A 45,092-nucleotide genomic window follows, 5' to 3' on the forward strand; every position below is an offset into this window, starting at 1 on the left:
GCCCCAGCGAAGAAGGCGACGGCGGCGAAGTCCGCAGCCGGAAACGGCCGCCCCCTGGAGTCCCGGACCGTACGGGCCGGCCGCGCCGAGCGGATCAACTCCGAGCTCGCCGAGGTCTACTACTACGCGCACCCCGAGCTCGACTTCGAGAACCCCTTCCAGCTCCTCGTCGCCACCGTCCTCTCCGCCCAGACGACCGACCTGCGCGTCAACCAGACCACCCCGGCCCTCTTCGCCGCCTACCCCACCCCCGAGGAGATGGCGGCCGCGGACCCGGAGCGGCTCGAGGAGCTGATCAGGCCCACCGGCTTCTTCCGCTCCAAGGCCCGCTCGCTCCTCGGCCTCGCCGCCGGGCTGCGGGACGACTTCGGTGGCGAAGTCCCGGGCACCGTCGAGGAGTTGGTGAAGCTCAAGGGCGTGGGGCGCAAGACCGCCTTCGTCGTCCTCGGCAACGCCTACGGTGTCCCCGGCCTCACCGTGGACACACACTTCGGCCGCCTGGTGCGCCGCTGGCGCCTCACGGGGCAGACGGACGCCGAGAAGGTCGAGGCGGAGATCTCGCAGCTCCTGCCGGAGAGCGAGTGGACGATGTTCTCGCACCGCACGATCTTCCACGGCCGCCGCGTCTGCCACTCCCGCAAGCCCGCGTGCGGCGCCTGCCCGATCGCGGAGGTCTGCCCCTCGTACGGCGAGGGCGAGACGGACCCCGAGAAGGCGAAGAAGCTGCTGAAGTACGAACTCGCCGGGCAGCCGGGCCAGCGCCTCAAGCCGCCGCCGGAGTACCCGGGGCTGCCCGCACCGCCGCTCGGCGGCTCGTCGTCGGGGGGCGCGGCGTGAACGCGGCGCACCCCGCGGGGAGTTGCCCCGTCGAGGTCACGGAGGCGGGGCTGCCGGGATGGCTGCACCCGGTGGCGGAGGCGGCCCGGTCGGTGCAGGCCGGCCAGTTGAGCAGCTTCCTCCCGCCCGAGGACGGAGGCGGGCGCCCCTCGGCGGTGCTGGTCCTCTTCGGCGAGGGCGAGCAGGGCCCCCAACTCCTCCTGATCCAGCGGGCGTCGAGCCTCCGTTCGCACGCAGGGCAGCCGTCCTTTCCGGGCGGTTCCCTCGACCCGGAGGACGGCGACCCGAAGGGGGAGGGCCCGCTGCGTGCCGCGCTCCGCGAGGCGGAGGAGGAGACGGGACTCGATCCCTCGGGCGTGCAGGTCTTCGGCATCCTGCCGAGCCTGTACATTCCGGTGAGCCGCTTCGTCGTCACGCCGGTCCTCGGCTGGTGGCGGCGTCCCAGCCCGGTGGACGCCGTCGATCCGCGGGAGACGGCGCGCGTCTTCACGGTCTCCGTCAGGGAGCTGACCGATCCGGCCAACCGCGCGACGGCGGTTCACCCCGCCGGACACACGGGCCCCGCGTTCCTCGTAGGATCGGCGCTGGTCTGGGGGTTCACGGCCGGCGTGATCGACCGGCTGCTGCATTACGCGGGGTGGGAGCGCCCCTGGGATCGGGAGCGAAAGGTTCCGCTCGACTGGCAGGCGTGAGCGCGGGTACGTCCTGCGCGCACCGCCCGTGAGAGGGTGTCGCTGCTCCAACCCTGCCGCTCCCGGCGTCCACCGCCGCCTCGGGCCGCCGCCCGTGCGTACTCGGGAGCCCTGCTGTGACGGCGAGTTCAAGGCGAGGCTGATTCGGTGAACGTGCTGGACGTACTGCTTGTGCTGGCGGCTGTCTGGTTCGCCTGGGTGGGGTATCGCCAGGGCTTCGTCGTCGGCATCCTCTCGGTGGTCGGGTTCCTCGGCGGAGGACTCGTCGCCGTCCTCGTACTGCCGGTGCTCTGGGACCAGTTCAGCGGGCAGGAGCCGGGGACGTTCGGGGCGGTCGCCGCGGTGGTCGTCGTCATCCTGTGCGCCTCCGTCGGCCAGGCGTTCACCACTCATCTCGGCAACCGCCTGCGCGAGCACATCACCTGGTCCCCCGCGAAGGCCCTCGACGCGACGGGCGGCGCCGTCGTCAACGTCGCGGCGATGCTCCTCGTCGCCTGGCTGATCGGCTCCGCGCTCGCGATGACGACGCTGCCCACCCTCGGCAAGGAGGTCCGCGACTCCAAGGTCCTGCTCGGCGTCTCGCAGGTCGTGCCCGAGCGGACGAGCATCTGGTTCGCCAACTTCTCCTCGGTGCTGGCGAAGAACGGCTACCCGCAGGTCTTCGCCCCCTTCTCCAATGAGCCGATCACCGAGGTCCGCGCTCCCGACGCGAAGCTCGCCGACAGCGCAGTCGCCGTGCGGGCGCAGCGCTCGATCGTCAAGGTCGTGGGGACGGCGAGCAGTTGCGACAAGGTCCTCGAAGGGACGGGTTTCGTCTTCCGGCAGGGGAAGGTGATGACCAACGCGCACGTCGTCGGCGGCGTGCAGGAGCCGACGGTGCAGGTCGGGGGCGAAGGCCGCCCCGTCGCCGCCCGGGTGGTGCTCTACGACTGGGAGCGGGACATCGCCGTCCTCGACGCCCCAGGACTGCGAGCCCCCGCGCTCCGCTTCGCCGAGGGCGAGGCGGGAAGCGGGGACGACGCGATCGTCGCCGGCTTCCCGGAGAACGGCGCCTACGACGTGCGCCCGGCCCGCGTCCGCGGCCGGGTGCAGGCCAACGGGCCCGACATCTACCACAGGGGCACGGTGGGCCGCGACGTCTACTCCCTCTACGCCGACATCCGCCAGGGCAACTCGGGCGGACCGCTGCTGACGCCCCAAGGACGCGTCTACGGCGTGGTGTTCGCGAAGTCCCTCGACGACTCGCAGACGGGATACGCGCTCACGGCGGAAGAGGTCAGCGAGGACGTGGAGCTGGGCGCCACGGCGAACACGCCTGTAAGCCCTCAGAGTTGCGCCATGTGACCGCGACCGTCCTGCGCTCCGGGAGCCGCAAGTACGCGCAACGTCGGAGCAGTTGACAGAGCGGTGCCTCAGCGGCCGCCTGGCCCCGGCATGTGTCGAAGCCGCGCGCCCACCCAACGCGCCCTGCGGCGGAGAATCCGAGGAATGCCCAGCTCGGAGTAGGGGCGCGGCGGCGGAAAGATCGGCGGAACTACCCCCGCCCGCCCGCTCGTTCCCCTGGGTCGGCTGCGCTTGCGTGCCACGTCACGGTAGTCGTGCGTCCAGCCCATACCGGGCTCTCTGCCCGCGCTCCAAGGTCGGTAACCGCCGTTGGCGCAGCCGATTGTCCTATGCGCGGGGCACGTGTAGCGGGCGAGAGGCGACGCTCAGTCACCGCCGAACAGTGGGTCAGCGGTCGGGCTCGGGGTCCTCGAGCCAGTGCAGAAGTTCGGAGGTGAACCCCTGTGGATCCTCCTCGTGCGGCCAGTGCCCCAGACCGTCGAACAGCCGCCATCGGTACGGCGCTTCGACGTAGACACCGGAGCCGGCCGCGCTCCGCGTACGCAGCACCGGATCGAGCGAACCGTGGAGGTGGAGGGTGGGCACCCGGACGGGCCGCTTCATCCTGCGGTTGAACTGGAACCCGTCGGGACGGGCCATCGAGCGCACCATCCAGCGGTACGGCTCGATCGAGCAGTGGGCCGTCGACGGAACGCACATCGCGGTGCGGTACCGCTCCACCGACTCGTCCTCGGCGGCGCCCGTCATCCGCGGCCCCGACCACTCCCGTATGAGCCTGCCGACGAGCGCCCCGTCCTCGGCGACGAGCTGCCGCTCGGGTATCCAGGGCCGCTGGAACCCCCAGATGTACGACCCGGCCGCCGTCTGGCGCATGTCCCCGAGCATCGCCGCTCGCCAGCGCCTCGGGTGCGGCATCGACGCGACGGCGAGCCGCCTGATGAGCTTCGGCCGCATGACGGCTGCCGTCCATGCGAGGTACCCGCCGAGGTCGTGCCCGACGAGAGCGGCGTCGGGCTCCCCGAGGGAGCGGATGACGCCCGTGACGTCGAGCGCGAGGTTCGCCGGGTCGTAACCGCGCGGGGTGCGGTCGCTGCCGCCCACCCCGCGCAGGTCCATCGCGACGGCGCGGTATCCGGCCTCGGCGAGCGCCGGGAGCTGGTGGCGCCACGTCCACCAGTACAGCGGGAAACCGTGCAACAGCAGGACCAGCGGGCCCTCGCCCATCTCGGCGATGTGGAACCGCGCACCGTTGGCGGCCACCTCCCTGTGGGTCCAGGGGCCTTCGGGTCTGATGACTGACGCCGGGCTCGCTGCGAGTGTCATACCGACGAGCGTGTCACATGCCCGGCCTCGGAAGGCGCGGCGTCTGCCTGCCCGGCGGAGCGGGGGTGCGGCTTCGCCTTGGAGAGCACGGCGGCCGTCTCCTTCGCCGAGGCGATCGAACGCTGCGGCCCCTCGCTCTTCTTGATCTTCCGGAACTTCAGTGCGGCCCAGGCGAGGAGGAGGAGCGCCAGCACGATGATGGCGCCGCCCACGATCAGGAACGACCAGGCCAGCCCGAGCCCGAGGTTGTGGATGCCGTATGCGGCGGCGAAGCTCAGTACGGGGAGCGCGAAGAGCAGCAGCACCCCCGCCGCGACCGCGGCTCCGCCGCCGAGCAGCCCGCGCTTGACGTCCTGCCGGATCTCCGCCTTCGCCAGCGCGATCTCGTCGTGCACCAGCGCCGACAACTCGGTGGTGGCCGCTGAGACCAACTGCCCGAGGCTGCGGCCCTCGTCGGCTGCGCTCATCCCTTACTCCCTCTTCCGTCGAGACTGCCCGGGGTCGCGGCTGTCGTGGCTGTTCGGCACGTGCCGGATCATCCTCCGTCACCTCGTGCCCGGTGGCCACTCCGGCGAGCTTACGGTGTCGTTTCGGGAGCCTACGGTCTCATCCCCTGCGGTGCCGCGGGGGCGCCGGCGTCGCTCGTGCGGAACCTGAGGCCGCGTCAACAAGCGGCGAGGGGCGCCCGGCTCGTGCCGGGCGCCCCTCGCCGTCGTCGGTCCAGCGGTTCAGTCCTCGCTCGCCGCGCCCGGCAGCTTCGCCTGGATCAGGTCCATCACGGAGGCGTCCGTCAGCGTCGAGACGTCCCCGAGCGTGCGCTGCTCGGCGACGTCCCGCAGCAGCCGGCGCATGATCTTGCCGGAGCGCGTCTTCGGGAGCTCGGCCACGGGGAGGATCTGCTTCGGCTTCGCGATCGGCCCCAACTGCTTTGCCACGTGTGCCCTGAGCTCCTCGGTGAGCCCCTCGGCCTCGGCCGCGTCGCCGCGGAGGATGACGAACGCGCAGATCGCCTGCGTCGTCTGCGGGTCGGTCGCGCCGACGACGGCGGCCTCCGCGACCGAGGGGTGCGAGACGAGCGCCGACTCCACCTCGGTGGTGGAGATGTTGTGCCCGGAGACGAGCATGACGTCGTCGACGCGGCCGAGGAGCCAGATGTCCCCGTCCTCGTCCTTCTTGGCGCCGTCGCCGGCGAAGTAGCGGCCCTCGAAGCGGGACCAGTAGGTGTCGATGAACCGCTGGTCGTCCCCCCACACGGTGCGCAGCATCGACGGCCACGGCTCGGTGAGCACGAGGTAGCCCCCGGAGCCGTTGGGCACCTCGTTCGCCTCGTCGTCCACGACCGTCGCGCTGATCCCCGGCATCGCCACCTGCGCGGAGCCCGGCTTCGTCTCGGTGACGCCGGGCAGCGGGCTGATCATGATGCCGCCCGTCTCCGTCTGCCACCAGGTGTCGACGACGGGCGTGCGGTTGCCCCCGATGTGGTGCCGGTACCAGACCCACGCCTCCGGGTTGATCGGCTCGCCGACGGAGCCCAGCACGCGCAGCGAGCTGAGGTCGAACTTGGCCGGGATGTCGTCGCCCCACTTCATGGAGGCGCGGATCGCGGTGGGCGCCGCGTAGAGCAGCGTCACGCCGTACTTCTCGACGATCTCCCACCAGCGGCCCTTGTGCGGGGTGTCGGGCGTGCCCTCGTAGAGCACCTCCGTGGCGCCGTTGGCGAGCGGTCCGTAGACGATGTACGAGTGGCCCGTCACCCAGCCGACGTCCGCCGTGCACCAGAAGACGTCGCTCTCGGGCTTGAGGTCGAAGACGGCGTGGTGGGTGTAGGCGACCTGCGTGAGGTAGCCGCCCGTGGTGTGGAGGATGCCCTTCGGCTTCCCCGTCGTGCCCGAGGTGTAGAGGATGAAGAGCGGGTGCTCGGCGTCGAAGCTCTGCGGCGTGTGCTCGTCGGGCTGGCGGTCGACCACGTCGTGCCACCAGACGTCGCGGCCCTCGGTCCAGGAGATGTCCTCCTGCCCGGTGCGCCGGACCACGAGGACGTTCCGCACCTCCTCGGTGCCCGGCTTGGTGAGCGCCTCGTCCACCGCGGGCTTCAGCGCGGAAGCCCCGCCCTTGCGGTACCCGCCGTCGGCGGTGATGACGACGCGCGCGTCGGCGTCCTGGATGCGTGCGGCGAGGGCGTCGCCGGAGAAGCCGCCGAAGACGACGGAGTGCGGGGCGCCGACCCTCGCGCACGCCAGCATCGCCACGACGGTCTCGGGGATCATCGGCAGGTAGATCGCGACGCGGTCGCCCGCCTTGACGCCCAGCTCCAACAGCGCGTTGGCGGCGCGCGAGACCTCCTTCTGGAGGTCGGCGTAGGTGAGGGTGCGGCTGTCGCCGGGTTCGCCCTCGAAGTGGATCGCCACGCGCTCGCCGTTGCCCGCCTCGACATGGCGGTCGACGCAGTTGTACGCCGCGTTGAGCTTGCCGTCGGCGAACCACTTGGCGAACGGGGGGTTGCTCCAGTCGAGAGTCTCCGTCGGTTCCTTGCTCCAGCTCAGGCGGCGCGCCTGGGTCGCCCAGAAGCCCAGACGATCGGCCTTCGCCTGCTCGTAGGCCGCCGCGTCGACGTTGGCGTGGGCAGCGAGGCCGGCGGGTGGTGCGAACCTCCGCTCCTCTTTGAGCATGTTGGCGATGGCTTCGCTCATGGTCGGCTCCCGGCGTCTCGAATGGTTTAGACCAGTTTCGAATGCTCTTTGACCGGCGGGGAGTTGGTCAACCCCCGCCGCCGCCGATCCTGGCACTACAGCCGCCCCGGGTACAGGCGTCCAGGGAGAAGAGGGGCGTGTCGGGTGCGGGCGCTGCCGCCGCCGGCGAACGGCGCCCGTTCCGCCCGGAAGCGCCGCCCCCGTCCACCTGCTGCCCGCCGTGGGGTGGGCGGGCGACGCGGCTCCTCCGGCGAAGTGGCGTGACCGCTCGAGTACCCCCAAGTAGCAGCTTGCTGAGGGTGGTTCGTGGCCAACGGACCGAGGAGCTCCGAAGGGCGGCTCCTCGCTCCTTCGTCTCAAGGAGTGAATAATCATTCCAGACAGCTTGTCGTATTTATTCCGGAATCATCCCGTGCCACCTTGATCGGCAGTCAACTGCCACCACGGCGGAACGGGGTGACCGATGCAAGCCAGGCTGAGACGGCATGCAGGGCGTACGACAGGGACCGCGGCACTGGCGGCCGCGACCGCCCTGACCGTGTTGCTGAGCGGGTGCGCCGACCAAAAGGGAACCGAGGACAAAGTCGCGCCCAAGGAGAAGCCGAACCAGCGGCCGCAGCTGCTCGGCGACGGGTCGACGGCGCGCATGGGCGCCCAGCCGCTGCAGCCGACCCCGCGCAAGCTCGCCCCCGGCAAGAAGCCGCCGCAGTTCGTCGTCTTCTCGTGGGACGGCGCGGGCGAGGACGGAAAGAAGCTCTTCTCCCGGTTCCTGCGGGCGGGCAAGAAGTACGGTGCCTCGCAGACCTTCTTCCTCAGCGGCCTCTACGTGCTCCCCGAGAAGAAGTCCAAGCGCTACTCGCCACCAGGCCACGCGCAGGGCGCCTCCGACATCGGCTACCTCGGCAACGACCACGTCCGCTCCACGCTGCAGCAGGTCAACAAGGCATGGCTCGCGGGCAACGAGATCGGCACCCACTTCAACGGCCACTTCTGCGGCCCGACGGGCGTCGACAGCTGGTCCGTCGACGACTGGAAGAGCGAGATCCGGCAGGCGAAGTGGTTCGTCAAGAACTGGAAGACGACGACGGGTTGGAAGCGCGCCGCACCCCTGCCGTTCGACTACGACCGCGAGCTCGTCGGCGGCCGGACACCCTGTCTGGAAGGCCAGAAGAACCTCCTGCCGGCGGCGAAGCAGATGGGATTCCGCTACGACTCGAGCGGCAACGGCACCCAGGTGTGGCCCGGCAAGAAGCACGGCCTGTGGGACATGCCGCTCCAGCAGGTGCCCGTGCCCGGCAGGCAGTTCGAGACCCTCTCCATGGACTACAACTTCCTCGCCAACCAGTCCGGCACCGTCGACGGTCCGGTCGAGAAGCGGCAGGAGTACGGCAGGCAGATGCGGGACGGCCTGCTCAAGGGCTTCGAGCGGGCGTACACGGGCAACCGTGCGCCGTTCGTCGTCGGCAACCACTTCGAGGACTGGAACGGCGGCGTCTACATGGACGCCGTTGAGGACGTCATGCGCCGGGTCTGCACGAAGCAGGAGGTGCGCTGCGTCTCCTTCCGGCAGCTCGCCGACTGGCTCGACGCGCAGGACAAGTCGGTGCTGAAGAAGCTGCGTTCGCTGAAGGTGGGCGAGAAGCCTGCCGACGGCTGGTCGTCCTTCCTCGAGGGCGAAACGCAGCGCGAGCCCGGGAAGCGCCGCCAGGGTCAGCAGGCGGCGGGCTGACGGCGGGTGCGGGGCGCCTCGCCGGCGCCCCGCACCGGGTCACGCGGGTTGGGGAGCCTGCTCCCCGAGGACGAAGTCGGGGTCGACCTGCGCGGCGAGGTCGGTGCCCGTCCTCTCGTTGCCCCAGCTCTGCGCGTTGCGCAGGTGGAAGTGGATCGTCTGCCGCGTGTAGCGGCCCCAGTCGCGGTGGTCGTACGCGGAGTCGGCTGCCGCGTGCAGTTCGTGGAGTGCGCGGGAGTTCTCGGGCTCCAGCTCGGAGAAGGGGAGCGGCCTTCCCTTCTCCAGGGCGCGCACCCACGCGGAGTGGCCGAAGGAGACGAGGAGGTCGTCTCCCACCTCCTCGCGGAGGAACTCGACGTCGTCCTCGCTCTGCACCTTGTTGCCCAGGACGCGCAGGGAGACGCCGAAGTCCCGCGCGTACTCCTTGTACTGGCGGTAGACGCTGACGCCCTTGCGCGTGGGTTCGGCCACGAGGAACGTCATGTCGAAGCGGGTGAACATCCCGGACGCGAAGGAGTCGCTCCCCGCCGTCATGTCGACGACCATGAACTCGTCGCGCCCGTCGACGAGATGGTTGAGGCACAGCTCCACCGCGCCGGTCTTGGAGTGGTAGCAGGCGACGCCGAGATCGGACTCGGTGAACGGCCCGGTGGCGAGGAGGCGCAGCGAGCCTCCGTCGAGCTCCACGCGGCGGGCGCAGGCGTCGTAGATCGGGTTCTCCTCGGTGAGACGGAGGAGCCTGGAGCCGTTGCCCGGCGGGGTCGTCTTGATCATGGACTCCGCCGACGCGATCCGCGGGTTCTCCCCGCGGAGGTACTCCTTGATCAGGCGGAGTTGGCCGCCCAGCGCGGGGAGCGCGGCCGCCTCCTCCTCGTCGAGCCCCAGTGCGGCAGCGAGGTGCTGGTTGATGTCGGCGTCGACAGCGACCAGCGGCAGGTTCTGAGCGGCGAGATGGCGGAGGAAGAGGGAGGACAACGTCGTCTTCCCGCTGCCGCCCTTGCCGACGAAAGCGATCTTCATGTTCAGCAGGGTATGCGGCGGGGGCAGTCGGATCTCGGCACCGAGTGGGGAAGACCACTCGATCGTGCGGCATCGGCGGTGCGGCCTGTGCGTAGGGTCGGACGCATGACAAGCAGCGCTGCCCCCGCAGACCCGCTCGCCGCGCTCGGCGAACTGCCCGGCGTCCCGGAGCCGGTCGCCTCCGTACGCAAGGCCGTCGACCGGGTCTACGGCCACCGCGTGATGCGCCGTCGCTCCAGCGAGGTCACCGGTGAGGCGGCGCTCCGCGGCGCCCGGGCATCCGCCGCGCTCGACGGGACCGACTGGGCGCTCGAAGAGGTGCGCAGGCGCAGCGACTTCGGCAGCGACCCCGAGGCCCGTACGGTCGGCGCCGCGCTGCGCGCCACCGCCGAGTCCGGTCAACTCCTCGACGTCTGGAAGCAGTCGCCGCTGCGCGTGCTGGCGCGGTTGCACCTGGTGGCAGCGGGCGGGGCCGCCGCCGACGACAGGGTGGGGCGTCCGCGTCGCGCCGGTGAGCCCGTGGAGGGTTCCGAGTTCGGCGTAAGCCTGCCGGAGGCGGAGGAGGTGAGCGCGCGGCTCGACGGCCTCGCCGACCTCGTCGTCCGCGGGACGGCCGCTCCGGCGCTCGTCACCGCTGCGGTGGTGCACGGGGAACTCGTGGCGCTGCGGCCGTTCGGCTCGTACAACGGCGTCGTGGCGCGGGCGGCGGAGCGGCTGGTGCTGGTGGGCAGCGGGCTCGACCCGAAGTCGATCTGCCCCGCCGAGGTCGGCGCCGTCGAGCAGGGGGCCGACGCTTACGCCGAGGCACTGCGCGGCTACGCGTCGGGCCGGCCCGAGGGGGTGGCGGGGTGGATCGCCTTCTGCGGACGCTCCGTCGAGCTGGGGGCGCGTGAGAGCACCGCGGTCTGCGAAGCGCTTCAGCGCGGGGCCGCCTGAGCGGCCACAGGCGGAGGCTCGCGCTGCAGCGCGAGCCTCCTGGCTCGTCCGGCGGGTACCGGTGCGTCTGCCGTCGGTCGGTCGGGACTTCGCCCGAACGAAGGACCAGCCCGTTCCGTGGGCCTGGGCGTCGCGTGGATCCCGCCGGGCGGGCGGGACGGTCCGTGGGGCCGCTGCGTCTCTCGCGCCTGCGGCATCCTCCCGGATGTCGTGGGTCTCGCGGGCCGCTGATTCCTTTGTACCGCTCGGGGACGCGGGGTGGAAGGGGGATCGGGCGACGTCAGGTTCGCGGGCGAAAGGTTGCCTCTTCTACCTCCGCGGGAAGGGCAGCGCCCGCAGGAGATCCGGGCGCCGTTTGCTCGTGTACCAGACGAGGCCGGCTGCCGTCGCTGCTGCTCCCAGGGCCGCCGCCGTCACCGTCAGGACCGAGCGCGGCGGCAGGCGGAAGTCCGGGATGCGCTGCTTGAGGCGCACGGGGCGCGAGAAGGAGAGGACCGGCCAGTCGCGGACGACGGCCTCCTTGCGCAGGGCGCGGTCCGGGTTGACGGCGTAGGGGTGGCCGACCGCCTCGAGCATCGGCACGTCGGTCGCGGAGTCGCTGTAGGCGTAGCAGCGGGAGAGGTCGTACCCCTCCGACTCGGCGAGCTCGCGGAGGGCCTCGGCCTTGGTGGGGCCGTAGGCGTAGTACTCGATCTCGCCGGTGTACCGGCCCTCCTCGACGACCAGGCGGGTCGCGACGGTGCGGTCGGCGCCGAGGAGCTCGCCGATCGGCTCGACGACCTCCGAGCCCGAGCTGGAGACGATCACCACGTCCCGGCCGGCGAGGTGGTGCTCCTCGATGAGGGAGGCGGCCTCGTCGTAGATGAGCGGATCGATGAGGTCGTGGAGCGTCTCCGCGACGATCTCCCTGACCTGCTGGATGTTCCAGCCGCGGCTCAGGGCCGAGAGGTACTCGCGCATCCGCTCCATCTGGTCGTGGTCGGCTCCACCGAGGAGATATACGAACTGCGCGTAGGCAGTGCGCAGTACGGCACGGCGATTGATCAGGCCACCTTGGTAGAAGGACCTGCCAAAGGTGAGCGTGCTCGACTTCGCAATGACCGTCTTGTCCAGATCGAAGAAGGCGGCTGTCCGGGGTAGCGAGACGTTTTCCACGGAGCCGAGCATAGGCGCCAACCATTCGGCGTAAGGTGGGGCGCGTGGGTTTGCCTGAGAAGGCTCTCGGGTACACCATGGAAGTCACGGATCGTTCGCGACCGTGCTAACCCGGTCCGACTCCTCCCCCCCCGAGTCGGCCGTGGAGACGACCCCCGCTCTCCCCCCCGGCGGGGGTCGTCGCATGTCCAAGGGGTTTTTTGCTCTCCGGGACCCTTGCGCCGGGCGGAGCCTCTTCCGTCGTTGATCGTTTGCAGGCCGTCCGAGGACGCCAACTTCGTCACTCGCTGTAATTGGAGTGATGCTCTCCGGATGGCCCTCGCAAGGGTGACGAAGTTTTCCACAATCCCCGGGTTGTCCACAGTTCTCGACCATGATCCACGCGATATTCGGGATGCCTGCACAGTGATTCCCGGCGGCGCCCCAGGGCGTTTGCTCAAGCGAGTACACATGGCGGGGAGCGGGGCTGGAGCATGGCCGAAAACATTCTGATTGTCACGGAGGACGAGGTCCTTCTCGATGACCTACTGCGACTCTGCGCAGCCGCCGGCACCAAAGCGGATGTGGCCCATGGGGCTCCTGCGGCCCATTTGGATTGGTCGAGTTGGGGAGGAGCCGTCTCCTGGGAGCGGGCTCCGCTCGTATTGGTGGGGGACGACTGCGCAAAAGCGCCCGGGCTCGGGGGAGTTGCGGAATGCGGTGCGCGCGGCGCCCGTCGTCGCGCCGGAGTGCTCCTCGTCGGACGGGACCTCGACGACTCGGGCGTCTGGGAGCGCGGGGCGCGGATCGGCGCCGAGGGCGTCGTTCTTCTTCCGGACGCCGAGAGCTGGTTGACGGGGCGTATCGCGGACGCGGCCGAAGGGATCGGCGAGTTCGCGCTGACGGTCGGTGTCGTGGGCGGCCGGGGCGGCGCGGGCGCGTCGACCCTCGCGTGCGCCCTTGCCCTCACCGCCGTGCGGATGGGGCAGCAGACGATGCTGATCGACGGCGACCCGCTGGGCGGCGGGCTCGACGTTCTGCTCGGCGGGGAGCGCGCGAAGGGGCTGCGCTGGCCGGCCTTCGCGGACTCCCGGGGGCGGGTGGGCGGCTCGGCGCTCGCCGAGTCGCTGCCGCGGATGCACGGGCTGCGGCTGTTGAGTTGGGACCGCGGGGAGTCCGTCGTGGTGCCTCTGGAGGCGATGAAGGCGGTCCTCTCCGCGGCTCGCAGGCGGGGCGGCGTTGTCGTCGTCGACCTGCCGCGGCGGATGGACGAGACCGTGGCGGAGGCGCTCGTCCAGTTGGATCTGGGGCTCGTCGTCGTGCCGGCCGAGCTGAGAGCCGTGGCCGCAGCGCACCGGATCTCCTCGCGCGCCCGGCTCGCCGTCCCCGACCTGCGGGCAGTGGTGCGGACGCCGGGAGGACCCTCAGGTCCCAGGCCGTACGGCCCTGGGCTCGACGAGAGCGAGGTGGCGCGCCTGCTGGGCCTGCCGCTCGCCGGTGAACTCCCTTGGGAGAAGGGCCTCCTGGAGTACGTCGACCGGGGCCTCCCGCCGGGGTGCGAGGAGGGTGGCGCGCTTGCGAGGTTCTCGCGGGAGTTCTGGAAGCGGACGCTGAGCGAAGGGGGTGCGCCGGAGTGAGGGGGCGCCTTGCCAGGGAGCGGGCCGCGCCGGCGGCAGGTGCGCTCCTGGACACGGTGCGGCGGCAGTTGGCGGAGGCCGGTACGGAGCCGACGCCGGCCGGCGTCGCTGCCGCGTTGCGTGCCCAAGGGCGGCTGCTCGGGGACAGCGCGGTACTCGACGTCGTGGACAGCCTCCGCTCCGAGATGGTGGGGAGCGGCCCGCTCGAACCGCTGCTCGCCGAACCGGACGTAACGGACGTGCTGGTCACGGCGCCCGACCAGGTCTGGGTCGACCGAGGCGGAGGGCTGCACCTCACCGAGGTGCGGTTCCCCGACGCAGCGGCGGTGCGTCGCCTCGCCCAGCGGCTCGCCACCTCCGCCGGCCGTCGTCTCGACGACGCGCGACCGTGGGTCGATGCCCGACTCCCCGACGGCACGCGCCTGCACGCTGTCCTGCCGCCGGTGGCGGTCGGCTCCACCTACCTCTCGCTGCGCGTCGTGCGTCCGCGTGCCTTCACTCTCGAGGAACTCGTCCGAGCGGGGACTCTTCCGGCCGGCGGTGACGACCTGCTGCGCTCCGTACTCGATGCGCGGCTCTCCTTCCTCGTCACCGGTGGCACGGGCTCGGGAAAGACCACGTTGCTCAGCAGCCTGCTGGGGCTCGTAGGGGTGGGGGAGCGGATCGTCCTCGCCGAGGAGGCCGCCGAGCTGCGCCCAGAGCACCCGCACGTCGTCAGGCTGGAGGCGCGGCCGGCGAACCAGGAGGGGGCAGGCCAGGTGGAGCTGCGCGATCTCGTGCGGCAGGCCCTGCGCATGCGGCCCGACCGACTCGTCGTCGGCGAGGTCCGCGGCGCCGAGGTGACCGAGCTGCTCGCCGCGTTGAACACCGGGCACGAGGGCGGGTGCGGGACGTTGCACGCCAACGCGGCCGTCGACGTGCCCGCCCGGCTGGAGGCGCTGGGAACGGCCGGAGGGCTCGATCGGGCTGCGCTCCACAGCCAGTTGGCGGCGGCGCTCGACCTGGTCGTCCACCTCGTCAGGGGGCGTGACGGGCGCAGGCGGGTCGCCGAGGTGCACGTGCTGGATCGGCTCTCCGACGGCCTGGTGTGCACGCGACCGGCTGCGGTGTGGGACGGAGGGGGCCGCGGCTTCGCGCCACAGGAGGGATGGGCGGACCTGCAGCGTCGGTGCGCTCGTGCGGTGTCGGAGCGGGGCGGCGGGAGGCGGCATGTCGACGGGTGAGCGTGTGCCGGCGTCCGGGAGAGCGGGCGGCATCCGGTCACCTCGGGGGACGAGCGAAGGCAGGGCCCGCGGGCTGTTCGTCTCCGAGGAGGAGCAGTTGGACGCGTGGCCGCGTCGCTGGTGCGGGCGTGCGCTGGAGCTGGTGCGCACCCGTGGCGGCCCCCAACTGCTTCCGCCGGCTGCGGGGTTGGCTGTCGGGGTGCTGAGCAGTTCGTGGCTTCCGTTGCTCATCGGGGCTGCCTGCGTGCCGTTGGCAGCACGGTGGTTGCGGAGGCGGCTCCTCGTGCGCGGCGCCGAGAAACGAGAGGAGGAGGTGATCGAACTCTGCAGCGTGGTCGCGGGGGAACTGCGGGCGGGCCGGCCGCCGGCGCAGGCGCTGCTGGTGGGGATCGAGCTGGTCGGCCACGGTGAGGAGAGCGGTTTTCTCGGGGGCACGGCGGTGCCGGCTGCCGCCCGCTTCGGCGGCGACGTGCCCGAGGCACTGCGGGAGGCGGCCCGCACGGAGGGGGCGCAGGGACTCGGCGGTTTCGCCGCGTGCTGGCAGGTCGCCGTCGACGGGGGTGCCGGGCTCGCTCGGGCGTTGGAGCGAGTGGGCAGCTCCCTCCGGACGGAGCGGGAGCAACGCGAGGAGCTCCGGGCGCAGTTGGCGGGGCCGTGGGCGACGGTCGTGGTTCTCGCGATGCTGCCTGCGCTGGGGCTCGTACTCGGGAGCGCCATGGAGGCCGACCCGCTCGACGTTCTGTTCCACACCTCCTCCGGCCTCGTCTGTCTCCTGCTCGGCGGCCTCTTCGAAGGAGTCGGCCTCTGGTGGACGTGCGCGATCGTACGAGCCGCGGAACGGGGGTGAGTCGTGTTCGGGGAAGTGCGGGGCCTCGCTCAACTCTGGGGCGCGGGTGCCGGGTTGGTGGCGGCCGGAGCGGTGTGGGCGCTTTTCGGGAGCTGGCGGGAGAGCTGCGGACGGCGGAGGTCGGGGCGCGTGATCCCGGTGGACCGGCCGGAGGGCAAGGAGGCGAGGCAGGGCTCTGGTGAGCAGTCCGGACGGAGCATTCGCACCTTGGCTGCGCTGGGAGCCGGGGCAGGTGCCTGCGCCCTGGTCGGCGGCTGGTCGGGCGTGCTGGCCGGCGTGGTGGTGGCGTGGGGCGTCCAGTGGTGGTTGAGACGGCGGGTGTCGGATTCGGAGAGGGAAGAACGCGAGGAGGTGGCTCGCCAACTGCCCCTCTGCGCCGAGCTTCTGGCCGCGTGTCTCGCGGCCGGTTCGGGACCGGCCGGGGCTGCGGAGGCGGTTGGACGGTCGATCGGTGGCCCGGTCGCAGGGTTGTTGGGGCAGACGGCGAGGGAGCTGCGTCTCGGCGAGGAGCCCGCTCTCGTCTGGGAGCGGTTCGGCTCCGTGCCGGGCGGAGGACGACTCGCACGGTGCATGGCACGCGCGGGAGAGGCAGGCGTTCCGGCCGCGGAGACGGTGAGTCGGCTGGCGGCCGAGCTGAGGGCCGCTGGCGCGCGGCGCGCGGCGGTTCGGGCGCGGCGTGCCGGGGTCATGGTCACCGGGCCGCTGGGGCTGTGCTTCCTGCCTGCCTTCGTGGTGGTCGGTGTGGTGCCTGTGGTGTTGGGGCTGGCCAGGACGCTGGTCTGAGGTGGCCCGAAGGGACGCTGTGCCCGCGGGTCCAGGGAAGAGAACGGGGAAGAGCGGATGCGAGTACGTCGAGCAAAGGGTGCGTGCCTGGTGGCGGCACCGGTACGGGTCACGTCGTGCGGCGCGTATGTCGGCGAGCGCGGGCGGTTGGTGCGCGTCCTGGGCGCTCAGTGGGGGGTGGCGTCCCGTCGCCCGCGGCTGCCGGTGCGCCTGGGAGGAAGCCCGAGGTTGGGCGGCGAGGCCGGCATGAGTACGGCCGAGTACGCCGTCGGCACACTGGGCGCGGCGGCCCTCGCCGCGGTCCTCTACCAGGTGGTCACAGGGGACTCGGTGACGGGAAAGATCGAGGAGCTGATTGCGGGGGCTCTTCGTGCACCGTTCTGACGTCGTGCACCTTTCTGACGAAGGTACGCAGACCGCCGGTGAGGAGGGTCCGCCCTGCCTCCGCAGGACCGCGGCGTCCGAGGTGCGCAGGGCGGCGAGACGCCGCAGAGCACGGTCGCGCACCCCGCGTCGTCGCCCCGGACGGGAACGCAGGGGCCGGGTGCCGTCTCCCGGACGTCGGCAGCCGTGCCAGGCGGGGCGGCCGGGCGGAGGGAGAGGTCGCGAGGGCGGTTTCGTGACCGCCGAAGCAGCCCTCGTGCTACCGGCGTTGGTGATCGTCGCCGCGGTACTGCTCTGGGGGCTCATGGCGGCTGCCGCGCAGATCAGGTGCGTCGATGCTGCGCGGGCGGGCGCCCGAGCAGCAGCACGGGGCGAGGCCGACGACGGCGTACGGAAGGCCGTGCGTACTGCTGCCCCGGCAGGCGCGGTCGTGGAGACGGCGAGAGAGGGGGAGTTGCTGCGTGTGCGAGTCAAAGCGAAGTCGGCAGGGCCGGGGCCGCTTGCGGTGGAACTCGGCGCGGACGCGGTGGCGTTGGCCGAGTCGGGCGTCCCTGGGGGATGAGAGGGGCGCGGCCACCGCCTGTGCTGCGGTCTGCTGTCTGGCCCTGTGCTTCCTCTTCGGGGGCGTGTTGATGCTCGGGCAGGCCGTCGCGGCCCGTCATCGGGCCGGCGCCGCCGCAGACTTGGCCGCCCTCGCCGCGGCGGAGCGCGCGCTGGAGGGTGGTGCGCGGGCCTGTCGGACGGCGCGTCTGGTCGCGTCGGCACAGCGGGCCGAAGTGGTCGCGTGCACGGTGCAGGGCGAGGTCGCCGACCTCACCGCGGTGGCCCGTGCCGGGCCTTACGCGCCCGTGGCGAGGGCGCGTGCCGGACCGCGCGAGGCCGCGGTGGCCGGCGGGACTCCAGGGCCGCGCGAGGAGTGGGCGCCTGGGCTAGGGGCCGTCGTCCGGCCGCCGTCGGGAGCCCGTCCGTCACCGGCGGGCGCGTTTGCAGATGCGGCTCAGTCAGTCGCAGCGCGTGCCGGTGTCGACGCCTTGCCGAGCACCGGAGTTGATGAGCTCGGTGAGCAGGTTCACGGCGCCGCGTTTGTGGAGGGGATCGTTCCCGTTCCCGCACTTCGGCGACTGAATACAGGAAGGGCACCCCGACTCGCACTCGCAGGCGGCGATGGCGTCACGGGTCGCCGTGAGCCATTCCAGCGCGGTGCGGAAGCCGCGCTCGGCGAAGCCGGCGCCGCCGGGATGTCCGTCGTAGACGAAGACGGTGGGGAGAAGCGTGTCCGGGTGCAGCGGAAAGGAGACGCCGCCGATGTCCCAGCGGTCGCAGGTGGCGAAGAGGGGCAGCATGCCGATCGACGCGTGCTCGGCGGCGTGCAGGGCACCGCCGAGGATCTCCGATTCGACGCCGGCCGCGTCGAGTTGGTCGTCCGTCATCGTCCACCAGACCGCCCGCGTGCGCAGCGTGCGCGGCGGCAGGTCGAGCTTGCTCTCGCCGAGCACCTCCCCCGTCACCAGTCGGCGTCTCAGGTAGGAGACGACCTGGTGGGTGACCTCGACGGAACCGAAGCACAACCGTCCCTCGCCCCAGGGGAGTTCGGTCTCGGTCTCCAGGACCGACAGCGAGGTGGTGTCCCTGGCCATGGTCGTCCAGGGCGGGTCGGAGCGTTCCACGAGCGCTGCGGAGCCCTCCAGATCCAGCTCGCGGACGACGTACGTCCTGCCCTGGTGCAGATGGACGGCGCCCTCGTGGACGGTGGTGTGGGCGGCGCCGGCGTCGACGGTGCCGAGCAGCGTGCCGGTCCCTTCTTCGACGACCTGTACGGGGCGTCCGCCGCTGCCGCGGATGTCGACAAGGTCGGCGGGCCGCTCCCTGCGCGTCCAGTACCAGGACGAGCCGCGGCGGCGCAGCAGGCCCTGCGCACCGAGCTTCTCGGTGAGTTCGGCGGCGGAGGGGCCGAAGAGTGCGGAGTCCTCGTCGGCGAGCGGTTTTTCGGCAGCCGCGGCGCACAGGTGAGGAGCGAGGACGTACGGGTTGTCCGGGTCGAGGACGGTCGACTCCACCGGACGGTCGAAGAGCGATTCGGGGTGGTGCACGAGATAGGTGTCGAGCGGGTCGTCACGCGCGACGAGGATGGCGAGGGCTCCCTGCCCGTCCCGTCCGGCGCGCCCCGCCTGCTGCCACAGCGAGGCGAGAGTGCCGGGGTAGCCGGTGATGAGGACGGCGTCGAGTCCGGAGATGTCGACACCGAGTTCGAGGGCCGTGGTGGCCGCGAGCCCCAGCAGTTCGCCGGAGTGGAGCTTTGCTTCCAGCGCCCTGCGCTCCTCGGGAAGGTAGCCGCCGCGGTACGCCGCGACGCGGGGCGAGGGCACCGCGGCCCCGCCGGACACGCCGGTCGGGGAACCGAGCCGCTCCTGAGCGATGAGGGAGATCAACTCGGCCCCGCGGCGGGAGCGTACGAACGCCACGGTGCGGACGGCCTGCTCGGCGAGGGCGGTGAGGAGCGACGCCGACTCCGCGGTGGCGGTACGTCTCACCGGCGCGCCGCCCTCGCCCTCGTACTCGGTGAGCGGCGGTTCCCAGAGCGCGAAGACGGTCTCGCCTCGGGGTGAGGCGTCCTCGGTGACCTCGGCGACGGGCAGCCCGGTCAGCCGCGCTGCTGCGGTGGCGGGTTCCGCCGTGGTGGCGGAGGCGAGGACGAAGACGGGTTCCGATCCGTACCTCGCGCACAGGCGCCGGAGCCGGCGGACGACCTGGGCGACGTGCGAGCCGAAGACGCCCCGGTACGTGTGGCACTCGTCGATGACCACGTAGCGCAGGGCGCGCAGGAAGGAGGACCAGCGCGAGTGCGCCGGGAGGATGCCCCCGTGCAACATGTCGGGGTTGGTGAGGAGGAAGTTGGCGTGGAGCCGCGCCCAGTCCCGTTCTTCGGGCGCGGTGTCGCCGTCGTACGTCGCCGCGCGGACGGCTGTGCCGAGCGGCTCGGCGAGTTCGCGTATCGCGCGGCGCTGGTCGGCGGCGAGGGCCTTGGTGGGGGAGAGGTAGAGCGCGGTAGCGCCCCGTCCGTTGGGTGCTTCGGAGCCGTCGAGGAGGCTGGTGAGCGTGGGGACGAGGTAGCAGAGGGACTTCCCGGAGGCGGTGCCCGTGGCGACGACGACCGATTCGCCTCGTAGGGCGTGGTCGATCGCGGTGGCCTGGTGTTCCCAGGGGCGGTCGACGCCGGATCGGCGGACGGCGTCGATCACTTCCGGCCGGATCGGCCCGGGCCATTCCGCATGGCGACCGGCGCGAGGGGGCAAGTGCTCCGTATGGGTGAGGCGCGCAGCGCGGTCTGACCCTGTAGTGAGACGATCGAGCACGCCGCGAGGGTCGCCACGGCGGACCGTGCCGCAGGACACGGCCGGTGGGCGTACGGTCGCGGACCGTGGGTGCTGTTCGAGGGCCATCGGTACGAGTGTGTCACCGGCGTGACGGACAATGACCGCAAGGCGTCGTACTCGCCTACTGGTAAGTGATTGAATGCCTCTGCGGCTGCCGATCCGTCCCCCGCTTCGGGGGGCACCTCTCGCTGTCAGGCAAGGGGGAGGGAGGACCGAGGGGGCGGACCGCTCGATAGCAAGGTGCTGGAGGTTCCGTGGACCTGTCCCTGTCGACCCGTACTGTCGGTGATCGCACGATCGTCGAGGTCGGTGGCGAGATTGATGTGTACACCGCGCCCAAGCTGCGTGAGCAGCTGGTGGAGCTCGTGAACGATGGCAGCTACCACCTCGTGGTGGACATGGAGGGTGTCGACTTCCTCGACTCCACCGGTCTCGGTGTCCTCGTCGGCGGGCTCAAGAGGGTCCGGGCGCACGAGGGCAGCCTGCGCCTCGTCTGCAACCAGGAGCGCATCCTCAAGATCTTCCGGATCACGGGCCTCACCAAGGTGTTCCCGATCCACGGTTCGGTCGACGAGGCCGTCGCCGCCACGGACTGAGTTCCCGTCGCTCCCTGCGCCGACGCGTCCTGCCGCGCAGCGGTGCGGCAGGACGCAACACCGGATGCAGGGAGACCGGGCGGGTTTTCGCCCGGCCCCCTGCCGCCCAGACTGGAAAGACCGAAGGGGATGGCATGGCCACCGTCGAACTCCGTTTCAGCCCGCTCCCGGAACACGTCCGGACGGCGCGGTTGGTGGCCGCCGCGGTGGCGCGGCGCGCAGGGGTGGACGAGGCGGTGCTCGACGAGGTGCGGCTCGCGGTCGGTGAGGCGTGCACGCGCGCCGTCGCGCTGCACTCCGCCCAGAACCTGAGCAGCCCGGTCCGCGTCGCGCTCGTCGAGGACGAGAAGAAGTTCTCGATCGAGGTCGGTGACAGCGGGCCGCCCCCGCAGCCCGCCGAGTCGCTGCCGACCGAGCAGCCCGCGTCGGCGCCCGAAGAGGAGGGCGAGGGGGAGATGGGACTCGCTGTGATCAGCGGCCTCGTCGACGACCTGGAGGTCGGCGCCGACGACGAGGGCGGGCTGATCAGAATGAGCTGGCCCGTCATCCCCGATGAGGAGCCCGTCTAGCGCTCCACCGTGCAGTCAGCCCCCGGCCGCCCCGGCGCCGGGGGCTTCGTTGTGCGCCGGGATCTGTGGGGCGGGGGCCGCCCTCGAAGGGCGACGCGTGCCCGGTCGCTGCCCGCGGAGCCACCGAGGAGGCGGTACGGCACGGGTGCGCCACGCCCTGGAACGCTCGTCGTCGCCACCACGACTCACCCGCGACAAGCACGCGTTGGCCCGCCGCGGCTTCAACCAGTGGCGTGGAACCGGCGGTTGAGCCGAGCCCCGAGCGATCGTTCCACGCCGTCCCGCCGGCCACGTCAGCAGCACACGCCCCGGGCGGCCTGACGCCGACCCGGCCCGGGACCGCTCCCGGCGAGAAGCGTTTTTCCTGCGCGCACGCCTATTGCGACCAGGGGCAATCCGGCAATAGGAGATCACCGAACTGATCATTTCTCCGGCGTCAGTTGAATTCGGTGTTTACCCCGTGCGAGCGATTTTTCGAGGGGCACAACCCCCTAACCACGCAGGTCGAGCCGGATTCCCGTTGCAGCGCCCTGTTTTGATCAGGAACTGATCCCTACAATCCGTCAACATCTTTGCAGCAGGACGCCTGAGCGTGCTTGCGCGCGCCCATGTGCCAAACGTCAAGGAGGACGAATGGCGGGGCACTTCAGCCCACTTCAGAACCCCCAGTTCTTGGCCGATTCCGCAGAACTGACCACAGGCAACCGCAGTTTGGTGATCGTCATCGCCGTGGTCGCGCTGGCAGCGCTCGGAGTCGCCCTAGTGCTGGTGCGACAAGTACTCGCAGCCGGTGAGGGCACCGAGTCCATGAGGAAGATCGCTGCGGCGGTGCAGGAGGGCGCGAACGCCTATCTCGCACGCCAGTTGCGGACCCTCGGCATCTTCGCCGTGGTGGTCTTCTTCCTGCTCCTGCTCCTCCCGGCCGACGATATGACCCAACGCCTCGGCCGTTCCCTCTTCTTCCTGGTGGGCGCCGCCTTCTCGGCCGCGACCGGCTATGTCGGAATGTGGTTGGCGGTGCGCAGCAACGTCCGCGTGGCGGCTGCCGCCCGCGAGGCGACACCGGCGGAGGGAGAGCCCAAGACCGACCTCACGGCGGTCTCCCACCGCGCGATGAAGCTCGCCTTCCGGACCGGAGGCGTGGTCGGCATGTGCACCGTCGGCCTCGGCCTCTTCGGTGCCGCGTGCGTCGTCCTCGTCTACGCGGCGGACGCGCCGAAGGTGCTGGAGGGCTTCGGCCTCGGTGCGGCGCTGATCGCGATGTTCATGAGGGTCGGCGGCGGCATCTTCACCAAGGCGGCCGACGTCGGCGCCGACCTCGTCGGCAAGGTGGAGCAGGGCATCCCCGAGGACGACCCGCGCAACGCGGCGACGATCGCCGACAACGTGGGCGACAACGTCGGCGACTGCGCCGGCATGGCGGCCGACCTCTTCGAGTCGTACGCGGTCACCCTCGTCGCCGCCCTGATCCTCGGCACGGTCGCGTTCGGCGACGTCGGCCTCGGCTTCCCGCTGATCGTCCCCGCGATCGGTGTGGTGACGGCGATGATCGGAATCTTCGTCGTGGCACCGCGGCGCTCCGACCGGAGCGGGATGACCGCGATCAACCGGGGCTTCTTCGTCTCGGCGTGCATCTCGATCGTCCTCGTGGCGATCGCCGTCTTCACCTACCTGCCCAGCAGCTACGCCGAGCTGACGGGCGCCGAGGCCGCGCTCCAGCAGCACGACGGCAACCCGCAGGTGCTCGCACTCGTCGCCGTCGCGATCGGCATCGTGCTCGCGGCGCTGATCCAGCAGCTCACCGGGTACTTCACGGAGACGAGCCGGCGTCCGGTGCGCGACGTCGGCAAGACGTCGCTCACCGGCCCGGCGACGGTGGTGCTCTCCGGGTTCTCGCTCGGCCTCGAATCGGCCGTGTACTCCGCCGTGCTCATCGGGCTCAGCGTCTACGGCGCCTTCCTGCTCGGCGGCACCTCGGTGATGCTGGCGCTCTTCGCGGTGGCCCTCGCGGGCACCGGGCTCCTCACGACCGTCGGCGTGATCGTGGCCATGGACACCTTCGGCCCCGTCTCCGACAACGCGCAGGGCATCGCCGAGATGTCGGGCGACGTGGAGGGCGAGGGCGCGCAGGTCCTCACCGACCTCGACGCCGTCGGGAACACCACGAAGGCGATCACCAAGGGGATCGCCATCGCGACGGCGGTGCTCGCGGCCGCGGCGCTGTTCGGTTCGTACAGCAGAGAGATCAGCGAGGCCGTCTCCAAGTACAACGTCTCGGTGGGCAGCGAGTTGGGGCTGAGCCTCGACATCGTCCAGCCCAACAACCTCGTCGGGCTGATCCTCGGCGCGGCCGTGGTCTTCCTCTTCTCCGGGCTGGCGATCAACGCCGTCTCGCGTTCGGCCGGCGCCGTCGTCTTCGAGGTGCGGCGGCAGTTCCGCAGCAAGCCCGGGATCATGGACTACTCGGAGAAGCCGGAGTACGGCCGCGTCGTCGACATCTGCACCAAGGACGCGCTCAGGGAGTTGACGACACCTGGGTTGCTCGCCGTGATGGCGCCGATCTTCGTCGGGTTCACGCTCGGCGTGGGCGCGCTCGCCTCGTTCCTCGCGGGTGCGATCTGTACCGGCATCCTGATGGCCGTCTTCCTCTCCAACTCCGGTGGCGCGTGGGACAACGCGAAGAAGCTGGTCGAGGACGGGCACCACGGCGGCAAGGGCAGCGTGGCGCACGAGGCGACGGTGATCGGCGACACGGTCGGCGACCCGTTCAAGGACACCGCGGGCCCGGCGATCAACCCGTTGCTCAAGGTGATGAACCTGGTCGCTCTCCTGATCGCTCCGGCCGTGGTGAAGTTCAGCTACGGCTCGGACGCGAGCATCGGCACGCGCATCCTGATCGCGGTCGTCTCGATCGCCATCATCGTCGGCGCCGTCTACGTCTCCAAGCGGCGCGGCATCGCCGTGGGTGACGAGGGCGAGGGGTCGGACGCGGATTCCGTGACGAAGCCCACCGATCCGGTCGCGGCTTCCTGAGCCGTACCGGGGCTGTGACTCAACACACGGGCGGACGCGGCGAGTTGCTGCCGCGTCCGCCCGTTCTGCCGGGTGGCACGGGCGTCGAGGGCGCACGGGAGCCCGGTGGGCGCCCCTGCGTATTTGGTGCAAATGGCTGCAATACGGGCGGAGCCATCCGGCGGCCGCCTCGCGCACCGTCCCGTCCCGTGTATGTTCCGGGCCGAACAGCCATGGAAGGGACCGAACCGGTGAACAAGAAGCTCGCGCTCGCACTCACCTCCAGTGCGGCACTCGCACTCGCGCTGACCGGATGCGGCGACGACAGCGGCGAGAAGACGGACGAGTGGGCCAAGAAGGTCTGCGACGACGTGCAGCCACAGGTGAAGAAGATCCAGGAGGCGAACTCCTCGATCAACGAGGCATCCCGCCAGAACCAGTCGTCCGAAGAGGTCAAGAAGACCGACTCGGCCGCCTTCCAGCAGATCTCCGGCGCCTACAAGTCCCTCGCCCGCTCCGTCGACGATGCGGGCGCGCCCCCCGTCGACGACGGCGAAAAGCTCCAGAAGGACGCGGTCGACGAGCTCAACGGCCTCTCCAAGCAGTACGCCGGCCTCAAGTCCACCGTCGACAAGCTCGACACCGACGACCAGTCGAAGTTCGCACAGGGCCTGAAGAACATCGCGAGCAAGCTCGACACGCTCGGCAAGAACGGCGACAGGGCGCTCAACAAGCTCCAGTCCGGCGATGTCGGCAGGGCGATGTCCGAGCAGAAGGGCTGCCAGCGTCCGTCGACCTCCGCGACCCCGCCGACGCCCTCCTGACCGTCGGCGAGGCGCCCGTGTGCACCCCCGCCGGGGCGCACCCGCTCCCGGCGCGGGGCACGCGCGTCACAATGGGCGCGTGAGTACGTACGAGCTTCCCCGCCCGGAACCGCAGACCGCAGAGCACCTCCGCAAGGCCCTCCTTGCCGCCGGCTTCACCGCCGACGGGCTGCTGGAGCTGCTGGGCGCCCCCGCCTACGCCGCGCTCGCCCGCGGCGAGACCGTCCCCGCGCTCCGAGCGACGCGCGGGGACGGCGCGTTGGAGGGGCTGATCCGGCTCTTCCTTCTGCAACAGCCCGTTCCCGCCGAGCGGGCCGGGCAGCTCCTGCCGCTCCCCGAGGCGCTCGCGGACGGGTGGCTCGCCCGCGTCGACGACGACGTGCACGCCACCGTCGACATCCGCCCCTACGGCGGCCCGGACGGAGAGGACTGGTGGATCGTCAGCGACCTCGGCTGCGCCGTCGGCGGCCGGGACGGAGCGCACCGCGGCGGCGAGGCCGACCGCGAGGTTGTGCTCGGCGTCGGCGGCGCGTCGACGACGCTCGCCGGCCTCACCCTCCGCGGCCCCGTGCGCAACGCCCTTGACCTCGGCTCCGGTTCGGGCGTGCAGACGCTCCACCTGAGCCGGCACGCCACCTCGGTGACCGGGACCGACCTCAACCCGCGCGCCCTCCGCTGCACCCGGCTCACGCTCGCGCTCTCCGGCGCGCCGGACGCCGAACTCCGGGAGGGCTCGCTGTACGACGCGGTCCGCGGCGAGGGCCCGTACGACCTGATCGTCTCCAACCCGCCGTTCGTCATCTCGCCCGGTGCCCGGCTCACCTACAGGGACGGCGGGATGTCCGGCGACGACCTGTGCCGCGGCCTCGTCGAGAGGAGCGCCGAGCACCTCGCGGAAGGCGGGTACTGCCAATTCCTCGCCAACTGGGAGCACCGCGAGGGCGAGGACTGGCGGAAGCGCGTCTCCTCCTGGGTCCCGCGGGGGTGCGACGCCTGGATCGTCCAGCGCGAGGTGCAGGACGTCGCCGAGTACGCGGAGCTGTGGCTGCGCGACGCCGGGGACCACCGCGGCGACCCGGCCGCGTACGCGGAGCGGTACGACGCGTGGTTGGACGAGTTCGCGCGCAGGGGCACGCACGCGGTCGGCTTCGGGTGGATCACCGTGCGGCGCAGCGGGGCGCGTACCCCCTCGGTGCTCGCGGAGGAGTGGCCGCACCCCGTGGAGCAGCCGCTCGGGGAGGCGGTCGCGGCGCACTTCGCTCGGCAGGACCACCTCCGCTCCGTCGACGACGCCGACCTCCTCGCGGGCCGCTTCGTCCTCGCCGAAGGCGTGGTCCAGGAACAGGTCGGAACCCCGGGTTCCGAGGACCCGGAGCACGTGGTGCTGCGGCAGCAGCGGGGCATGCGCAGGGCGACGAGCGTCGACACCGTCGGCGCCGGGTTCGCCGGTGCCTGCGACGGTTCGCTGCCTGCCGGGCGCATCCTCGATGCCATCGCGCAGCTCCTCGGCGAGGACCCGGCCGTGCTCCGGGCGCGTATGCCGGAGGCGCTGCGGCGCCTCGTCGAGCAGGGGTTCCTGGAGCCGGCCGAGTAGCGCGGGGGCGAGGGCGGGCGAAGCCGTGGCGAGTGGGAGGTTCGGCGTGGCGGGGGACATCCGGTGGCGCACCGGCAGGTCGCGGTCGTGGGGATCGGGGGGCGGAACACCTGGCTGTCGGGTTACCGTTCGAGTGGCGTTGTGGACTTTTCCCGTTTGACATGGGGGCGGGAGGTACCGTCACACTCCGCAGCGACACCCATGCCGACCGGAGAGAAGAGCGACAGTTGTCCCCGACCCGCGAGACCGCAGACGGCGGGCGCCGACTCGTGATTGTCGAGTCCCCTGCCAAGGCCAAAACGATCAAGGGCTATCTCGGCCCTGGTTATGTGGTCGAAGCCAGCGTCGGGCACATCCGCGACCTGCCGAACGGCGCCGCCGAGGTCCCCGCCAAGTACAAGGGAAAACCCTGGGCCCGCCTCGGTGTCAACGTCGACGAGGACTTCGAGCCGCTCTACGTCATCAACAGCGACAAGAAGGACCAGGTCAAGAAGTTGAAAGAGCTTCTGGCCGAGTCCGACGAACTCCTTCTCGCCACCGATGAGGACCGGGAGGGCGAGGCGATCGCCTGGCACCTGAGAGAGGTGCTGAAGCCGAAGGTCCCCGTCCGCCGCATGGTCTTCCACGAGATCACCAAGAGCGCCATCCAGGACGCCGTCGAGCACCCGCGCGAGCTCAACCAGCGTCTCGTCGACGCGCAGGAGACGCGGCGCATCCTCGACCGCCTCTACGGCTACGAGGTCTCGCCCGTGCTGTGGAAGAAGGTGATGCCGAAGCTGTCGGCCGGCCGCGTGCAGTCGGTCGCGACGCGGCTCGTCGTCGAGCGGGAGCGCGAGCGGATCGCCTTCCGTTCCGCCGAGTACTGGGACCTGACCGGCACGTTCGCGACGGGGCGGGCGGGGGACGCCTCGGACCCGAGCACGTTCGGTGCCAGGCTCAGCAGCGTCGACGGCCGCCGTGTGGCGCAGGGCCGCGACTTCGGTGCGGACGGCCGGCTCAAGGACTCGGCCCAGGTCCTCCACCTCGACGAGGAGCAGGCGCGCGCGCTCGCCGCCGCGCTGGAGGAGACGGTCTTCACCGTCCGCTCCGTCGAGTCCAAGCCGTACCGCCGCTCCCCGTACGCACCCTTCCGCACCACGACGCTCCAGCAGGAGGCGAGCCGCAAGCTCGGCTTCGGTGCCAAGTCGACGATGCAGGTGGCCCAGAAGCTGTACGAGAACGGCTTCATCACCTACATGCGGACGGACTCCACCACCCTCTCCGACACCGCGGTCAACGCGGCCCGTGCGCAGGTCACCCAGCTCTACGGCGCCGAGTACCTCCCCGACAGGCCCCGCACGTACGCGGGCAAGGTGAAGAACGCGCAGGAGGCGCACGAGGCGATCCGCCCCTCGGGCGACCGCTTCCGTACCCCGGCCGAGACGGGTCTCACCGGCGACCAGTTCCGGCTCTACGAGCTGATCTGGAAGCGCACCGTCGCCTCGCAGATGAAGGACGCCACGGGCCAGTCGGTGACGGTCCGCGTGGGAGGCAGGTCCTCGGACGGCCGCGAGGCGGAGTTCAGCGCCACGGGCAAGGTGATCACCTTCCACGGTTTCCTCAAGGCGTACGTCGAGGGCGCCGACGACCCCAACGCCGAGCTCGACGACCGCGAGCGCCGCCTCCCGCAGGTGAGCGAGGGCGACTCCCTCTCGGTCGAGGAGCTCACGGCCGACGGCCACGCCACGAAGCCCCCGGCCCGCTACACCGAGGCGACCCTGGTGAAGGAGCTGGAGGAGCGGGAGATCGGCCGCCCCTCCACCTACGCCTCGATCATCAGCACCATCCTCGACCGCCGCTACGTCTTCAAGAAGGGCACGGCGCTGGTGCCGTCCTTCCTGAGCTTCGCCGTCGTCGGCCTCCTGGAGAAGCACTTCGGACGTCTCGTCGACTACGACTTCACGGCGAAGATGGAGGACGACCTCGACCGCATCGCAGCGGGCGACGCCGAGTCGGTCCCGTGGCTGCGCAGGTTCTACTTCGGCGAGGGCGACGCGGAGGGCGCGGCCGTCGAGGCCGGAGGCGACGGCGACCACCTCGGCGGGCTCAAGGAGCTCGTCTCCGACCTCGGCGCCATCGACGCCAAGGGCGTCTCGTCGTTCCCCGTGGGCGAGGGGATCACGCTGCGCGTCGGCCGGTACGGCCCGTACGTGGAGGGCCCCCCGCAGAAGGAGGACGAGCCGGGCCACCGCGCCGACGTTCCGGACGACCTCCCGCCGGACGAGCTCACCGTCGAGTACGCGAAGGAACTCCTCGCCAAGCCGAGCGGTGACTTCGAGCTGGGCACCGAGCCGGAGACGGGTCGGGAGATCGTGGCGCGCAACGGCCGCTTCGGCCCGTACGTCACGGAGGTGCTCCCCGAGGGCACCCCGAAGACGGGGAAGAACGCGGTGAAGCCGCGCACCGCCTCGCTGCTGCGCTCGATGTCCCTGGAGACGATCACGCTCGACGAGGCGCTGAAGCTCCTTTCGCTCCCCCGGCTCGTGGGCACGGACCCGCAGTCCGAGGAGGAGATTTATGCCTACAACGGGCGCTACGGCCCCTACATGAAGAAGGGCACCGATTCGCGCTCGCTGGAGACCGAGGAGCAGATCTTCACGATCACGCTGGAAGAGGCGCTGGAGATCTACTCCAAGCCGAAGCAGCGCGGAAGGGCCGCGGCGAAGCCCCCGCTCAAGGAGCTCGGCACCGACCCGCAGACGGAGAAGCCGGTCGTCGTGAAGGACGGCCGCTTCGGTCCGTACGTCACCGACGGCGAGACCAATGCCACGTTGCGCCGGGACGACGACGTCGAGACGATCACGGCGGAGCGCGGCTTCGAACTCCTCGCGGACAAGCGGGCGAAGGGGCCGACGAAGAAGGCGGCGAAGAAGACCGCTGCCAAGAAGACGGCCGCGAAGAAGACCACGGCGAAGAAGACGGCCGCGAAGAAGACGGCGGCGAAGAAGACGGCGGGCAAGTCGACCGCGAAGAAGACGGCGAAGAGCACCGCGAAGCAGACGACGGCGAAAAAGGCGTCGTCGGACGGCAGTTCCGCCGGGGCGGAGAAGGCCGAGGCGGCGCAAGGCGCCGGAGAGTAGGGCCTCGAGGGCGTCATCCGGGCGGAAGTTCCCTGGGGGACCGGGAGTTGACTCTTTCGGGGGGTGCCCTGGGTGCCCGGGTGGACGCGGTGGGAGAGGCGCGCGTCGGGGATGCGGTGGGTTGTCCCGCAAGCTCCGAGGCCCCGCTCGTCCGTGCCACCCCTCGCCTCCCGCCCGTTTGTTCGGGCACCGCCACAAGGTGTCGGTCACTCCCGATACGCTGGCGGAATGACGCGTGCAGAGCAGCCAACGGGCGCGAACCCCACACCCGACGACGCCCTCGCCGCTGAGTCCCGCGACGGCGCCGTGGGGGCGCTGTTGCGCTTCCCGCCGCTGCGGCGGCTGTGGAGTGCACAGTTCGCCGGCGGGATCGGCGACGTCCTGGGCCTCCTGGTGCTGGTCCTGCTGGCGGTGCAGGCCGCCACCGTCCATGCGATCAGCGGGGACCCGATCTTCGGCGGCGGGTACCGCGACATCGCGCTGGTCGTCGCCGTCGTCCTCGGCGTGCGCCTGCTCGCCGTTCTCCTCTTCGGCGCGGTGCTCCTCGGGCCCGTCTCTGCGCTCGTCAACCAGGAGAAGAAGATCCTCGACCGGCGCTGGACGCTCTTCGGGACGCTCGCGTTCCGCGCCGTCGCGCTGATCGTCGCGCCGCTCTGGATCGACTGGACCCCGGGCAGCGCATTCGCGCTGATCCTCGTGACGGTCTTCACCACCGGTGTCGCCGAGCGCCTCGCCACCGTCACGAGGGACGCCGTCGCCCCGGCGCTGCTTCCCGAGCCGCCGCCCGGACTCGCCGGCGCCGAGCGGGAGTTCAACGGCATTGTGCTGCGCCCCGTCCCCGACCACCGCGAGGCGCTCGGGCGGCTCTGGCTGCGCACCGGCTTCGGCGCGCTGCCGCTCGCCGCGACCGCCCTCGTCGTGGCGACCCTCGTCGGCAACCTTCTCGGCACCGGCGTCGCCTGGTTCGCCGACCACCAGGCCGCGCTCGCCTCGTACGTCGCGGCCGGTCTCCTCGCCGCCGGCGCCTCCCTCACCTACTTCCTCGCCCTCCCCGACACCCCGACCTCCCGTCCGCGCTCCCCGCTCGAGGGGCTGCGTCGGCCGCGGTCGGCCGAGGGAACGGAGAAGGGGCGCACGGGGGCCGTCGGGCTGCTCGTCCTCGCCGGCTCCGCCGTCGGGGGTGCTCTCGCGGGGGCCGTCGGGCTCGCCGTGCTCGAGGCGTTCGACCTCGGCGGCGGTCCCGTCGCGTTCGGACTGCTGGTGCTCGGGCTCACCGCGGGTTCGGTGGCGGGCGTGCGCCTCGCGCCCCGGACGCTGCCCGCGCTTTCCCGGCGTCGGCTGCTGCCGCTCTCGCTCGCCCTCACCGGCGTCGCGCTGCTGTGCATGGGGCTCGTCCCCGACACGGCCACCGTGCTCGTGCTCTCCGTGCTCGCGGGAGCAACCGCCGGTGTGGCGGCGAACACCGCCCACGCCCTCCTCGATCAGGAGACCGAGGAGTCCCGTCGGGCCAGGACCACCGCGCACCTCCAGGCCGTCGTCCGGCTCACCGTCGCGATCTGCGCGGTGGTGGCGCCCGTGCTCGCGGCATTCATCGGCCGGCACCGCGTGGAGAGCGGCGACTTCGTCTTCGCGCACGGCGGTGCCTCCTTCACACTGATGCTCGTCGGTGCGCTGCTGCTGCCCGTCGCCGCCCTCGTCCTCGGCCGGCTCGACGACCGGCAGGGCGTGCCGCTCCGGCGCGACCTCGCGGACGCCTTCGGGGCCGACACCTCGGGCCGGGCACCGGCGGAGCACGGCTTCTTCCTCGTCCTCGAAGGAGGGGACGGAGCGGGGAAGTCCACGCAGGTCGAGGCGCTCGCCGAGTGGCTCAAGGGCAAGGGGCACGAAGTCGTCGTCACCAGGGAGCCCGGCGCGACGCCGATCGGCAAGCGCCTTCGCTCGATCCTGCTCGACGTCTCCTCGGCGGGCGTTTCCCACCGGACGGAGGCCCTCCTCTACGCCGCGGACCGCGCGGAGCACGTCGACACCGTCGTGCGTCCTGCCCTGGAGCGGGGCGCCGTCGTCCTCTCCGACCGGTACATCGACTCCTCCGTCGCCTATCAGGGCGCCGGCAGAGACCTCGCGCCGAGCGACGTCGCGCGCATCTCGCGGTGGGCGACGGACGGCCTCGTCCCGCACCTCACCGTGCTCCTCGACGTAGTGCCGCAGACGGCCCGCGAACGCTTCACCGAGGCGCCGGACCGCCTGGAGTCCGAGCCGCCCGAGTTCCACGAGCGGGTTCGCGCGGGCTTCCTCACCCTCGCCGCCGCCGACCCTGCCAGGTACCTCGTCGTCGACGCCGCGCAGGCCCCGGAGACGGTCACCACCGCGATCCAGCACCGTGTCGACCAGGTCCTGCCGCTCTCGGAGGCCGAGAAGCAGGCGCAGGAAGAGGCACGCAAGGCGGCCGAGGAGGAGGCACGCCGCAAGGCCGAGGAGGAGCGCAGGCGCAAGGAGGAAGAGGAGCGCCTGGAACGCGAACGCCAGGAACAGCTCGAGAAGTTGCGCGCCGAGGAGGAAGAGCGCAAGCGGCGCGAGGCCGAGTTCCAGAAGCAGCAGGAGGAGGCCCGTCAGGCCGAGGAGGCGAGGCGCAGAGCAGAGGAGGAGCGCCGGCGCCAGGAGGAGGAAGAGCGCAGGGAGCGCGAGCGCCGCGAAGCCGAGGAGCGCGCGTACCACGAGGAGCAGGAGCGGCTCCGCCGGCGCAAGGCCGAGGAGGAACGGCTCCGCGCCGAGGCCGAGGAGCGCCGGCAGGAACGCCAGCGCAAGGCGGAGGAGGCGCTGCTCCGCACCGAGCGTGCGCGCGAGGCCGAGCAGCAGCGGGAGGCTCCGCCCGCCGCGCCCGACGGCACCGAGGCCGACACGGCGAAGCTCCCCCAGGTCCCCGGTTCGGGCACGGGTCGGCGGCACTCCCTCTCGAAGGAGCCGAAGGCCGAGTGGCCCTCTTCCGAGGAGACGCGCCCCCTCCCGCAGGCCGAGTGGCCGGGCGAGGAGACGACCGTCCTGCCCCAGGTGCCGGAAGAGGAGACGCCGCGCCCCGAGGGCTCGGAGGCCGACACCGCCGAGTGGCAGTTCCGCCGCGAGGGCTTCGCCGCCGCCGAGCTGGAGGAGCGCACGCGCGAGTTGCCGCAGGTGGACCCGGAGGCGCAGAAGCCTCGCCGCCCGCGCCCCGAGTGGGCGGAGGAGACCCCGCTCGACGACGTCCCCTCGCTCGCCGACGAACTCCTCGGCCCGCACGGCGACGACTGGCAGCGCCCCGAGGACGAACAGCCCCGGCAGGAGGACGACGAGGACGGCCGGCGGGAGCACTGAGCCGGACCTGTGAGCGGCCGTCCGCCGCTGTCACCCCCGTCGACGACAATGGGGTGCGCGGCGGACGAGTCGTGAGAGCACAGGAAGGACGTGGACGATGGCTGTCTGGGACGACCTCGTCGGTCAGGAGCGGGCGACCCGGCAGCTCACGGCTGCCGCCTCCGACGCCGACTCGTTCGTGACGGCAGAGTCGCAGACGCCGGGCTCGGCGAGGCTCTCGGGCTCCTCCATGACGCATGCGTGGCTCTTCACGGGGCCGCCCGGCTCCGGAGTCGCCTCCGCCGCCCGCGCGTTCGCCGCCGCGCTCCAGTGCGTCAGTCCGGATCGCGCAGCGAACGGCCCCGGGTGCGGTTTCTGCGAGGGCTGCCACACGGCCGTCGTCGGGACGCACGCGGACGTCGAGGTCGTCCGTACCGACCTGCTCACCATCGGCGTCAAGGAGACCCGTGACCTCGTCCGCAGGGCGCAGCTCTCCCCCGCGGGCGGGCGCTGGCAGGTGATCGTCCTGGAGGACGCCGACCGCCTCACCGAGGGCGCGGGGAACGTCCTGCTCAAGGCGGTCGAGGAGCCGGCGCCGCGCACGGTGTGGCTGCTGTGCGCTCCTTCGACCGAGGACGTCCTCCCCACCATCCGCTCCCGTTGCCGCCACCTCGCGCTCCACACCCCGCCCGTCGACGCAGTCGCCGAAGCCCTCGTCACGCGGGACGGCATCGATCCCGAGGCTGCCGCCTACGCCGCCCGCGTCACCCAGGGCCACCTGGAACGCGCCCGCCGGCTCGCGACGGACGAGCGTGCCCGTCAGCGCCGGTCCGCCGTGCTGCGTCTGCCGGTCGAGGTCGACGAGGTCGGCAGCGCCCTGCGCGCCGCACAGCAACTGATCGACGCCGCGGCCGAGGACGCCAAGCAGGTCGCCGAGGAGCTCGACGCCACGGAGACGGAGGAGTTGCGCGCCGCTCTCGGCGGTGCCGAGGGGAAGCGGATGCCGCGCGGTACGGCGGGCGCGATGAAGGAGCTGGAGGACCGCCAGAAGCGCCGCGCCACACGCACCCAGCGCGACTCCCTCGACCTCGCCCTCACCGACCTCACCGCCTTCTACCGCGACGTCCTCGCCGACCAGTTGGGCTCCCGCGGCGAGCTCTCCAGCGTCGACGCCCAGGACGCGGTCCACCGCCTCGCCGCCTCCAGCCGGCCGGAGCAGACGCTCCGTCGGATAGAGGCCGTGCTGGAGTGCCGTACGGCGCTGAGCCGCAACGTCGCGCCGCTCCTCGCCGTCGAGTCGATGACGATGGCGCTCCGCGCGGGCTGAGCAAGCGGCGCCGTCGTCGGTGCAGGCGCGCACCGCGGCGCTGGCGCGAGCTGCGTGCGCCCCTGTCGGCCGTGGGAGGGTACGGGAGAAGCACCGGTGAGGACCGGAGCCGCGGGTGGCTCCGTCCGCGAAACGAGGGGTTGGTCCATGCACTCGAGGCTGCGTATCCGTCCGGGCCGCGGGCGGTCAGCCGCACGCCGCCCCGCCGCCGTGGTGCTCGCCGCGGCGCTCCTCGCTGCCGGCTGCTCGGCCGGCGACGGCGGAGACACCTCGGACGGTTCCTCACGAGGTGCCGGCTCGGGAGCCAAGGAACCGGGCGACCCGGAGGCGAAGCCGCTCGAGCCCCTTCCCACCGAGGTACCGAAGTCCCTGAAGCCTTACTACGCACAGAAGTTGGCGTGGGAATCCTGCGGCCAGACCGGCTTCGAGTGCGCCGACCTGCGCGTCCCTCTCGACTACGACTCCCCGCGGAAGAGCGAGGAGCTGAAGCTCTCCGTCGTCCGCAAGAAGGCCGAGGGCGACGGCCGGCGCATCGGCTCCCTTCAGGTCAACCCCGGCGGCCCCGGCGGCTCCGCGATCGACTACGTCCAGCAGGCCGCGGCCCTCTCGTACCCGCAGGCGGTGCGCGACCGCTACGACATCGTCGGCATGGACCCCCGCGGCGTCGCCCGCAGCGAGCCGATCGAATGCCTGGACGACGCCGGGATGGACACCTTCACCACGGTCGACCAGACCCCGGACGACGCCGAGGAGGTCGGTCGACTCACCTCCGCGTACAAGAAGTTCGCCGAGGGGTGCAAGAAGCGCTCGGGCGCCCGCCTCGCCCACGTCTCCACCACGGAGGCCGCCCGCGACATGGACCTCCTCCGCAGCGCACTCGGCGACGACAGGCTCTACTACCTGGGCGCCTCCTACGGTACCTACCTCGGTGCGACGTACGCCGGCCTCCACCCGCAGCGAGCGGGCCGCCTCGTCCTCGACGGCGCGATGGACCCGTCCCTCAGCTCCCTCCGCATCAACCGCGAGCAGACGGGCGGCTTCGAGACCGCCTTCCGCGCCTTCGCGGAGGACTGCGTGGGGCGCACCGACTGCCCGCTCGGCACCGGTTCGGTGAAGGAGGCGGGGGAGCGCCTCGCCGCCTTCTTCAAGAAGACCGATGCGCGCCCCCTCAAGACGGACCAGCAGGGCCGCCGCCTCACCGAGTCGCTCGCCACCACGGGCGTGATCCGCGCCATGTACGACGAGGGCAGCTGGCCCGCCCTCCGCGAAGCGCTCAAGGACGCCCGGCGCGGCAACGGTTCGTCCCTCCTGATGCTCTCCGACGACTACTACGAACGCTCCCCCGACGGCAGTTACTCCAACATCATGTACGCCAATCCGGCGGTCAACTGCCTGGACATTCCAGCCGCGTTCGACGGCCCCGCAGACGTCCGCAAGGCGCTGCCCTCCTTCGAGAAGGCGTCCCCCGTCTTCGGCCGCGGCTTCGCATGGGCAGCCCTCAACTGCGCGTACTGGCAGGCCGAACCGGCGGACGAGCCGCACACCATCGAGGCGAAGGACGCCGACCCCATCGTCGTCGTCGGCACCACCAGGGACCCTGCGACCCCCTACCGCTGGGCAGAGGGCCTCGCCGCCCAACTCTCCTCGGCCCGCCTCCTCACCTACGACGGCGACGGCCACACCGCCTACCTCCGCGGCAGCTCCTGCATCGACTCCGCCATCAACGACTACCTCCTCTCCAACAAGCCCCCCAAGGACGGCACCACCTGCTCCTGACCCCCACCAGGGGCCGGTCGGAACCACCCACGCCAACCCTGTAGACTTACGTTCGCCGCAGCCCCGACGGGCTGCCACGCCGCCTTAGCTCAGTCGGCCAGAGCGACGCACTCGTAATGCGTAGGTCTCGGGTTCGAATCCCGAAGGCGGCTCCATGGTGAACCCCAGGTCAGGCCTCTGACCTGGGGTTTCTTCGTTTATTGACCGTGCGATCCGGGCTATTCGGACATTCGTGGTCTATGCATCGCAATGCGTAGGTCGCGGGTTGGCGCGCTGTCGCCAGCTGTCCATCACGCGGCTTTGACCTGCTCCTTAGGGGCGCTGCACCGTCGGACTGACTTTTTATTCCGTGGCTCCGGTGGACATCCGGTGGACGGGCGTGCTCGGTGCTCTGTCAGGAGTGAGCCAAATCGACGGCCGCTGTCCCGCTCTGCCACAGGCAGCGTGGCGCCCGCGACCCCTCTGCTGGTCTGGGCCTCACAGCTCGTCGCGGTGCTTCGGACCAGGACGCGAACCAGGCGGTGCTACTCGGGACGCTCGCAGACAGCCTCGATGTTGTTGCCGTCGGGGTCACGTACGAAGGCGGCGTAGTACGTGTCGTGATACTGCGGCCAGACTTTCGGTGGGTGCAGGACCTCAGCCCCCACGGCGACAGCGGCCGTGTGGAAGGCGTCGACCGCCGACCGGTCGGAGGCGGTGAAGGCCAGGTGGCTCTCGCGAGCCCGGGAACCGTCAGGTCCCGGTACAGGGCCGATCCAGAACTCGGGGCGTTCGTCGCCGTATCCGATGCGGCCTTGGTGCTCGATGCGGCGGCCGGCGCCCAGGGGCGCGAGCACGGCGTCGTAGAACGCGGCACTGGCCGGTACATGTGCGGTCTGGATTTCCACGTGGTTCAGCACCAGTCCTCCTGTTTCGTGTGAGGCGCCGAGGTTCGACGAGGGGCAGCGGTCATCAGTCTTGATAGCCGAAGAAGGCCCTGATCTCGTGCAGGACGCGATCGGGGGCCTCATGCGACATCCAGTGCCCGCTCTCGACCGCTGCTCCGGTCACGTGCGGCGCGGCGCTGCGAATCCCGCAGAGCAGCCCCTCGAACAGGCGGGTCTGGGCGAGGAAGCGGACGGGGATCGTGAGCGGATCGGCCATGAAACGCCGGTTGTCCGCTTCGTCCTGCGGCCAGGCCTGGTAGAGACGTGACCCGTTGTGCATGACCCCCGGGCGGGAGTATGCGCGGGTGTACTCATCCACCGCGTGCGGCGGCACCGGCTCCTCGACACCGGGCGAGTTGGCCCGGTAGAAGTACTCGAGGTACAGACGTTCACGGCCCGCAACGAGCTGCTCGAACAGTGGCTCCTGGGAATGGAACGAGAAGTGGTAGGACAGCGGCTTCACCTGCTCGTACGACAGCTCTCCGCCGGTCACGGGGAAGTCCATCATGAGAAGGCCGGAGAACTGCTCACGCCACTGTGCCACGAGGGCGTAGGCGACGGCGCCACCCGCGTCGTGGGCGACGAGCTGGACACCGCTGGTGTACCCGAGCTTGGTCAGGAGCCGGTGGACGTAGCGCGAGAGGGTCGCCTTGTCGTGCGACGCGACGCTCCCACTGGAGTCCCCGAATCCGGGCAGGTCGACGGCGATCACGGTATGGCCGGGGAGCAGATCGGCCATGATCGTGCGGTAGGCGTACCAGGTCTCGGGGAACCCGTGCAGCAGCACGATCGGGTGCGGTCCGTCGCCGCCCACGACGTAATGCATCTGCAGGCCGTCGACGGTGGTGAAGCGGTGCTTGAAATGCTCGTTGAACTGTGGGTCGTCGCGTGTTGCGGCGTCGTGTCCCTGGCTCAGTGGGGTTTCCGAAGCGAGCAGTCCGGTAGGGGTCACGGGAGATTCTCCTTGAAGTGTCGGGGTTAGGAATGCGTCGTGGTCGGCCGGGAGGAGCCGCGTCGGACGAGGGACGTGAGAGCGGTGAGTACGGCCAGTGCCGAGATGACGCCGGCGAGGTAGAAAGCCGGAGCGATGCCGGAGGCCACCTGGCCGGGTTCCCCGGCACCGATGTAGACGGCCACGATCACGGCGATGCCCAGGGATCCGGACACCTGCTGGACCATCTGCAGGAAGCCGGACATCGAGCCGGTGTGTTCCGGCGGAAGATGGTCCATGATCATGACGGTGGCCGGGGTGAACACCAGGGCGGCACCGAGGCTGTGGACGACCAGCGGTGCCAGCACACCGCCGCCGTATGTACTGCCGCTGTCGAGTTGCGCGAACCAGACGAAGCTGACCGCCACGAGCACGCTCCCGGCCACGAGTGGTCTGGCGGGTCCGACGCGCCGGATGACCGCGGGAACGAACTGGGTCACCGTGAGGATGGTGCCGGTGAGAGGGAGGAAGGCGAGGCCGGCCGTGAGCGCGCCCATGCCGAGGCCGCGCTGGAGGTACTGGACCAGTATGAACAGCAACGAGAAGTGGACTCCGACGATCAATCCCATGACCACGAGCGCCGTGGCGCGGCCGGTGTGCCGTAGCAGTGTCAGGTCCAGCAGTGGATGGGCGGCACGCTGCTCGATCAGTACGAACGCGACGAGCAGGACGGCGGCGAGGACGAAGGCGAGAATGGTCGGCACGGTCGCCCAGCCGGCTTCGGCGGCGTGGATGAACCCGTAGACCAGGAGCAGCGAACCCGGAGTCGCGGTGACGGCGCCCGCGATGTCGACGCGCCCGCGGACCGGCGCGCTCTCGCGTACGAGTCGGTGGACCACCGCTACGACCGCGGCACCGACCGGAACATTGATGAGCAGTCCCCACCGCCATGAGGCGAAAGCGGTCAGCGCACCGCCGAGGATGAGGCCGAATGACGAGCCGATGGCGGAGGCCGCGGTGAACATGGCCAGGCTGCGACGTCGGGCGGCTTCGTCCCTGGCCATGGCCGCCAGCAGGGAGAGGACGCTGGGCGCGGCGATGGCGGCGCCCACTCCCTGAGCGACCCTGGCGGTGATCATCGTGGGCGCGTTCGGAGCGAGCCCGGCGGCGAGGGAAGCCGCGGCGAACAGGGCGGTGTGGATGGTGAAGACCCGCACTCGTCCGAAGGCGTCACCGAGCCGGCCACCGAGGAGCATCAGGCCGCCGAAGGCCAGGGCGTAGGCGTTGGGAACCCATGACAGTCCAGCTGCGGAGAACCCGAGCGCGCTCTGCACCTGTGGAAGGGCGACCGTGACCACCTGTGCGTCGAGTTGCAGCATCAGCTGAGCGGTGAGCACGGCGGCGACGGCCAGCGCGGCGTGCGGCGGCACCTCGACGCGGCGACCCGCAAGGGACGGGAGAGGTGTCGGTCCCGTCCCGGTCCTGAGTTCTTCACGGACAGACATATGGGCGCCTCGGAGGTAGGGCACGGATAAGGAGATTGATGTGGCTGCGACGGTTACCGAATAAAGATCGGTAACCGCCCTGGTACTTCGCCCGCGAGGGCAGCACACGCGCCCAGCTGGGCCGGCAGCGCCTTGCCTGCGCCGGCGGGTCAGGCGCCGGTGACCACGCTCGGCTCGCCCGTGGTCCACGAGGTATGCAGTACACGGCGGTCGATGCGCCATCCGTTGTTGGTGCGGACGAAGGAGTCGATGTAGGTGCCGCCGGTGTGGTAGAAGCCGGTTCCGAGGTGGTGGTGGGCGATGACCTGCGTTCGCGTGCGCACTCCCTCAGCGGTGGGCTCGAACCAGATCGCGCCCAGGAAGTGCTGGGTGGCGTCGAGGCGGCCCATGAGGCCGCCGATGGCTCCTGCGATGCCCTGCGCCCCACGTGCCATCACGCCGGTGAACGCGTCGCCGCCCGGGATGTAGCTCTCGAAGGTGTTCTCAAGCTCTGCGGTCTCGGTGAACACATCGGCGAGTTGCTCGAAGTCGCGGCCGTCCAGTGCCTTGGCGTACCCGAGGAGCACTGACCGGATCTCGGCTTCGTCGCGGCCGTCAATGTGCGGGTGGTTCAGTGTCATTGCTCTTGCTTCCTTGCTTCCTTGGTTCTGGCAGCGTGCGATGCGCTTCGCCGGCGGGTGGTGGGGCCAGTGCGTCATGCCGCTGTGGTGGTCCGGGAGTGATGGCCGGCAACTCAGTGGTCGGTGGTCTGCGCTGTGGCGTGCTGGGCCCGGTGTTCGGTGATCCGCCCGGTCAATGCGTCGTCGATGGCGGTGAAGGCGTCGCTGCCCAGGGGAAGTCTGCGGGGCGGGTTGGCCGAGGTGGCGGACTCGATGATGGCGCGGGCCATCTTCACGGGGTCGCCGACGCTGTCGGCCGTCACGGCTGCCGGTTGGGCGAGGTAGCGGCGCAGTTCTCCGACGGGCCCGCTCTGGTAGGCGTCGAGCGGTTCGCTGACCCGCAGGCGGTTGAAGAAGTTGGACTTGATGGTGCCGGGTTCGATGAGAGTGATGCCGATGTGGAAGGGGGCGAGTTCGTCGTGGAGGGAGTCGAAAAATCCTTCGACCCCCCACTTGGCCGCGTGGTAGACGCTGGCTCCGGCCATGCCGGTTTGACCTGCGGCGCTGGAGATCTGGGTGAAGTGGCCCGATCCCTGGTTCCTGAGATGCGGCAGTGCGGTGCGGAGAAGGTTGATGGGGGCCACGAGATTGGTGTCGAGTACGGCCCGGATGCCCTGGTCGTCGAATTCCTCCGCCGCGCCGTACAGGCCGAAGCCGGCGTTGGACACGATGTGGTCGACGCGGGCCAGTTCCTGGAAGGCGGCGTCGACGACGGTTCGCAGGCGCGCGGTGTCGGTGACGTCGAGTTCGGCAGTCCACAGGCGCTGTCCGTAAGTGCTCTTCAGCGGCGCGAAGGTGGTGGTGTCGCGTGCGGTCGCGGCGACGCGGTGACCATCGTCGAGGAGTGTCTCGGTCAGTGCCCGGCCCAGGCCGGCTGAGGCGCCGGTGATGAGCCAGGTGCGGGCGTCGGGTGCCATGTCGGTTCTTTCTGGACGGCTGGTCTTTCTGGACGGCTGGTTCAGAAGGCCCGTGAGGCCGTGTGACCGGTGGTGGGGTGAGCGGTCACATCTGGCCCATGCCGCCGTCGACGAAGAACTCGGCGCCGGTCGTGAAGGAGCTCTGGTCGGAGGCCAGGAACACTGCGGTGGCGGCGACTTCTTCGGGGCGGCCGATGCGGGCCAGCGGGACGATGCTGCTCACCTGGTTCCGGTGCTGTTGCTGGGCTTCTTCGTCGTGCGCGCCGGCCGAGACGTAGGTGGCGGGAGTATCGATCGGGCCGGGGCTGAGGACGTTGACGCGGATGCCGCGTTCGGTCAGTTCGTAGGCCCAGGAGCGGCCCAGGCTGCGCACGGCGGCCTTGGTGGCGCCGTACAGGCTCATCCGGGGAACGTTGCGGGAGGCGCTGATCGAGCCGACGAGGGTGATGGAGCCGCCGGCCGTCATCAGGGGCAGGGCTTTCTGCACGGTGAACAGAGTTCCGGCGACGTTGACGGAGAAGTGCCGTTCGTAGTCTTCCTGCGTGATCTCTTCGAGAGGGATCACGCTGCCGCTGCCCGCGTTGACGAAGACGGTGTCCAGCCGCCCGTGGCGGTGCGTGATCGCGCTGATGACCTTGTCCACAGCATGCGGATCGGCGACGTCGCCCCGGATGCCTGCTGCACGGGCGCCGAGGCTTTCGACGGCGGCGTCGAGTTCTGCTCGCCGGCGGCCGGTGATGTAGACGAAGGCCCCCTCCTCGATGAAGCGCCGGGCGGTGGCCAGACCGATGCCCGCGCTGCCGCCGGTGACGAGGGCGATCCGGTCGGAAAGCAGTCCCATGATGGGTTCCTTCGTGAGAGGGGTGTCGGGCCGGGAAAGGCCGCGTCACAGCACCTGTAACTGAAGTGCTTACAGGGCAACTAAAACAGTTACACCTCTGCGTGGCAAGCCGGGTTTCCACCCGTCCGTCGGCAGGGTTGTGCTGTATCTGTTCTTGTTACAGTTGTGTGAGGGGGCCCTTCGGCAACCGCAGGCCCCGAAGACGTGAGGAGCAGCGTGAGCGCGAACAGCCGCATGAGCCTGGCCGTGCACATCCTGACCTGGCTGGCATACGACCGGCGCGGCACCGACAAGGAGACCGCGACGTCGCAGCGCATCGCGACAAGCGTGAACACGAACCCGGTCGTGATCCGGCGGAGCCTGGGCCGGCTGAAGGACCATGGACTTGTGACCATCGACCACGGCAAGGGCGGCGGCTGGAGCCTTGCCCGCGACGCCGCGTCGATCACCTTGCTGGACGTGTACTGCGCGAGTTCGGACGATCCGGTCTTCGGCCTGCACGCCTCGGATCCGGACGCGGAGTGCTATGTCGGCTACGGCATCCAGCCCGTCCTGACGAGGATCTATGACCGGGCGACCGAAGCCCTGCGCCAGTCACTGGCGCAAGACACCATCGCGGATGTGCTTCGCGAGACCGTGGCCGTGTATGCGGCAGGAGACCACCCGCCCCCGCAGCCTCGGGTCTCCTCGTGAGACCGGGCCTCTGCTTCGCACTGGAGATCACATTCACCCGACGGCCGCCGCGCCCGCCGTGCCCGGCACGCCGCGGCCCGGCCTCCGGATACGCGGCGGTACCCGGGTGCGGCACACCTAGGAAGTCACGTCCTTCCAGAGACCGTGCGCTGAGAGCAGAGTGCCGGACAGAGGCGCGGTCCGTGCGGGGGCGCGCCACAGTGCTGCGCACCGTGAGGGTGGGTGGAGATCCGGCACCGCACGCCTGGAGAGCCGCAATGAGGATGCGTGTGCCCGCAGTACCCGCCGGTGACACCGGTGGGACCGCCAAGAGGGAGGAGGGCGCGTCGGACAACGCGCTCGGCGACTATCTCCGTCTCTGTCGTGCCCGGCTGGATCCGTGGACGGCCGGTCTGCCGGTCGTCGCGTCGGGCCGTCGGGTGAAGGGACTTCGCCGGGAGGAGATCTCCGTCCTGACGGGAATCAGCGCGGATTACTACAGCCGCCTGGAGCAGGGGCGCGAGCGGAACCCCTCGGCGCGGGTTGTGGAAGCGCTCAGCCGAGCGCTCCAACTGGACTCGGACGCGCGCGGTCGCCTGTTCCGTCTCTCGGGTATCAACCCGAGCCTCGGTCCGGACAGCATGCCGGCGCGTGTGCATCCGGCGCTGCTGCGGCTGCTGGAGGATTCGTCCCCTGCGGTGGCCTACGCGCTGAGTCCCTGTCTCGATGTCCTGGCGGTCAACCAGCGCGCGCGAGCTCTGCTGTCTCCCTTCGGAAGTGGAATCAACCTGGCCCGGGCCCTGTTCACTCATTCGAAGGCGCGTGTCTTCTTCGCGGAATGGCCTCGCGCCGCTGCCGCCACCGTGCAGACGCTGCGCCACAACGCACTCCAGTGCCCCGAAGACATCGACATCCCGGATCTGGTCGGCGAGCTGTTGGCTCGATCAGCGGACTTCAGTTGTCTGTGGGAGAGCGGCACGGAGGCTGATCTGGCCCGTGCGTACGGCGCAGTCGTCCATCCGGACGTAGGTCCCCTGGAACTCACGTACACGACCTTCAGCCGGCCGGACGCCCCGGGGCAGCGCCTGCTGGTGGGAGCACCCTCGCCCGGAAGCCGCAGCGCCCAGGCCCTCACCTATCTGACGGCGACGAGTGCTCCCCCCAGCCAGTCGGCTGCGGCTCACCGAAGCCGCAAAGCCGCGCTTGTCGACGTCACCGCGGCCACGCTGCGGTGACGCCCTCCACACGACGTTCAGCGACGTCGACCACATCGCTTCGCACGGGATGTGTCGTTCTTGCGACGCTGCGGCGTCGCAGGTCCGTGGCCAGCCTGGGTGTGGAGCACCCAGGCTGGTGGAGCCTCCCTTGTCGGTGATGGTTCGGGGAGTGTGGTGGACGCAAGCACTCCGCTGTAGCTCGACCAAGGAATGACATGTCTCTCGACTCGTATCGCACGCTCGGCCGCTCCGGTCTGCGTGTCAGCCCCCTGGCCTTCGGTGCGATGACCTTCGACGACGGCAGCTGGGGTTCGGCCCCGGAGGCCTCGTTCGGTCTGCTGGATCACTATCTCGACGCCGGCGGCAATTTCGTCGACACCGCGAACATGTACAACGGCGGTGCCTCGGAGGAGACGCTCGGCAGCTACTTCGCGCGACGGCCTGGGCGCCGTGACCGCATGGTCCTGGCGACGAAGTTCGGTGGCAGCATGGCGGCCGACGACCCCAACTCCGGCGGTGCCGGCCGCAAGGCGATCCGGGCCCAGCTCGACGCCAGCCTCAAGCGGCTGAACACCGACTACATCGACCTGTACTGGCTGCACCAGTGGGACCGGCACACCCCGATCGAGGAGACCCTCTCCACTCTGACCGATCTGGTTCGTGCGGGGAAGATTCACGCGATCGGCCTGTCCAACGTGCCGGCATGGTGGGTGGCCGAAGCCGCCACCGTGGCCCGGCTGCGCGAGTGGGAGCCGGTTGCCGCGCTGCAGGTGGAGTACTCGCTGCTCGCCCGCAGCGTGGAGGGAGAGACCTTCGGTGCGGCCCGGCGCTTCGGCCTCGGCGTGACGCCGTGGTCTCCGCTGGCCAGCGGGGCGCTGTCCGGCAAGTACTCGCGTGAGACCACCGAGGTGGCGGGCTCGGGACGCGCGGCCTATGCGGGGGTCCACCTGACCGAATCGACGTTCGTGCTGCTGGACGCGCTCAAGGAGATCGCGGACGGTCTGGACACCACGGTCGCGGCGGTGGCGCTGGCCTGGGTGCGTCAGCGTGCGGAGGTCACATCGACGCTGGTGGGTGCTCGCACCCATGAGCAACTCGTCGCCAACCTCGCCTCGCTCGACGTCACGCTCACCGAGGAGCAGACCGCCGGACTGGACGCGCTGACGGAGCCCACCCTCGACTACCCGCACTACATGGTCGATTCCATGGTCGGCTTCCAGCAGGGTGATACCACCGTCAACGGCCTGGCGGCCAAGGCGTTCGTCCGCTGAACACTTACGTTGAGACACCCGCGGTGGCACAGTCGGCCGGATGCGGGCGGAATCCC

The 45,092-nt window shown here is 70.9% G+C and carries 35 protein-coding genes, 1 tRNA gene and 1 pseudogene; 25 read left to right on the forward strand and 12 right to left on the reverse strand.

What is annotated here, in order from left to right:
• From nth to UWG_RS0106500, 3 genes are all read left to right on the forward strand, one after another.
• Positions 1-837 (forward strand): endonuclease III (gene nth / locus UWG_RS0106490; protein WP_016906389.1); only part of this gene is annotated, 837 nt, incomplete at its 5' end.
• Complete coding sequence (locus UWG_RS0106495) at positions 834-1,529, forward strand: NUDIX hydrolase (RefSeq protein ID WP_029391220.1); 696 nt, start codon at positions 834-836, stop codon at positions 1,527-1,529. The genes nth and UWG_RS0106495, both read left to right, overlap by 4 nt.
• A gap of 147 nt (positions 1,530-1,676) precedes the next feature.
• Positions 1,677-2,873 carry a MarP family serine protease gene (locus tag UWG_RS0106500; RefSeq protein ID WP_016906391.1) on the forward strand — a complete coding sequence of 399 codons (1,197 nt, stop codon included), beginning with the start codon at positions 1,677-1,679 and terminating at the stop codon, positions 2,871-2,873.
• A 387-nt stretch (positions 2,874-3,260) separates the two neighbouring features.
• Here the strand turns inward: UWG_RS0106500 and UWG_RS0106505 are convergent, their stop codons facing one another.
• The 3 genes from UWG_RS0106505 to acs form a co-directional block, all read right to left on the reverse strand.
• A complete protein-coding gene (locus UWG_RS0106505; protein WP_026328584.1) occupies positions 3,261-4,196 on the reverse strand; it encodes an alpha/beta fold hydrolase in 936 nt (311 codons plus the stop codon).
• The gene (locus UWG_RS0106510) at positions 4,193-4,663 is read right to left on the reverse strand and encodes a phage holin family protein (RefSeq protein ID WP_016906393.1); all 471 of its coding nucleotides are present in this window, start codon (positions 4,661-4,663) and stop codon (positions 4,193-4,195) included. Before UWG_RS0106510 ends, UWG_RS0106505 begins: the two co-directional genes overlap by 4 nt.
• Positions 4,664-4,924: 261 nt before the next feature.
• Positions 4,925-6,886: an acetate--CoA ligase gene (gene acs, locus UWG_RS0106515; protein WP_016906394.1), complete on the reverse strand. Its 1,962-nt coding sequence runs from the start codon at positions 6,884-6,886 to the stop codon at positions 4,925-4,927.
• A 463-nt stretch (positions 6,887-7,349) separates the two neighbouring features.
• Here acs and UWG_RS0106520 point away from each other — a divergent pair, with 463 nt between their 5' ends.
• Complete coding sequence (locus UWG_RS0106520; protein WP_420235615.1) at positions 7,350-8,615, forward strand: polysaccharide deacetylase family protein; 1,266 nt, start codon at positions 7,350-7,352, stop codon at positions 8,613-8,615.
• A gap of 39 nt (positions 8,616-8,654) precedes the next feature.
• On the opposite strand, the gene UWG_RS0106525 is transcribed toward UWG_RS0106520, so the two are convergent.
• Positions 8,655-9,635 (reverse strand): ATP-binding protein, encoded by a 981-nt coding sequence (locus tag UWG_RS0106525; protein ID WP_016906396.1) that lies wholly within the window; start codon positions 9,633-9,635, stop codon positions 8,655-8,657.
• A 105-nt stretch (positions 9,636-9,740) separates the two neighbouring features.
• Between UWG_RS0106525 and UWG_RS0106530 the strand changes: the two genes are divergently transcribed.
• Positions 9,741-10,571, forward strand: coding sequence for a Fic family protein (locus UWG_RS0106530; RefSeq protein ID WP_016906397.1), 831 nt, complete (start codon positions 9,741-9,743; stop codon positions 10,569-10,571).
• 309 nt (positions 10,572-10,880) lie between these two features.
• Here UWG_RS0106530 and UWG_RS0106535 read toward each other — a convergent pair whose 3' ends face one another.
• The gene (locus UWG_RS0106535) at positions 10,881-11,738 is read right to left on the reverse strand and encodes an HAD family hydrolase (RefSeq protein WP_016906398.1); all 858 of its coding nucleotides are present in this window, start codon (positions 11,736-11,738) and stop codon (positions 10,881-10,883) included.
• Between the two features lie 461 nt (positions 11,739-12,199).
• Here UWG_RS0106535 and ssd point away from each other — a divergent pair, with 461 nt between their 5' ends.
• The 7 genes and pseudogenes from ssd to UWG_RS32010 form a co-directional block, all read left to right on the forward strand.
• The gene (gene ssd / locus UWG_RS0106540; protein ID WP_050988517.1) at positions 12,200-13,342 is read left to right on the forward strand and encodes a septum site-determining protein Ssd; all 1,143 of its coding nucleotides are present in this window, start codon (positions 12,200-12,202) and stop codon (positions 13,340-13,342) included.
• On the forward strand, positions 13,339-14,565 hold the full coding sequence (locus tag UWG_RS0106545; RefSeq protein WP_050988518.1) for a TadA family conjugal transfer-associated ATPase: 1,227 nt from the start codon (positions 13,339-13,341) through the stop codon (positions 14,563-14,565). Before ssd ends, UWG_RS0106545 begins: the two co-directional genes overlap by 4 nt.
• The gene (locus UWG_RS0106550) at positions 14,552-15,412 is read left to right on the forward strand and encodes a type II secretion system F family protein (protein ID WP_237720003.1); all 861 of its coding nucleotides are present in this window, start codon (positions 14,552-14,554) and stop codon (positions 15,410-15,412) included. The genes UWG_RS0106545 and UWG_RS0106550 overlap by 14 nt, the downstream gene beginning before the upstream one ends.
• Positions 15,413-15,619: 207 nt before the next feature.
• Positions 15,620-16,195, forward strand: coding sequence for a type II secretion system F family protein (locus UWG_RS0106555; RefSeq protein WP_237720004.1), 576 nt, complete (start codon positions 15,620-15,622; stop codon positions 16,193-16,195).
• A 204-nt stretch (positions 16,196-16,399) separates the two neighbouring features.
• On the forward strand, positions 16,400-16,579 hold the full coding sequence (locus tag UWG_RS32005) for a DUF4244 domain-containing protein (protein WP_272943180.1): 180 nt from the start codon (positions 16,400-16,402) through the stop codon (positions 16,577-16,579).
• A gap of 235 nt (positions 16,580-16,814) precedes the next feature.
• The gene (locus UWG_RS33585; RefSeq protein ID WP_016906404.1) at positions 16,815-17,141 is read left to right on the forward strand and encodes a TadE family type IV pilus minor pilin; all 327 of its coding nucleotides are present in this window, start codon (positions 16,815-16,817) and stop codon (positions 17,139-17,141) included.
• A pseudogene (locus tag UWG_RS32010) lies at positions 17,041-17,391 on the forward strand (Rv3654c family TadE-like protein); the annotation flags it as partial. The gene UWG_RS33585 and the pseudogene UWG_RS32010, both read left to right, overlap by 101 nt.
• Before the next feature lie 189 nt (positions 17,392-17,580).
• On the opposite strand, the gene UWG_RS0106570 reads toward UWG_RS32010, so the two are convergent.
• A complete protein-coding gene (locus tag UWG_RS0106570; protein WP_078495598.1) occupies positions 17,581-20,019 on the reverse strand; it encodes a DEAD/DEAH box helicase in 2,439 nt (812 codons plus the stop codon).
• Positions 20,020-20,207: 188 nt separating this feature from the next.
• Here UWG_RS0106570 and bldG point away from each other — a divergent pair, with 188 nt between their 5' ends.
• The 10 genes from bldG to UWG_RS0106625 all read left to right on the forward strand — a co-directional run bounded on the left by bldG (position 20,208) and on the right by UWG_RS0106625 (position 36,252).
• On the forward strand, positions 20,208-20,549 hold the full coding sequence (gene bldG, locus UWG_RS0106575) for an anti-sigma factor antagonist BldG (protein WP_019547857.1): 342 nt from the start codon (positions 20,208-20,210) through the stop codon (positions 20,547-20,549).
• A gap of 134 nt (positions 20,550-20,683) precedes the next feature.
• Positions 20,684-21,118 carry an ATP-binding protein gene (locus UWG_RS0106580; RefSeq protein ID WP_016906407.1) on the forward strand — a complete coding sequence of 145 codons (435 nt, stop codon included), beginning with the start codon at positions 20,684-20,686 and terminating at the stop codon, positions 21,116-21,118.
• Between the two features lie 633 nt (positions 21,119-21,751).
• A complete protein-coding gene (locus UWG_RS0106585) occupies positions 21,752-24,151 on the forward strand; it encodes a sodium-translocating pyrophosphatase (RefSeq protein ID WP_016906408.1) in 2,400 nt (799 codons plus the stop codon).
• Between the two features lie 212 nt (positions 24,152-24,363).
• Positions 24,364-24,954 (forward strand): hypothetical protein, encoded by a 591-nt coding sequence (locus tag UWG_RS0106590; protein ID WP_016906409.1) that lies wholly within the window; start codon positions 24,364-24,366, stop codon positions 24,952-24,954.
• A 79-nt stretch (positions 24,955-25,033) separates the two neighbouring features.
• Positions 25,034-26,548, forward strand: a complete 1,515-nt coding sequence (locus tag UWG_RS0106595; RefSeq protein WP_016906410.1) for a DUF7059 domain-containing protein — start codon at positions 25,034-25,036, stop codon at positions 26,546-26,548.
• Positions 26,549-26,775: 227 nt separating this feature from the next.
• Positions 26,776-29,667, forward strand: coding sequence for a type I DNA topoisomerase (gene topA, locus UWG_RS0106600; RefSeq protein WP_029391222.1), 2,892 nt, complete (start codon positions 26,776-26,778; stop codon positions 29,665-29,667).
• A gap of 228 nt (positions 29,668-29,895) precedes the next feature.
• Entirely contained in the window at positions 29,896-33,015 is a 3,120-nt protein-coding gene (tmk, locus tag UWG_RS29575; RefSeq protein WP_016906412.1) for a dTMP kinase, read from the forward strand.
• A gap of 97 nt (positions 33,016-33,112) precedes the next feature.
• Positions 33,113-34,321, forward strand: a complete 1,209-nt coding sequence (locus UWG_RS0106615; RefSeq protein ID WP_016906413.1) for a DNA polymerase III subunit delta' — start codon at positions 33,113-33,115, stop codon at positions 34,319-34,321.
• Positions 34,322-34,468: 147 nt separating this feature from the next.
• On the forward strand, positions 34,469-36,097 hold the full coding sequence (locus tag UWG_RS0106620; protein ID WP_016906414.1) for an alpha/beta hydrolase: 1,629 nt from the start codon (positions 34,469-34,471) through the stop codon (positions 36,095-36,097).
• A 78-nt stretch (positions 36,098-36,175) separates the two neighbouring features.
• A tRNA-Thr gene (locus UWG_RS0106625) sits at positions 36,176-36,252 on the forward strand.
• A gap of 369 nt (positions 36,253-36,621) precedes the next feature.
• Here UWG_RS0106625 and UWG_RS0106630 read toward each other — a convergent pair.
• From UWG_RS0106630 to UWG_RS0106655, 6 genes are all read right to left on the reverse strand, one after another.
• Complete coding sequence (locus UWG_RS0106630; protein ID WP_016906415.1) at positions 36,622-36,996, reverse strand: VOC family protein; 375 nt, start codon at positions 36,994-36,996, stop codon at positions 36,622-36,624.
• 52 nt (positions 36,997-37,048) lie between these two features.
• A complete protein-coding gene (locus UWG_RS33455) occupies positions 37,049-37,975 on the reverse strand; it encodes an alpha/beta hydrolase (RefSeq protein WP_016906416.1) in 927 nt (308 codons plus the stop codon).
• A 26-nt stretch (positions 37,976-38,001) separates the two neighbouring features.
• On the reverse strand, positions 38,002-39,459 hold the full coding sequence (locus UWG_RS33460) for an MFS transporter (RefSeq protein ID WP_202800750.1): 1,458 nt from the start codon (positions 39,457-39,459) through the stop codon (positions 38,002-38,004).
• Between the two features lie 149 nt (positions 39,460-39,608).
• Positions 39,609-40,079 (reverse strand): nuclear transport factor 2 family protein, encoded by a 471-nt coding sequence (locus UWG_RS0106645; RefSeq protein WP_016906418.1) that lies wholly within the window; start codon positions 40,077-40,079, stop codon positions 39,609-39,611.
• Between the two features lie 113 nt (positions 40,080-40,192).
• On the reverse strand, positions 40,193-41,035 hold the full coding sequence (locus UWG_RS0106650; RefSeq protein ID WP_016906419.1) for an SDR family oxidoreductase: 843 nt from the start codon (positions 41,033-41,035) through the stop codon (positions 40,193-40,195).
• 85 nt (positions 41,036-41,120) lie between these two features.
• On the reverse strand, positions 41,121-41,876 hold the full coding sequence (locus UWG_RS0106655) for an SDR family NAD(P)-dependent oxidoreductase (protein WP_016906420.1): 756 nt from the start codon (positions 41,874-41,876) through the stop codon (positions 41,121-41,123).
• Positions 41,877-42,092: 216 nt separating this feature from the next.
• On the opposite strand from UWG_RS0106655, the gene UWG_RS29580 reads away from it, so the two are divergent.
• The 3 genes from UWG_RS29580 (at position 42,093) to UWG_RS0106670 (ending at position 45,036) form a co-directional block, all read left to right on the forward strand.
• Positions 42,093-42,569 (forward strand): Rrf2 family transcriptional regulator, encoded by a 477-nt coding sequence (locus UWG_RS29580; RefSeq protein ID WP_050988519.1) that lies wholly within the window; start codon positions 42,093-42,095, stop codon positions 42,567-42,569.
• A 263-nt stretch (positions 42,570-42,832) separates the two neighbouring features.
• A complete protein-coding gene (locus UWG_RS0106665) occupies positions 42,833-43,783 on the forward strand; it encodes a helix-turn-helix domain-containing protein (RefSeq protein WP_237720006.1) in 951 nt (316 codons plus the stop codon).
• Between the two features lie 197 nt (positions 43,784-43,980).
• Positions 43,981-45,036 (forward strand): aldo/keto reductase, encoded by a 1,056-nt coding sequence (locus UWG_RS0106670; protein WP_016906423.1) that lies wholly within the window; start codon positions 43,981-43,983, stop codon positions 45,034-45,036.
• The last annotated feature ends 56 nt before the right edge of the window (positions 45,037-45,092 follow it).

Origin of the sequence: Streptomyces xiaopingdaonensis (assembly GCF_000262345.1) — a bacterium.
Classification (GTDB): Bacteria; Actinomycetota; Actinomycetes; order Streptomycetales; family Streptomycetaceae; genus Streptomyces; species Streptomyces xiaopingdaonensis.

Coding starts and splice junctions, on each gene's coding strand:
- UWG_RS0106505 (WP_026328584.1), bottom strand. CDS start 4,196: ATGACACTCGCAGCGAGCCCGGCGTCAGTCATCAGACCCGAAGGCCCC.
- UWG_RS0106510 (WP_016906393.1), bottom strand. CDS start 4,663: ATGAGCGCAGCCGACGAGGGCCGCAGCCTCGGGCAGTTGGTCTCAGCG.
- acs (WP_016906394.1), bottom strand. CDS start 6,886: ATGAGCGAAGCCATCGCCAACATGCTCAAAGAGGAGCGGAGGTTCGCA.
- UWG_RS0106520 (WP_420235615.1), top strand. CDS start 7,350: ATGCAAGCCAGGCTGAGACGGCATGCAGGGCGTACGACAGGGACCGCG.
- UWG_RS0106525 (WP_016906396.1), bottom strand. CDS start 9,635: ATGAAGATCGCTTTCGTCGGCAAGGGCGGCAGCGGGAAGACGACGTTG.
- UWG_RS0106530 (WP_016906397.1), top strand. CDS start 9,741: ATGACAAGCAGCGCTGCCCCCGCAGACCCGCTCGCCGCGCTCGGCGAA.
- UWG_RS0106535 (WP_016906398.1), bottom strand. CDS start 11,738: ATGCTCGGCTCCGTGGAAAACGTCTCGCTACCCCGGACAGCCGCCTTC.
- ssd (WP_050988517.1), top strand. CDS start 12,200: ATGGCCGAAAACATTCTGATTGTCACGGAGGACGAGGTCCTTCTCGAT.
- UWG_RS0106550 (WP_237720003.1), top strand. CDS start 14,552: ATGTCGACGGGTGAGCGTGTGCCGGCGTCCGGGAGAGCGGGCGGCATC.
- UWG_RS0106570 (WP_078495598.1), bottom strand. CDS start 20,019: ATGGCCCTCGAACAGCACCCACGGTCCGCGACCGTACGCCCACCGGCC.
- UWG_RS0106580 (WP_016906407.1), top strand. CDS start 20,684: ATGGCCACCGTCGAACTCCGTTTCAGCCCGCTCCCGGAACACGTCCGG.
- UWG_RS0106585 (WP_016906408.1), top strand. CDS start 21,752: ATGGCGGGGCACTTCAGCCCACTTCAGAACCCCCAGTTCTTGGCCGAT.
- UWG_RS0106590 (WP_016906409.1), top strand. CDS start 24,364: ATGGAAGGGACCGAACCGGTGAACAAGAAGCTCGCGCTCGCACTCACC.
- tmk (WP_016906412.1), top strand. CDS start 29,896: ATGACGCGTGCAGAGCAGCCAACGGGCGCGAACCCCACACCCGACGAC.
- UWG_RS0106615 (WP_016906413.1), top strand. CDS start 33,113: ATGGCTGTCTGGGACGACCTCGTCGGTCAGGAGCGGGCGACCCGGCAG.
- UWG_RS0106620 (WP_016906414.1), top strand. CDS start 34,469: ATGCACTCGAGGCTGCGTATCCGTCCGGGCCGCGGGCGGTCAGCCGCA.
- UWG_RS33460 (WP_202800750.1), bottom strand. CDS start 39,459: ATGTCTGTCCGTGAAGAACTCAGGACCGGGACGGGACCGACACCTCTC.
- UWG_RS0106645 (WP_016906418.1), bottom strand. CDS start 40,079: ATGACACTGAACCACCCGCACATTGACGGCCGCGACGAAGCCGAGATC.
- UWG_RS0106650 (WP_016906419.1), bottom strand. CDS start 41,035: ATGGCACCCGACGCCCGCACCTGGCTCATCACCGGCGCCTCAGCCGGC.
- UWG_RS0106655 (WP_016906420.1), bottom strand. CDS start 41,876: ATGGGACTGCTTTCCGACCGGATCGCCCTCGTCACCGGCGGCAGCGCG.
- UWG_RS0106665 (WP_237720006.1), top strand. CDS start 42,833: ATGCGTGTGCCCGCAGTACCCGCCGGTGACACCGGTGGGACCGCCAAG.
- UWG_RS0106670 (WP_016906423.1), top strand. CDS start 43,981: ATGTCTCTCGACTCGTATCGCACGCTCGGCCGCTCCGGTCTGCGTGTC.